General features: G+C 31.8%; 55 protein-coding genes and 1 tRNA gene (1 of these 56 running past the window's edge). 25 read left to right on the top strand and 31 right to left on the bottom strand.

The window, feature by feature from the left end; translation table 11 throughout:
- The 15 genes from Q0050_RS15170 to Q0050_RS15100 form a co-directional block, all read right to left on the bottom strand.
- On the bottom strand, window positions 1-471 hold the 5' portion of the coding sequence (locus Q0050_RS15170) for a T9SS-dependent M36 family metallopeptidase (RefSeq protein WP_298397836.1). Its footprint begins 2,202 nt before the window's first position; only the first 471 of its 2,673 coding nucleotides appear in the window; the start codon lies at window positions 469-471; the stop codon falls past the left edge of the window.
- Window positions 472-556: 85 nt separating this feature from the next.
- Window positions 557-1,900 (bottom strand): deoxyguanosinetriphosphate triphosphohydrolase, encoded by a 1,344-nt coding sequence (locus Q0050_RS15165; RefSeq protein WP_298397898.1) that lies wholly within the window; start codon window positions 1,898-1,900, stop codon window positions 557-559.
- Between the two features lie 24 nt (window positions 1,901-1,924).
- Window positions 1,925-2,374, bottom strand: coding sequence for a GNAT family N-acetyltransferase (locus Q0050_RS15160; RefSeq protein ID WP_298397833.1), 450 nt, complete (start codon window positions 2,372-2,374; stop codon window positions 1,925-1,927).
- A gap of 3 nt (window positions 2,375-2,377) precedes the next feature.
- Window positions 2,378-2,599, bottom strand: coding sequence for a hypothetical protein (locus Q0050_RS15155; protein ID WP_298397830.1), 222 nt, complete (start codon window positions 2,597-2,599; stop codon window positions 2,378-2,380).
- A gap of 95 nt (window positions 2,600-2,694) precedes the next feature.
- Window positions 2,695-3,582: a hypothetical protein gene (locus Q0050_RS15150; protein WP_298397828.1), complete on the bottom strand. Its 888-nt coding sequence runs from the start codon at window positions 3,580-3,582 to the stop codon at window positions 2,695-2,697.
- A 458-nt stretch (window positions 3,583-4,040) separates the two neighbouring features.
- Window positions 4,041-6,491, bottom strand: coding sequence for a ribonucleoside-diphosphate reductase subunit alpha (locus Q0050_RS15145; RefSeq protein ID WP_298397825.1), 2,451 nt, complete (start codon window positions 6,489-6,491; stop codon window positions 4,041-4,043).
- 303 nt (window positions 6,492-6,794) lie between these two features.
- Window positions 6,795-7,772, bottom strand: a complete 978-nt coding sequence (locus Q0050_RS15140; protein WP_298397781.1) for a ribonucleotide-diphosphate reductase subunit beta — start codon at window positions 7,770-7,772, stop codon at window positions 6,795-6,797.
- 321 nt (window positions 7,773-8,093) lie between these two features.
- Window positions 8,094-9,686 (bottom strand): T9SS type A sorting domain-containing protein, encoded by a 1,593-nt coding sequence (locus Q0050_RS15135; RefSeq protein ID WP_298397777.1) that lies wholly within the window; start codon window positions 9,684-9,686, stop codon window positions 8,094-8,096.
- A gap of 11 nt (window positions 9,687-9,697) precedes the next feature.
- A complete protein-coding gene (locus Q0050_RS15130) occupies window positions 9,698-10,966 on the bottom strand; it encodes a hypothetical protein (protein WP_298397774.1) in 1,269 nt (422 codons plus the stop codon).
- Between the two features lie 276 nt (window positions 10,967-11,242).
- The gene (locus Q0050_RS15125; RefSeq protein ID WP_298397772.1) at window positions 11,243-11,902 is read right to left on the bottom strand and encodes a hypothetical protein; all 660 of its coding nucleotides are present in this window, start codon (window positions 11,900-11,902) and stop codon (window positions 11,243-11,245) included.
- 306 nt (window positions 11,903-12,208) lie between these two features.
- Window positions 12,209-15,610 carry a hypothetical protein gene (locus Q0050_RS15120; protein ID WP_298397771.1) on the bottom strand — a complete coding sequence of 1,134 codons (3,402 nt, stop codon included), beginning with the start codon at window positions 15,608-15,610 and terminating at the stop codon, window positions 12,209-12,211.
- Between the two features lie 127 nt (window positions 15,611-15,737).
- Entirely contained in the window at window positions 15,738-15,878 is a 141-nt protein-coding gene (locus tag Q0050_RS15115; protein ID WP_298397768.1) for a hypothetical protein, read from the bottom strand.
- Window positions 15,879-15,881: 3 nt separating this feature from the next.
- On the bottom strand, window positions 15,882-17,135 hold the full coding sequence (locus Q0050_RS15110) for an aspartate kinase (RefSeq protein WP_298397765.1): 1,254 nt from the start codon (window positions 17,133-17,135) through the stop codon (window positions 15,882-15,884).
- Window positions 17,136-17,179: 44 nt separating this feature from the next.
- Window positions 17,180-17,653 (bottom strand): GNAT family N-acetyltransferase, encoded by a 474-nt coding sequence (locus Q0050_RS15105; protein ID WP_298397763.1) that lies wholly within the window; start codon window positions 17,651-17,653, stop codon window positions 17,180-17,182.
- 91 nt (window positions 17,654-17,744) lie between these two features.
- Entirely contained in the window at window positions 17,745-18,608 is an 864-nt protein-coding gene (locus tag Q0050_RS15100) for a M48 family metalloprotease (RefSeq protein WP_298397760.1), read from the bottom strand.
- Window positions 18,609-18,744: 136 nt separating this feature from the next.
- Between Q0050_RS15100 and fbp the strand changes: the two genes are divergently transcribed.
- From fbp to Q0050_RS15075, 5 genes are all read left to right on the top strand, one after another.
- Window positions 18,745-19,755, top strand: coding sequence for a class 1 fructose-bisphosphatase (gene fbp / locus Q0050_RS15095; RefSeq protein ID WP_298397895.1), 1,011 nt, complete (start codon window positions 18,745-18,747; stop codon window positions 19,753-19,755).
- A 98-nt stretch (window positions 19,756-19,853) separates the two neighbouring features.
- On the top strand, window positions 19,854-20,216 hold the full coding sequence (locus Q0050_RS15090; protein ID WP_290835970.1) for a fructose 1,6-bisphosphatase: 363 nt from the start codon (window positions 19,854-19,856) through the stop codon (window positions 20,214-20,216).
- Between the two features lie 9 nt (window positions 20,217-20,225).
- On the top strand, window positions 20,226-21,029 hold the full coding sequence (locus Q0050_RS15085; RefSeq protein WP_298397755.1) for a cell envelope biogenesis protein OmpA: 804 nt from the start codon (window positions 20,226-20,228) through the stop codon (window positions 21,027-21,029).
- Complete coding sequence (locus tag Q0050_RS15080; protein ID WP_298397752.1) at window positions 21,022-21,516, top strand: Rab family GTPase; 495 nt, start codon at window positions 21,022-21,024, stop codon at window positions 21,514-21,516. Before Q0050_RS15085 ends, Q0050_RS15080 begins: the two co-directional genes overlap by 8 nt.
- Window positions 21,509-22,600, top strand: coding sequence for an ATP-binding protein (locus Q0050_RS15075; RefSeq protein ID WP_298397749.1), 1,092 nt, complete (start codon window positions 21,509-21,511; stop codon window positions 22,598-22,600). Before Q0050_RS15080 ends, Q0050_RS15075 begins: the two co-directional genes overlap by 8 nt.
- Window positions 22,601-22,648: 48 nt before the next feature.
- On the opposite strand, the gene Q0050_RS15070 is transcribed toward Q0050_RS15075, so the two are convergent.
- The gene (locus Q0050_RS15070; protein WP_298397746.1) at window positions 22,649-23,080 is read right to left on the bottom strand and encodes a TerB family tellurite resistance protein; all 432 of its coding nucleotides are present in this window, start codon (window positions 23,078-23,080) and stop codon (window positions 22,649-22,651) included.
- Window positions 23,081-23,222: 142 nt separating this feature from the next.
- Here Q0050_RS15070 and Q0050_RS15065 point away from each other — a divergent pair, with 142 nt between their 5' ends.
- From Q0050_RS15065 to Q0050_RS15050, 4 genes are all read left to right on the top strand, one after another.
- On the top strand, window positions 23,223-23,816 hold the full coding sequence (locus Q0050_RS15065; protein ID WP_298397743.1) for a HupE/UreJ family protein: 594 nt from the start codon (window positions 23,223-23,225) through the stop codon (window positions 23,814-23,816).
- Window positions 23,817-24,031: 215 nt separating this feature from the next.
- Window positions 24,032-24,460 carry a dCMP deaminase family protein gene (locus Q0050_RS15060; RefSeq protein ID WP_298397741.1) on the top strand — a complete coding sequence of 143 codons (429 nt, stop codon included), beginning with the start codon at window positions 24,032-24,034 and terminating at the stop codon, window positions 24,458-24,460.
- Between the two features lie 109 nt (window positions 24,461-24,569).
- On the top strand, window positions 24,570-26,147 hold the full coding sequence (locus tag Q0050_RS15055; protein ID WP_298397739.1) for a S41 family peptidase: 1,578 nt from the start codon (window positions 24,570-24,572) through the stop codon (window positions 26,145-26,147).
- Window positions 26,148-26,153: 6 nt separating this feature from the next.
- The gene (locus tag Q0050_RS15050) at window positions 26,154-26,288 is read left to right on the top strand and encodes a hypothetical protein (RefSeq protein WP_298397736.1); all 135 of its coding nucleotides are present in this window, start codon (window positions 26,154-26,156) and stop codon (window positions 26,286-26,288) included.
- A 2-nt stretch (window positions 26,289-26,290) separates the two neighbouring features.
- On the opposite strand, the gene Q0050_RS15045 is transcribed toward Q0050_RS15050, so the two are convergent.
- From Q0050_RS15045 to Q0050_RS15035, 3 genes are all read right to left on the bottom strand, one after another.
- Entirely contained in the window at window positions 26,291-26,899 is a 609-nt protein-coding gene (locus Q0050_RS15045) for an FAD-dependent oxidoreductase (protein ID WP_298397733.1), read from the bottom strand.
- Between the two features lie 90 nt (window positions 26,900-26,989).
- Window positions 26,990-27,190, bottom strand: a complete 201-nt coding sequence (locus Q0050_RS15040; protein ID WP_298397730.1) for a hypothetical protein — start codon at window positions 27,188-27,190, stop codon at window positions 26,990-26,992.
- Window positions 27,191-27,226: 36 nt separating this feature from the next.
- Complete coding sequence (locus Q0050_RS15035) at window positions 27,227-27,805, bottom strand: MarC family protein (protein WP_298397729.1); 579 nt, start codon at window positions 27,803-27,805, stop codon at window positions 27,227-27,229.
- A 191-nt stretch (window positions 27,806-27,996) separates the two neighbouring features.
- Between Q0050_RS15035 and Q0050_RS15030 the strand changes: the two genes are divergently transcribed.
- Entirely contained in the window at window positions 27,997-28,569 is a 573-nt protein-coding gene (locus Q0050_RS15030; protein WP_298397726.1) for a DUF3109 family protein, read from the top strand.
- A gap of 42 nt (window positions 28,570-28,611) precedes the next feature.
- Here Q0050_RS15030 and Q0050_RS15025 read toward each other — a convergent pair.
- Window positions 28,612-28,685, bottom strand: a tRNA-Ala gene (locus Q0050_RS15025).
- 101 nt (window positions 28,686-28,786) lie between these two features.
- Between Q0050_RS15025 and Q0050_RS15020 the strand changes: the two genes are divergently transcribed.
- The gene (locus Q0050_RS15020; protein WP_298397724.1) at window positions 28,787-29,239 is read left to right on the top strand and encodes a 6-carboxytetrahydropterin synthase; all 453 of its coding nucleotides are present in this window, start codon (window positions 28,787-28,789) and stop codon (window positions 29,237-29,239) included.
- Window positions 29,240-29,256: 17 nt separating this feature from the next.
- Window positions 29,257-30,003: a UDP-2,3-diacylglucosamine diphosphatase gene (locus Q0050_RS15015; RefSeq protein WP_298397722.1), complete on the top strand. Its 747-nt coding sequence runs from the start codon at window positions 29,257-29,259 to the stop codon at window positions 30,001-30,003.
- Here the strand turns inward: Q0050_RS15015 and Q0050_RS15010 are convergent, their stop codons facing one another.
- From Q0050_RS15010 to Q0050_RS14980, 7 genes are all read right to left on the bottom strand, one after another.
- On the bottom strand, window positions 30,004-30,663 hold the full coding sequence (locus Q0050_RS15010; RefSeq protein ID WP_298397720.1) for a peptidoglycan-binding domain-containing protein: 660 nt from the start codon (window positions 30,661-30,663) through the stop codon (window positions 30,004-30,006).
- 60 nt (window positions 30,664-30,723) lie between these two features.
- Window positions 30,724-32,415, bottom strand: coding sequence for a single-stranded-DNA-specific exonuclease RecJ (recJ, locus tag Q0050_RS15005; protein WP_298397718.1), 1,692 nt, complete (start codon window positions 32,413-32,415; stop codon window positions 30,724-30,726).
- Between the two features lie 544 nt (window positions 32,416-32,959).
- A complete protein-coding gene (locus Q0050_RS15000; protein WP_298397716.1) occupies window positions 32,960-33,295 on the bottom strand; it encodes a HopJ type III effector protein in 336 nt (111 codons plus the stop codon).
- 1 nt (window position 33,296) lies between these two features.
- Window positions 33,297-33,743 (bottom strand): hypothetical protein, encoded by a 447-nt coding sequence (locus Q0050_RS14995; protein ID WP_298397714.1) that lies wholly within the window; start codon window positions 33,741-33,743, stop codon window positions 33,297-33,299.
- Between the two features lie 32 nt (window positions 33,744-33,775).
- A complete protein-coding gene (locus tag Q0050_RS14990; protein WP_298397712.1) occupies window positions 33,776-34,213 on the bottom strand; it encodes a hypothetical protein in 438 nt (145 codons plus the stop codon).
- A 35-nt stretch (window positions 34,214-34,248) separates the two neighbouring features.
- Complete coding sequence (rsmI, locus tag Q0050_RS14985) at window positions 34,249-34,920, bottom strand: 16S rRNA (cytidine(1402)-2'-O)-methyltransferase (RefSeq protein WP_298397710.1); 672 nt, start codon at window positions 34,918-34,920, stop codon at window positions 34,249-34,251.
- Window positions 34,921-35,877 (bottom strand): hypothetical protein, encoded by a 957-nt coding sequence (locus tag Q0050_RS14980; protein WP_298397709.1) that lies wholly within the window; start codon window positions 35,875-35,877, stop codon window positions 34,921-34,923.
- A gap of 101 nt (window positions 35,878-35,978) precedes the next feature.
- On the opposite strand from Q0050_RS14980, the gene Q0050_RS14975 reads away from it, so the two are divergent.
- The 9 genes from Q0050_RS14975 to Q0050_RS14935 all read left to right on the top strand — a co-directional run bounded on the left by Q0050_RS14975 (window position 35,979) and on the right by Q0050_RS14935 (window position 47,332).
- The gene (locus tag Q0050_RS14975) at window positions 35,979-36,605 is read left to right on the top strand and encodes a thymidine kinase (protein ID WP_298397707.1); all 627 of its coding nucleotides are present in this window, start codon (window positions 35,979-35,981) and stop codon (window positions 36,603-36,605) included.
- A 65-nt stretch (window positions 36,606-36,670) separates the two neighbouring features.
- The gene (locus Q0050_RS14970; RefSeq protein WP_298397705.1) at window positions 36,671-36,925 is read left to right on the top strand and encodes a DUF6364 family protein; all 255 of its coding nucleotides are present in this window, start codon (window positions 36,671-36,673) and stop codon (window positions 36,923-36,925) included.
- 2 nt (window positions 36,926-36,927) lie between these two features.
- On the top strand, window positions 36,928-37,350 hold the full coding sequence (locus Q0050_RS14965; protein ID WP_298397691.1) for a PIN domain-containing protein: 423 nt from the start codon (window positions 36,928-36,930) through the stop codon (window positions 37,348-37,350).
- Complete coding sequence (locus tag Q0050_RS14960; protein WP_298397687.1) at window positions 37,347-39,791, top strand: bifunctional UDP-N-acetylmuramoyl-tripeptide:D-alanyl-D-alanine ligase/alanine racemase; 2,445 nt, start codon at window positions 37,347-37,349, stop codon at window positions 39,789-39,791. The genes Q0050_RS14965 and Q0050_RS14960 overlap by 4 nt, the downstream gene beginning before the upstream one ends.
- Before the next feature lie 49 nt (window positions 39,792-39,840).
- Window positions 39,841-42,195 (top strand): T9SS type A sorting domain-containing protein, encoded by a 2,355-nt coding sequence (locus Q0050_RS14955; protein WP_298397684.1) that lies wholly within the window; start codon window positions 39,841-39,843, stop codon window positions 42,193-42,195.
- A 100-nt stretch (window positions 42,196-42,295) separates the two neighbouring features.
- Window positions 42,296-42,712 carry a large conductance mechanosensitive channel protein MscL gene (gene mscL / locus Q0050_RS14950; RefSeq protein WP_298397681.1) on the top strand — a complete coding sequence of 139 codons (417 nt, stop codon included), beginning with the start codon at window positions 42,296-42,298 and terminating at the stop codon, window positions 42,710-42,712.
- 186 nt (window positions 42,713-42,898) lie between these two features.
- Window positions 42,899-43,888 carry an aspartate-semialdehyde dehydrogenase gene (locus Q0050_RS14945; protein WP_298397676.1) on the top strand — a complete coding sequence of 330 codons (990 nt, stop codon included), beginning with the start codon at window positions 42,899-42,901 and terminating at the stop codon, window positions 43,886-43,888.
- A gap of 489 nt (window positions 43,889-44,377) precedes the next feature.
- Window positions 44,378-46,756: a TonB-dependent receptor gene (locus Q0050_RS14940; RefSeq protein ID WP_298397673.1), complete on the top strand. Its 2,379-nt coding sequence runs from the start codon at window positions 44,378-44,380 to the stop codon at window positions 46,754-46,756.
- Window positions 46,757-46,768: 12 nt separating this feature from the next.
- Window positions 46,769-47,332, top strand: a complete 564-nt coding sequence (locus Q0050_RS14935; protein ID WP_298397670.1) for a type 1 periplasmic binding fold superfamily protein — start codon at window positions 46,769-46,771, stop codon at window positions 47,330-47,332.
- A gap of 59 nt (window positions 47,333-47,391) precedes the next feature.
- On the opposite strand, the gene Q0050_RS14930 is transcribed toward Q0050_RS14935, so the two are convergent.
- On the bottom strand, window positions 47,392-48,195 hold the full coding sequence (locus tag Q0050_RS14930; RefSeq protein ID WP_298397667.1) for a TIGR00266 family protein: 804 nt from the start codon (window positions 48,193-48,195) through the stop codon (window positions 47,392-47,394).
- Window positions 48,196-48,370: 175 nt separating this feature from the next.
- Between Q0050_RS14930 and Q0050_RS14925 the strand changes: the two genes are divergently transcribed.
- Entirely contained in the window at window positions 48,371-48,745 is a 375-nt protein-coding gene (locus tag Q0050_RS14925) for a DoxX protein (protein WP_298397664.1), read from the top strand.
- 34 nt (window positions 48,746-48,779) lie between these two features.
- Here Q0050_RS14925 and mtgA read toward each other — a convergent pair whose 3' ends face one another.
- Entirely contained in the window at window positions 48,780-49,502 is a 723-nt protein-coding gene (gene mtgA, locus Q0050_RS14920; protein WP_298397661.1) for a monofunctional biosynthetic peptidoglycan transglycosylase, read from the bottom strand.
- Window positions 49,503-50,615 (bottom strand): FAD-binding oxidoreductase, encoded by a 1,113-nt coding sequence (locus tag Q0050_RS14915; RefSeq protein WP_298397658.1) that lies wholly within the window; start codon window positions 50,613-50,615, stop codon window positions 49,503-49,505.
- A gap of 219 nt (window positions 50,616-50,834) precedes the next feature.
- On the opposite strand from Q0050_RS14915, the gene Q0050_RS14910 reads away from it, so the two are divergent.
- From Q0050_RS14910 to Q0050_RS14900, 3 genes are all read left to right on the top strand, one after another.
- On the top strand, window positions 50,835-54,044 hold the full coding sequence (locus Q0050_RS14910) for a reprolysin-like metallopeptidase (RefSeq protein WP_298397653.1): 3,210 nt from the start codon (window positions 50,835-50,837) through the stop codon (window positions 54,042-54,044).
- Window positions 54,045-54,128: 84 nt separating this feature from the next.
- A complete protein-coding gene (locus Q0050_RS14905) occupies window positions 54,129-56,030 on the top strand; it encodes a S9 family peptidase (RefSeq protein WP_298397650.1) in 1,902 nt (633 codons plus the stop codon).
- Between the two features lie 3 nt (window positions 56,031-56,033).
- Entirely contained in the window at window positions 56,034-56,483 is a 450-nt protein-coding gene (locus tag Q0050_RS14900) for a hypothetical protein (RefSeq protein ID WP_298397647.1), read from the top strand.
- 90 nt (window positions 56,484-56,573) lie between these two features.
- Here Q0050_RS14900 and ahcY read toward each other — a convergent pair.
- Window positions 56,574-57,671, bottom strand: a 1,098-nt coding sequence (gene ahcY, locus Q0050_RS14895; protein WP_298397644.1) for an adenosylhomocysteinase, incomplete at its 5' end; no start/stop codon positions are given.

Raw genomic sequence — 57,671 nt, 5'->3', positions numbered from 1 at the left:
ATTTAGTTTAGCTTTAACTGGATCTTCTGAAAGCGCTCCGTTTGTTAATTTGTAAGTGTTAGCTTGAGCTTCAATAATTTGAGTAGGGAAAATAGTCTCATTTAATTTGCTCAATACTTGTGTAAAAGCATTAGTAACTGAAATATAAGGAGTAGTCGTATTAACTTTTTGACTAATGTTATTTATAAACTCTTCTCCACCATTAATTACTTTATCATTTTTGATCCAAAAGTTAGAATCAGAATTGAAAATTTCAATTCCTTGGTATCTTTGTTTTACGTGATAGTTATTGATTCCTGTGCTTTCAGAACTAAAATCATTAACGATTACTAAGTCATTAATGTCATTAGTTTGAACTTGTATTTTTGAACGATTTTCATTCAAATATGTTTTAATTTTTTCTAACGGATTTTGTGAATATCCAATTATTGAAAATAAAAACAGTAGTAATAACAGATAATTTTTTTTCATAATTAATAGGTGTAGTTTTTAATTGGGTAACAAATCTATATTATTTTTTAGGTAATTGCAACAATTTTAGTTGAAAATCATATTTTTAACAATTGTTATTTGAAATTATTTGATTATATAAAACTGCATTTCCATCGGTTAACATCGAAACGAAATGGCAAATATGTAATAATCTGTCATACAAACTATTTTTTTCTAGATGGTATTTTTCTGGTAATATCTTCAATAATAATTGGTCGTAATTAGTTGCCTTTCCATCATAGTTATTATTATAGGCGGTAATAAATTTGTCCAATAAATTATTAATCATCTGATATCCTGACAGTTCTTTTTCAATTACCTCGCGGCTTTGATAGATATTTTTGACACTTAATTTGATAATATCATCAATTTGTGCTTTATATTTACTTTTATCAGTCAATGCGTAAGGGAATTCACCTTTTAGTATAGTTTCTTCGTTTTCAATAAAGATACGAACAGCATCATTAATTAGATTTCCAATAGCTAGTGCACGTAAGTAACTAATTCTGTCTTCTTTTGTAGTAAGAGTCTGATATTTATTGGTATCAATTGTGTCTTTAACTAATTTAATCAAATATTCTAAAGCAAAATCCTCAGATACTAAACCTAAATTAATACCATCTTCAAAGTCGATGATAGTGTAACAAATATCATCGGCCGCTTCAACCAAATAGGCAAGTGGATGGCGTTCAAAACCAATGTCATTGCCGGATTTATTTGGAATCAAACCTAATTCATTAGCAACTTCTGTAAAGAATTCTTTATCAGACTGAAAGAAACCATACTTTTTGTCGGCAATACTCGAAGTTGGTTTTTTGGGTAAACTTTCTTTCGGATATTTCATAAATGCACCAAGAACAGCATATGTCAGTCTAATGCTACCTTCGATTCCTGGTCTAGAGCTTGAAAGTACTGAAAATCCGTTGGCATTTCCTTCAAAATCTATTAAATCTTGCCATTCTTTTTCTGTTAGTTGGTCTTTGAATTTTTGCCCTTTTCCGATGGAGAAGTATTCGCCTATTGCTTTTTCTCCTGAATGCCCGAAAGGCGGATTTCCAATGTCGTGCGCTAACGATGCTGCTGCAACAATGGCGCCAAAATCATTAGATTGGTATCCGTGAATAGCCTGTAAATGGGGATATTTTTCGATTATTTTTTTTCCAACTAATCTTCCGATGGAACGTCCAACAACTGATACTTCTAAACTATGTGTTAGACGTGTGTGCACAAAATCGGTTTTTGAAAGTGGGATTACTTGTGTTTTATCTTGTAAACTTCTAAAAGCCGATGAAAAGATAATACGATCATAATCAACTTCAAATCCTAACCTTGTTTCGTCTTGTTCTATGCGTAGTCTTTTGCCTTTATCGCCTTGACGTTTTAGTGATAAAAGTTGTTCCCAGTTCATCATGTAATAGTAGATATTTTGATTTTAGATATTTTTTTTCATACAAATGCTTGTTGTCACATCTTGATATTGCCCGAAGTTTTCAATGATTTTGTAACCTAATTTTTGGTACAAATAAATAGCGTCTTTTTGCAAATAACCGGTTTCTAATAAAAGCGTTTTGTAGCTTTCTTCTTTTGCCCAAAATTCTAATTCAGTTAAAATTTTGGTTGCAATTCCTTTTCCACGATATTGTGGTAAAGTAAACATCCTTTTTATTTCTGCTGTTGTTGAATCATATTCTTTAAAGGCACCAATAGCAATTGGATTTCCATTTTCGTAGAAAACCAATGTATTTTTTAACAAGTTTGATTTGTTAAATTGTGAGTAAAACGCATGATCTTCTCCATCAATGATTGCTAAATAAGCATCGAGTTCAAGGACTAGTTTTTCAAAGTCAGGATGGTTAGATGTTGTTCTCTTAAGTGCTAACATTCATTATTCTTTATCGTTGGCAAGAAAGAAATTTCTGGATTTTTGTGGATATTGATTGTAGCTTTTATCACTAGGATTAGCGATTACTGTTTTAATATTTATTTCGTCACCCAATTTAAAATCTTTAGCAACCATTTGATAATCTAGTAAATATTCACCGCAGAAATAGTTGCCATTTTCGTCTTTTTCGATAATTCCAGTATAAACTCCTTTTTGTTTTGACATTTTGTTTTAATTTGTTTCAAATATACGAATTGCAAAAATATTTTCTAAAAATAAAAACAGCCATCGAGTTGATGACTGTTTGTAAAGTAAAGAAATTATGAAGCAAGTTTTATAATGTCTAATGAGATCTTTATTAATGATTCGATTGTTGGTTCACCATTATCATATTCAACAAGATTACTTACATCAATGTTAGATCTAATCTTTTCTTGATTTTTTACATAAAAAGTCTTTGAAGAACCATTTATCCCTAAAACAAAGGCAATTTCATCATATTCGCCTTTATTTAAAAAAGATATTTTTTCTGTACTTCTTGACATTGTGCTAAACAAATCGATTAAAGTTCTCTTTAAATTTTGAGCTTCGGATAGATTTTTGTCAAGTTTAAAAATTCTTTCTTCTCTTCCAAGTTCCAAGTCATTTTCGATTAAACGAAATTCTTTAAGTTTTCCAAAATCAAGATAATTTTGAATGAAGTATCTTGGTGGAGCTTGTCTTAATTCTAGGACATAATTTGAAACACCTTTCTTTCTCATAAAATTATTAAATGCACTTTCAAAAATTGATTTAACACCGTGATTTTCTTTCTTTTGAACTATCAAAAAGCCAAATTTTGAATTTTTAGGAACATGTATTAAGTAAAAGAAATCTTTTGAAAACAAATCCTTTTCATTGATGTTATACTTAAGTCTATTTGTTTTTCGTTCTTTAACTTTGCCCTTTTCACCTGTGTATGCAGAATCAAAATGACCAGAAACTGTTCTTTTGTTTGAATCATACTTCTGTAAATTACTCAAAGTAAAGGTTCGATATTTCCCTTGATTATCAATATAATCTCTAATGTTTTTATGGATATAACCACAAAAATCGTTCATTGTTTCTAATAAGTCTTCTTCCTCGTTATAGAAACTTAGCACTTGTTGCTCTTTCGCTTTGTTTAGAAGCGTAAATCTGTAAACCGATAAATTAATTTTTCTTTTCATTTTGTTTTCTTTTAAGAATTTTCTTGTTTAATAATTTTAATTTCATCTCTAATAGCTTGATTTAGAGTTAGTAATTAATTAAATTTAAATTCTGTGAAAATTAAACTTGGAAAGAAGATTTCGATTTTATACTTTTGAAGTATGAAAAAAGTAGGTGAGGTAACCTCATCATCTTTATAACATAAAATAAATGGCTGGCAGGCTTTATTTTTTATGTTTCCAAGTTAGGGATATCACAGATGTCCCTTTTTTTTTTTTTTTTTTTTCACTCTTTTTATTTTTTAAGTTAATACTTTTTGTTATAGCAAACATACGAATAACTTTCTTATTTAGAATGATTATAAATAAGAAAGTTATTAACAATATTTAATTTATTAAAAACATCTTTTCTTTTACAATTGCTCGATGCAAATATAATAGAAAAAATCTATACAAAATAGATTTTTAATAATATTTTTCTATGAACCACACATTTCGCAATCTTCTGGTCCAGCATTTTTAGCCATTTCAATCATTGCTCTGTATTCTTCAGCAGTCATTTCAACCGGTTCGTTTAAAACTGCAATTGGTTGTAGTGGTTCAGAAATACTCTTCACTTCTGCAATTGGTTGTTCTTTAACTTCAATTGGTTCAGCTTTTTTGTCATTGTTCAAGGTAAACTTGATAGCGTCAACTGCAGCTTTGGTTCTTAGGTAATACATTCCTGTTTTTAAACCTGATTTCCAAGCATAGAAATGCATTGATGTTAATTTAGCATAATTGGCATCTTGCATAAACAGATTCAAAGATTGTGATTGGTCAATAAAATATCCTCTATGACGTGACATATCAATAATATCTTTCATTGACATTTCCCAAACTGTTTTGTACAGTTCTTTTAAATCTTGTGGCACTGATTCAATATTTTGAACCGAACCATTGTTACGCATTATTTCTTGTTTCAAAGTTTCATTCCATAAACCTCTTTCTACTAAATCGTTTAGTAAATGTTTGTTTACAACAATAAATTCGCCTGAAAGTACACGACGCGTATAAATATTAGAAGTGTAAGGTTCAAAAGCTTCGTTATTTCCAAGAATTTGAGAGGTTGAAGCAGTTGGCATTGGTGCAACTAATAGTGAGTTTCTAACTCCATTGGCTAAAACTTCTTTTCTTAAAGCAGCCCAGTCCCATCGTCCAGATAGTTCTTCGTCTTTAATATTCCATAGGTTGTGTTGGAATTCGCCTTTAGAAATTGGTGAACCTTCATAGGTTGAATATGGTCCTTCTTCTTTAGCCATTTCCATCGAAGCGGTTACAGCTGCATAATATAATGTTTCAAAAATATCTTGATTCATTTGTTTAGCTTCATCACTTGTAAATGGCATGCGCATCATTATGAACGCATCTGCTAATCCTTGAACGCCAAGACCAACTGGACGATGACGCAAGTTAGAATTTTCAGCTTCTTTTACAGGATAGTAATTTCTGTCGATTACTTTATTTAAATTTCTTGTAACTCGTTTGGTTACATTAAATAACAATTCGTGATTGAATGTGCCATTTTCAACAAACATTGGTAACGAAATAGAAGCAAGATTACAAACTGCAATTTCATCTGCAGAGGTGTACTCCATAATTTCGGTACACAAGTTTGATGAACGAATTGTTCCTAAATTCTTTTGGTTAGATTTTCTATTTGCTGCATCTTTATACAGCATATAAGGTGTTCCAGTTTCAATTTGAGATTCTAGAATTTTCTCCCAAAGTTCACGTGCTTTGATTGTTTTTCTTCCTTTTCCTTGTTGTTCGTAGGAAGTATAAAGTGCTTCAAATTCATCGCCATAAACATCATCTAATCCAGGGCATTCATTCGGACACATTAAGGTCCAAGTGGTATCGGCTTCAACACGTTTCATGAACAAATCTGAAGTCCACATAGCAAAGAATAAATCTCTTGCTCGCATTTCTTCTTTTCCGGTATTCTTTTTCAGATCTAGGAAATCAAAAATATCAGCATGCCAAGTTTCTAAATATATAGCAAAGCTACCTTTACGTTTTCCGCCACCTTGGTCGACATATCTTGCTGTATCATTGAAAACACGAAGCATTGGCACAATACCGTTTGATGTTCCGTTTGTTCCTCTTATATAAGAACCTGTTGCACGAACATTGTGAATAGCTAATCCGATTCCACCAGCTGATTGTGAAATTTTTGCAGTTTGTTTTAACGTATCATAAATTCCGTCAATACTGTCGTCTTTCATTGTTAATAAGAAACAAGATGACATTTGAGGTTTTGGAGTTCCTGCATTAAATAAAGTTGGCGTTGCGTGCGTAAAGAATTTTTTAGACATCAAATCGTAAGTTTCAATTACAGATTCTAAGTCGTTTAAATGAATTCCAACAGAAACACGCATTAGCATATGTTGTGGGCGTTCTACAATTTTACCATTTATTTTTAAAAGGTAAGAACGTTCTAAAGTTTTAAATCCGAAATAATCGTAGTTAAAATCTCTAGTATATATAATGTGAGAATCTAAAAAAGCAGCATTTTCCTGAATGATTGCATGTACTTCTTCTGAAAGCAATGGTGCTTCTTGATTGGTTCTTGGATTTACGTAGTGATACATTTCATTCATCGTTTCAGAGAATGATTTGTTGGTATTTTTGTGTAAATTAGAGATTGCAATTCTTGCTGCCAATTGAGCATAATCAGGGTGCGAAATTGTCATTGAAGCTGCAGTTTCTGCTGCAAGATTATCTAATTCAGATGTGGTTACACCATCATATAATCCTTCAATAACTCGCATTGCTACTTTCACCGCATCAACTCTGTCATTTAATCCATAACATAATTTTTTGATTCTGTCGGTGATTTTGTCAAACATTACAGGCTCTTTATGGCCATCTCTTTTTACTACGTACATAGGGTTTGTTTTTTGTGAAATAGAAAATCCCTTCGCTATTTCGGGTTATTTGTAATCGGTTTTGCCACAAAGGCGCTAAGTCGCAAAGTTTTCACTTTACTTTTTTTGTTTTTAGAAGCTAATCCAGCTTTCCGTTGCAATCTTTTTAAGCATTTTCCTTTCGCTAATGCTACAGGATAATCCCAAAAAAGGATTTCCACTGCAATCTGGGCTAGACCACTTCAATGATTTGGGTATTCTTGTAATCTTCTTATTAAATTTTTTCTTCGTGCCTTGGTGTCTTCCTGGCAAAAAGGCGAGAAATTAAAAATCAGCGTCAAAACTAATTTTGCTTGATTCTGCGTCAGCATTCATTACACCTGCTTTTTGGTATTCTGCCACTCTTTTTTCAAAGAAGTTGGTTTTACCTTGAAGTGAAATCATGTCCATAAAATCAAAAGGATTTGAAGAGTTGTATTCTCTCTCACAACCTAATTCAACAAGAAGTCTATCAGCAACAAATTCCAAGTATTGTGTCATTAAATTTGCATTCATACCAATTAAACTTACTGGTAAAGATTCGGTTATAAATTCTCTTTCAATTTTTAAAGCATCAACTATAATTTCTCTGATTCGTGTTTTAGGCACTTTATTTATTAAGTGATGATTGTGTAAGTGTACTGCAAAATCACAGTGTACTCCTTCATCTCGAGATATTAATTCGTTAGAAAAAGTAAGTCCTGGCATTAAACCACGTTTTTTAAGCCAAAAGATTGCGCAAAATGCACCCGAAAAAAAGATTCCTTCAACTGCTGCAAAGGCAATCAAACGTTCTGCGAACGAATCAGAACCAATCCATTTTAAAGCCCAATCTGCTTTTTTCTTGATGGCTGGAAAAACTTCTAATGCATTAAACAAAGCTGCTTTTTCAGCGTCATCTTTTACATAAGTATCAATAAGTAAGGAATAAGTTTCGCTATGTATGTTTTCCATCATGATTTGAAAACCATAGAAAAACTTTGCTTCTGGATATTGTACTTCGTTGACAAAATTTTCAGCCAAATTTTCGTTTACAATTCCATCAGATGCAGCAAAGAACGCAAGAATGTGCTTGATGAAATATTTCTCATCATTACTAAGTTTATTGTTCCAGTCTGTTAAATCTTGATGAAGATCAATTTCTTCTGCTGTCCAAAAACTTGCCTCCATTTTTTTATACCATTCCCAAATGTCATGATGTTTAATAGGGAAAATAACAAAACGGTTTTTGTTTTCTTGAAGGATTGGTTCTAAAAAAGACATAATTATGGATTTTTTTAAGGTTTTTTTAACTTATTTCGTCAGATACAAAGATTGTCAATTTTAAATGAAAAAGAAAGCCAAACTTATTCACAATCGGACATAGTTTTTAACAATGCGTAGGAATAAAGCCACTTTCAATGTTTTTTGTAAACAATTGTTTAACAGTGAATTACAAGTAATAAAAAACCAAAAAATCCCTAAAAATAAGGGATTTATGAATTTTTACGATAAGTTTTCGTAATGATTTTGGAAGGGAATTTTGCAACAAAAATTAAACAAGAAATGCAACTTTCGATTGGTTGAAAGTTGCATTTTAAAATATTATTGTTTTAGTATTTTAAAAACCTTCTTTTCATTTTTTTCATTTCTGATTTCAAGAAAATAGATGCCATTTGGTTCGCTCAATTGAATTTGTTTTTCTGAAATTTGATTAAAATTATATTTTGAAATTAATTGACCTAACACATTTGTTATTGAAATCGATATTGTTTCTTGAAAACCTCCAAAATCAATATTTAAAATTCCATTATTTGGATTGGGATAGATTTGAATGTTTGAAAAGGAGTTGTTTTCTTGGTTTGATAAATTTTCAGGTTCAAGTTTTAAAACCCAATAGTCAGAACCACCAATTGGATTCTCTGTTATTTCACCAGATACAAAAGAGTTTGAACTTCCTGATAATAAAAATGAATTATCATTTGGTTGGTCTATTATTTCAAGACCATCTAAATCACTTCCGCCAATAGTTTTTTGCCATAAAATATTCCCAAATGAATCTATTTTCAGTATCCAAGCATCAAATCCACCTTTAGAATCTTCTGTTTTTTCAGCAGAGATATTTGAAGATGAAGAGCCTGAAATAATATAATTGCTATCATTTGTGGAAATTATGTTGCCAAAATAATCATCACCATTACCTCCTATTGTTTTTTGCCATAGAATAGTTCCTAATGAATCAATTTCCATAATCCAACAGTCATATCCTCCACGAGAATTCTCCAATTTTTCACCAGATATATTTGATTTTGATGAGCCAATTAAAACAAAATTATTATTCTTTGAGATAATATTTAATAAATAGTCTACATTATTACCACCTATTGTTTTTTGCCATTGTAAATCACCTAATGAATTAATTTTGACTATCCAAAAATCTCTCAAACCTCTTGAATCTTCAGTCTTATCACCTGAAATATTTGAAGTAGAGTCTCCACCTATTAAAAATCCTCCATCATTAGTTTGGACTACGCAATTTGCAGAATCAAAACCTGTACCACCAATTGTTTTTTGCCAAACAATATTTCCAAGACTATCTAATTTTAAGATCCAAATGTCAATTAAACCTTTTGAATTTTCAGTTTTATTTCCAGATATGTTTGAATCAGAATATCCTACAATGACAAAACCATTGTCGAAAGTGTTTTTTATAGCTGTTGGTACATCAACCAAACTTCCTCCAAATACTTTCTGCCATTGAATTATCCCAAATTCATTTAACTTTAAAATCCAGAAATCGTCACTATTATCGAATGAGTCAATTGTTTTATCTCCTGAAATTGGAGAGTCAGAGTGGCCTCCAATTATATATCCTCCATCCAAAGTTGACTTTAAGCAAGTAAAAACATCATCTTCATAAAAATTAGGATTACCACCACCAATCGTTTTGTCCCAGACTACATTTCCTAAATGGTTTATTTTAACTATCCAGTAATCTGAACCTCCTTTCGAATTTTCAGTTTTATCTCCTGATATATTTGATGTTGACCTACCTCCAATAATTAAACCATCATCAATTGTTACATCTGAGTTATTGTAGAAATCGTCATTAATTCCACCAATTTTATTTTGCCATAAAATACTAGGAGCTTGAGAAAAAGAAAGACAATGTATTAATATAAAAAATAGTATTTTCATTTAATTCAAAATTAATTTTTGTACAAAACTACTTGAATCATAACACCCTTTTCAGTCTCTTTTTTAATTATGTGGTATTTATTTGATTCAAGAAGTTCATAAAAATTAGGATTAGAGGCTTTTAGTGAATCCCATTCTTCTACAGTGAAAATATATCCGCCTAAATCATCTGTAATTGTGTCAGAACCACCTATTATCTGTTGTATTTCACAAATATAACCTTTATCAATAGTCAATGCATTACCAATAGGATATTGACCATTTTGCATTCCTAATTGCTGAATTATTAACGGACAATTAAAGGCAGGTAATTGAATGTCTGGTAAATCGTATGGATTATAGTTTACTAAATCAGGCAATTCATTTTCTGGAAAAACATAATTAAATCCCTTTTGAAATCTGAATCTTTCTGAATAATATGTACAAACAGTAGCTGTACCATTATTGTTGTCTACAACACTTTTTATAGCACCTAATACTTTTATGCGTTCAAAAGGCTCATACAAACTTTGTATTGAATTTCTTTTAGAGTCATACCTTTCTGGAACAATATTAAAAGCATTTCTCATTCTTATACCTTGTTCAGGAGTAAACGAAGGATTACATAAAATATCTTCTGACTCTGTTGTCATAAAATTATTTGAAGGAGAGCCTGTTATAAAAAAACCATTTACTGTCTGAGAATTTATGATACTCCCTCTACAATCGGTTGCTCCACCTGTATAATTGCAGTTGTTATCTGAAAATGTAGAACTTAGAAAAGGGAAGGTATCTTTTATTTGATCACCAGCAACATCAGCGTTATATTGAAGATTGAATGGTGTTCCTAAAGGAGTTGGTGTCCTAACAGCATGTTCGCATTCGCCACTACTAAAAAATGTATGAAGTAAACCAAAAGAATGCCCCATTTCGTGGCAAAGTGTCCAGGGTCTTATAAACCAGTTGTCATCAAAAATCGAAAATGGCCAGTAATATCCTGCTACTGCTGCTGCACCACCAACTTGATTTAGAATATAAATGTTAAATGCTTCGGGAATATTGTGTGTTGATATCATATTTCCATATGAAGTTGTATTGCCATAATTTAAAAAGGTCGTATTATTTATTGTGTCAAATCCATAATATTTAAAGAAAATATTAAATTGATTAAAATTTACGTTTAAATCACGTATAGCATTCATTACTTCTTCAAAACCTATTGTTAGTCCTGGAACACCATTACTATTTGTTCTGGTAACACCATCATCATTGTAAACAACATGAAATCTTACATTGAACACATGTTTATAAGAAGCATCATATAATATGTTACTTGGTTGAGAATTACCTTGATTATTGGGAAGGTAGAATTGTTCAGTTCCGCAAACTTGTGCATTTAAATTTATCGAAACAAAAAACAAAATAAGTAGAGTATATTTTTTTTTCATAATTGGTTGGATTAATAATTTCAATAAATTTAGTAAAAAAAACGAAAATACTTACAGGAAATTGTAAAAAAGAAAATCGTCTCATTTTATAACGAGACGATTATGAGTATATCTTAAGAAAAGAAAGATTTACTCTTCTTGATCAGCATCAATATAGGTTTTATTTCCGTTTTTATTGATGTAATATTTTCCACCTCTTGGTCCAGTGAATACTTTTTTACCTTTATATTTTCCAGTTACTTTATCAGCAACTTTTTTCTCTGCAGCTTTAGAAACCGCAGTTTCTTTCATATCTTCTTTTTCTTCAGCTGCTGTTTTTTTAACTTTAGCGGCAGTTTTGTTTGCAGTAGCTTTTGCTTTTCCTTCAGTTGCTTTTGCTTTTCCAGTTGCAGCAGCTTTTGCATCTTTAGTTTTTGCATCAGCATCTTTGAAACGTTTGTCTACAGTTCCATCTTTTTTTAGTCTTGTAGCTTTTTCTTCTGTTTCTTTTTTAGCTTTTGAAGTTTTAGCTTTTACTTCTTTTTCAACTTTAGTTGCTTTTTCTTCTACTTCTTTTTTTGCTTTTGTAGTTTTAGCTTTAACTTCTTTTTCAGTTTTCTTAGCTTCTTTTGCCGCTTCTTTTTTGGCTTTAGCTTTCTCTTCTTTTAATTGGTCTGCTTTTTCTTTTTTTGCAGCAGCCGCTTTTTCAGTTTTTGATTTTGCTTTAGTTGCTTTTTCTTTTACGTCTTGTGCAAAAGTCATATTTGAAAGTACAAATACGAAGCATAATAAAATTAGTTTTTTGCTCATAGTTTTAATTGTTTTTAATTGAATCTCGTGAATCTTTGATTTCATTGTGATTAAATTGATTAGGTTATAAAAATTTAAAATTAATAAATAAAAGTAAACAAAAATTATTCCAAATCAAATAGTTGTAAAATTCATTCTACAAAAATTACTATTGTTTGCTAGCTAGCCCTGATCGTAATGTAAATCCTTTTTATCTCGTTGTGAAACGTGATGAAAAGATTGCAATGAAGAGCAGGAATAGGGCTGACCGATAATGCACCTAGCCATTCGCTTCAAATAAAGAGGAGAATCTAAATCAAGTTCTGATTAAAAAAACGCTCGAAGTTGCACGTTTCCTGTGTGAATTGCGTTACTTGTATCTGATTTTCGGCCTTGATAATTGATATTAATGTCTAAATATTGGGTAAGGTTTTTTTGCAGAAGCAATCGCCAAGTACTATTTTTTCCGGGTTGTAAACCTTCAAGCATTTGGAAAGCAACAGGTGAAAGTGCGTTGCCAATAAACTCATTATTATAAAGTGAGAATTCTCCATTGGCTGTAAATTTATTGTCGCTTGAGTAATTAAATGAAATGCCGAAGCGTTGCTGTTTTAAAGATTCGAGTAAGTTAATAATGTTTTCTTTGTTTTTGTATTCATAAAAAAGTGACAAACTTTTATTGTTTGAAAACAAATAAGAAATCTTGGGTTCGATGGCATAATTATTCAATTCAAAATTTCGTGCAGCATAATTATCAGAAATGCTTTCGGAATTTGAAATCGTAGTATCAAAATTGAATAACCAACTTTTTTTCAGTAAATGTGCATATTGCATTTGGTTAGAAGTTGTGCTGTTTTCTTGTGAACCAATTGATAATAAGTTTTTTACACGACCGTTTAAATAGGTATAAGTAACAGAATGTTTTTGTTTGCCTCGATTGTAAAACAAACTGTTGCGGAAATTGGTGTTCAAACCAAGAAGATTATCTTCACTTTTGGAAAACGGATTAAGATTGAAATTATCGGAATCACGCTGGATTTTTCTGTCTAATGAAAATGAGGTTTGGTTATAGAAATAGGATAGAAATTTCTTGAATCCTTTATTGTTAATCCATTTGGAAGGACTTAAAGTTACCGATTGTGAAAATTTATTTTGATGTGTTTTTACAAAAATTTGATTCGGAAGAAAAACTCTGACGTACTTAGCTTGATCAGGGAAAGCAGCGATTTCAAACTCTTGCAATTCCTGAACGCCGTTGTTGTTGTAGTCGTTCCACATATAAACGCCTTGTCCAGGGTTTACTTCTAAATAGGTAAACTCTTGCTGTGCAATGGTTCCGGAAACATTTTCATAAGCTACTGTGGTTTGAATTAACTGATTGAAAAAGTTATCGTTATAAAGTAATCTTGAGTTTAACGAAGGTTCAACCGGAATAGTAGCATCGGTATATTTTAGTCGTCTATAATTAATAAACAGTGATAGATTGGTTTTCTTATTTTGAATCAACTTTGACTTTATATAATAGGAATCAGAAGCATTAACTCGTTGTAAAATGCCTGCTTGTAAACTGTCGTTTTTTCGGTTCAAATAACCAATTTCGGTGTAGACTTTTGTGCTGTCACCACGGCCAATAAACGCTCCGTACTCTGAAAAACGTTGGCTTAAAGTAGTGAATTGATTTGTGTCAACTAATTTTTCTTGATTGTCTTCAAGGTTGAAACTACCACCAATCCAATTCTTTTTAAAATGTAGTTTTGCTCTTGTTTGATTGCGTAGAAAGTTGGTGTTAGAAACTGTTCCAGAACTTTTTAAGTAACTTGAATTTTGCTGAATAACCAATTTTTTATGTTTGATACTTCCTTGAAAAATGTGTCGTGTTCCTGAAAAATTATCTGTAAAATCTAGTTTTTCAAGTTGATATTTGGCAAATCCTTTGGTTTTAAAATCAAAATTTAAACCTGAAACCAACAAACTTTGATTGCCAGAAATAGTGGTTAAATTCCAATCGCGATTGAATTCTATGTTGAATAATCGTTCGATGGTTTTAAAATTTTGTTGCACCATTTGATAATTTGCGAAAGCATCAATATTGAATTTTCCTGTAAAAAGTCGTTGTTTTCCGTTGATTTTTGCGGCAACTCCTTTATTGTTTTTATCATCAATAGCAGAAAATAAATTCAAATCGTTGTTGCTTAAACCAACTTCAAAGTCAATTGCTGTTTTTTCAGATGGATTGTAACTTCCTAATATTGTTGCAATTTGGATTTTTGTTGGTGCAATTAATCGAGTTATCGGCTCGTAATTTCCTTGTGGAATTCCGGCAATTGGAGCAACATATTCGTAGATTTTCCCAACGGCATTATTGTTTACTAAAATGTAGTTTCCCAAATTATTTCCAACCAACGAAAATCGTACATTATATAAGGTATCGGTTTCATCATTAGAAAATTGAAAAACTTCAACACCACCAATAATTACTTTTTCATATAAAATTTTATTTTCAGAAAAAGTGTCAACGAAAGCTGATGGCGCAGTCATTAACGTTGAATCATCACCAGCATATTGAAGTATGGCCACTTGTTCGTTAGATAAATTTTGTTGAAGCGGCTGATTTTTTACATCATTTTCTGAATACAAAAATCCGCCAAGAGACCATTTTTTGGTTTGATGATTTGCGCCACCATAGGTTACAAATCGAGTAAAATTTCTATCAGAATATTGGTATTCAATCACAATTCTCATTTCAGAAGTAATCGGAAATAAAGACGTAAAGATTATTTCACCTGCATTATAATCGATTATGTAGTCATTACTTTCTCCACGCTTGAGTAAAATTCCATTAACAAAAACGCGTTCTGAACCCGAAATCACTAAAACAAATAATTCGCCATTGGCTCCACGTAATTTATATGGACCTTGATTTCCTTCTTGACCAGTGAAATTGCTTTTTGCATATTGACCACGAACAACTGCGCCTGATGCAAAGACTTCGGTTTTGTTTTCGGGTGTTCCAAAAGTAAATTTTGTGGATAATCCTTGTACTTTTTTATTGAAATTTAAATATTTAGATTGTCTGTTTTCAAGAAATAAATCTCCAGCACGAATGTTCCATTTATCTGAAAATAATTCGATAAAAATTTGATCAAATTCGTCTAAGGTTTGCGAATATCCACCATCTTGCAAAGGAATATTGCTGTCTTGAATAGAAGCACGAAGCGAAACTTTATTGGAAATTTTACCTGTAATTTGCAAATCAAGATTAGAATTTACAGTCGAGTTTTGATTGTTTCCAACGGTAATTCCACGAGTGATACTTCCTGAAGTATTCAATCCGTCGAAAGGTTTGAAGGTTTTTAGATTATCTCTTTTTACGATATATAAACTTCCGGCTTCGTTTGAAATAACTCGTTTGTCATCATAAATTGTGTAGGTTTTGGTAAGAAATTCAGGAAACTTTAAATAACGAATGGTCAATGAATCTTGAGAAACATAATTGTTTTTGAAAATCAATTTCGATTTTTGAAAATCTACTTTATAATAGGAAGAATCGATTTCGTTACCTTGTTTGTCAAGAATTTTGAAGAAAGCTCTATTTATGCTGACTTTATCAATGGCAATTGTATCTTTTGAAAAAGCAATTTTTTTGTTTTTGTAAGGCGTTTCTATTTCCTGAGCAAACGCGCCCGAAAAGCAGAATAGCAAAACCATTAAAAAACTCTTTTTCAACATAAATAGAATAACTCATAAATGTCAAAAGTAGTATTTATTATTGGAAAAAGTTGGTTGGATTTTTTTGTATTGAGAGAAGAAATATATTTTTTATATTCTTCATCGTTTAAAAAAAAATAAAACTAATTTAGAATTTTTTCCTGATTTCTTTCAAATGTTTTTTTATCTCTTCCCAAGAATATAATTTAGAATTATGATTTTTCAGATTTTCAATTCTGTTGTCTAATTCTTTCTGAATTTCAATTGAGATTTGTGATTCTTCTTTCATAAATTACTCCTTAGTAACAATCTGCATCGTTTCTCTAGAAATTTGTTTTAATAAAACTACTTTGTCTTTTTCTACCATTTCTGCTGCTTCTTTTGTGAAGTGACGAATGGTGTAAAGCGATACATTTTCGTTATAAGACACTTTGAATTTTTTAGAAAGTATAGTTTTCAAATCATTGAAATTTCCAAATTTATCTTCAATACAAACTGAGAAACTGATGGCTGTATTTTGAATCAAACTTACTTTGATTTTGTATTTGTGCAACAATCCGAAAATTTCGCTGATGTTTTCTTCCATAATAAAAGAAAAATCTATAGACGAAAGCGAAATCAATAATTGGTTTTTCTTGATGATAAAACAAGACGTTTTTGGATCTAAATCTTCACCTTTAGAAACCGAAGTTCCAGGCAATAACGGATTTATAAATGATTTTACAAAAAGCGGAATTTCTTTTTTCTGTAAAGGTTGTAATGTTTTTGGGTGAATTACGGTTGCGCCATAAAACGCCAACTCGATGGCTTCACGATAAGAAATCTGATTTAGAAGAATTGCATTTTCAAAATATCTTGGATCGGCATTCATCACACCAGGAACGTCTTTCCAGATAGTTACGCTTTCAGCACTCAAGCAATAAGCAAAAATTGCAGCGGTATAATCTGAACCTTCACGGCCAAGAGTTGTTGTAAAATTATTTTCGTCTGAACCTAAAAATCCTTGTGTGATGTTTAGTGCTTTTTTCTTAACTCCTTTAGAAATTAATTTCTGAGTTTGCTCCCAATCTACATTAGCATCACGGTAAGTGGCATCGGTTTTGATGTAATTTCTAACATCAATCCAGTTGTTTTTTAAACCTTGGTGATTGAAATAATGACTAACAATTGTAGTAGAAACTATTTCACCAAAACTGATTACTTGGTCGTATACAAAATTGTAATTTGGCGACTTATTGCTTCTCAAGAAATATTCTAAATCGGCAAAATGACTGTTTACCGCAAAGAAAACATCGTGTTCTTCATCGTCAAATAAGTCTAATAAAATTTGGTTATGGTATTTTCTAACTTCTTGCAGTGAAGCGTGAAATTCGTTAGATTTTTCAAAGTAATTTTTGATTACAGTTTCTAATGCATTGGTTGTTTTTCCCATTGCAGAAATTACAATTAGCACGTCTTCGTGACCTACTTTTTGTAACACATCAAAAACATTTTTTACACCTTCAGCATCTTTAACTGATGCGCCACCAAATTTGAAAATTCTCATATTAGTATTAAGACTTTAGTATTAAGTATTAAGATTTTATTCTTTTAGATTTTATTTAAAAAATTATCGATTCCGTTTTCATCCATTTGAACAACAGCCCAATCATCTAAGATTTTGGCACCACTTTTTTTATAAAATTCAACGGCAGGCGTGTTCCAATCAAGTACATTCCATTCAATTCTTCTCACATTATCACGTTTTCCTTGGGCTATGATTTCGCTGTAAAGTGCAAATCCTGCTCCAGTTCCGCGTTTTTCTTCTTTTACAATTAAATCTTCGAGGTGAATTGTTTTGCCTTTCCAAGTAGAATATCTGTAATAATAAAGTGCAATTCCTATGATTTCGTTATCGACTTCAGCTACAAAGGTATGAAACAAAGGGTTTTCTGCAAAACCATCGCGAATTAAATCGTCTACTGTAACCACAACAGCATCGGGTTCTTTTTCAAAAATTGCCAATTCTTTTATTAATGCTAATACCGATGGCATATCTTGAGAAATTCCTTTTCTTATAATCATTTTTTGAGTATTAAAGCCCAAAAATACAAATTCCAAATTCCAACTGCAATAGTGGAATTTGGAATTTTAAAAATTAGGGTTTTATTAGAATTTATTTTTTCTTTTTCTTGGTAGTAGCTTTTTTAGTTGTTGTTTTTGTTACAACCACTTTATTGCTGATTGGTTTTTGAACATAAGGTTTGTACAAACCATCTTTTTCAGCTCTAGCTTTAGCTTTTTCAGCGCGTTCTTTTGGATCAGGATGTGAACTCATCATTTGGGTTAAAAAATCGGCAGAAGTTCCACCACTTTGACTTGCTAAAAGTGCAAATGCCGACTCCACTGCATTCACATCATAACCGTGTTTTTTCATAAAATCATACGAAAATAAATCGGCATCAGATTCTTGTTTTCTGCTGTGTTTGCTATCCAACATAGCGCTTCCTATTTGACCTAATTGACTGTCTGTAAGTTTTGCAACCTTATCTGATTGTGATGAAACTGCGCCAATAACGGCTGCTTTTCTGTAAGCTGCTTTCATTGCATCTTTTGTATCTTCATTTGCAACGTGACCAATTTCGTGACCAATAACGGCAAGCAATTGATTGTCGTCCATAATATCCATAAGTCCAGAATATACACGAACACTTCCATCGGCAGTTGCAAAAGCATTTACCTCTTTAGTCAAATATACTTTATAGTTTAAAGCCAATCCGTTTTCGCTTGCGTGTTTTCCAAAAATTCTGTTTAGCCTCAAGGTGTAGCCATCTTTTGGTCCGGCAACAACATTAGTAGAATCCATTTTTCGCACAGCTTCTTTAGATAATTTTGCTGCATCTTCATTAGAAAATGTAAAACTTGCAACACCATTTTGTAGCGCGCCAAGTGCTTTTTCGCCAAGGTTTATTTGAGCATTTGCCTTAGAACAATTCAAAGAAATTAGTAATACAATTGCCAAAAATGATTTGATTTTCATTGTTTTAATATTTAGAATAAATGAATGACAAAGATAAAATAAGTTTGATAATAAAATTGTAGTATTAATTCAATTAATTGATTTGAAATTTCACAAAATAAACGATATTTGCACAAATAACTACAACGATTTCGTAATGGAAGAACGCAACAAAACTTTAGGTGAATTTATCATTGAGAATCAAAATGCTTTTCAATATTCTTCGGGAGAATTATCAAGAATTATTAACTCGATCAGGTTGGCTGCCAAAGTGGTTAATTACAAAGTTAATAAAGCAGGATTGGTTGATATTGTTGGTGCTGCAGGCGAACAAAATGTGCAAGGTGAAGACCAACAAAAGCTCGATGTTTATGCCAATGAAGTTTTTATTCAAACGTTAATCAATCGTGAAATTGTGTGCGGAATAGCTTCTGAAGAAAATGATGATTTTATCACGGTTGCAGGTTCAGATAATTCTCACAGTAACAAATATGTAGTTTTAATGGATCCATTGGATGGTTCGTCTAATATTGATGTAAACGTTTCTGTTGGAACAATTTTTTCTGTTTTTAGAAGAAAAACACCAGTTGGAACTCCGGTGACAAGCGAAGATTTTCTTCAACCAGGAACACAACAAGTTGCTGCAGGATATGTTATTTATGGTACTTCAACAATGTTGGTTTATACTACAGGTCACGGTGTGAATGGTTTTACATTGAATCCTGCTATCGGAACTTTTTATCTTTCTCATCCCAATATGAAATATCCAAAAGATGGAACTATTTATTCTATCAACGAAGGAAATTATGTTCATTTTCCGCAAGGAGTTAAAGATTATATCAAATATTGTCAGTTAGAAGAAGGCGATCGTCCTTATACTTCAAGATACATCGGAAGTTTGGTTTCTGATATGCATCGAAATATGATTAAAGGCGGAATTTATATTTATCCAACAAGTTCTAAAGCACCAAATGGTAAACTTAGATTGTTGTATGAATGCAATCCGATGGCTTTTATTGCTGAACAAGCAGGCGGAAAAGCTATTGATGGCTACAGAAGAATTATGGAAATTCAGCCTACAGAATTGCACCAACGCGTTCCTTTTTTCTGCGGAAGCAGCAATATGGTTGACAAAGCTGAAGAGTTTATGAAAGCTACTTTAGTATAGATTATAAGGTATAAATTCACAATCAGCTGAAAAGTAGTAAATTTGAAAGAAAAATTATTAAATTTGTAAATATTTTTCAAAATAACTACCCATTTTATATGTCAAAAAATCAATCAAAAGAAACTGAAGTTGCAGCGGTAAATCCGTTAGAATCTGCTCAAAGATTGGAAGCTATCAAAAACCTGATTTTTGGTGAAAATATTCAACAAATTGATCAGGAATTTCAGGCGATTAAAAATCACATTGAAAAAAGAAAAGAAGAATTAGAAGACTTTATTGCAGAAACACGCAAGGAGTTGAACAGCACTATTGATAATTTAGCTACCGATTTAAACATCAGAATTACTGATTTAGAAAACAGTATGAACGACAAAACGGACGAATTGAACCACAAAAAAGTCGATAGAAATTTACTTGGAACACTTCTAGTTTCTATGGGTGAAAAGATAATGAAGGACTAATTCATTATTATGACTGATTCAGAGAAATTAATTAAGCTCAAAGAACTTCTTCTTAATGAGGACAGAGATTTTGCGCAAAATATTCTACAAAAATTAGATTCTCTTGAAGATACTATCAATACACCTGAAAAACTTTCGGAAAAAGTAGATGGTATTATCGATAAAAAATTAGACACCTATACCGAAGAAATTCCCGAAAAATTAGGGCCAACAATTACCAAAGCATTATCATCTGAAATAAAAAATTCACAAGATAAAGTAGTCGAAATATTGTTTCCAATTATTGGTAAAATGATAAAAAAATACATTCAACAAGAGATGAAAGTCTTGTCGGATAACATTAATTATCAAATTCAAAACACACTTTCTTATAAAGGAATCAAACGAAAAGTGCTGTCGAAATTTACAGGAGTTTCTGAACAAGATATGATTATTGCCGAACTTAATGAACCTAAAGTTGAGCAAGTTTTTGTTATTGAAAAAGGTTCTGGAATCATCATTTCAAGTAGTTCAAAACAAGAAAGTATCGATGAAGATATGATTGCGGGAATGTTAACTGCGATTAAAAGTTTCGTTGAAGATGCTTTCAAAAAAGACGAACAAAGTTTAGAATCAATACAATATGAATTGTTCGAAATTCACATTCAAAATTTTAATTCCTATTATTTTGCGGTGGTAATTTCAGGCGGATTTAATACTTCTTTCAAAAATAAATTAGAAAATAAATTGTTCGATATAGCTTCTTATATTAAAATAGATGATATTGATAAAGAACAAATTACGCTCAAATTACAAGAATTTATAAATGAATAGTTCGAAGAAAGTTGTTTTAGTTGGACATTTTGGCGTTGGAAAATCTTCCTTGATGCGAAGGTATGTTCAAAACACGTTTTCTGATAATTATATTGTGACTATTGGTGTTCATATTCTCAAAAAAGAAATTAAAATTGAAGACCACGATTTGACTTTGGTTCTTTGGGATATTGAGGGTAAAGATGATATCCAAAAAGTGCGTTCGTCTTATCTTTTAGGAACTTCAGGATTTATTTATGTTATTGATCCTACGCGTTTGCAAACCTATGAACGCTATAATGAAGAAATAGATTTTTTAAAAACAACTTATCCTACAACAAAAATAGTTTCGGTTTCAAACAAATCCGATTTAATTGATATTGAAGAGTTTAAAAAGATATTGAAAGAAAAGAATATTTCAATTGATTACTTCGCTAGTGCAAAAGAAGGAGCAGAAGTGGAAGCAGTTTTTCAAACAATTGGACTTAAAATGGTGAAAAATGTTTGAGAAAATAAGAAATAAATACCTTTACAATAAAACACAAATTGTAGTTTTAAACAAGCAAGGAATGGTTTTAAAATCAGATGATTTGTTGTTTGAAATCCCGAAAAAAACGTCCATTACTAGTTTTCATCCTTTTTTTGAAACCATTATTTCTCTTATTGATTTAGAATACAGCGAGTTTACCTTTAATTGTATTCATATTGATTTTAATACTGTCAAAAAATCAATTGATGTTATTTTTAATTCGGGTTCTACTACCGAAAATCCTTTCTTGATTTTTATTGATTTTACTGATCACTACAACAATTTTCAGAGTATTGCTCAAGAAAAAAACGAATCTGTTCTAAGTTTTCATCTTTCAGAATTGAAAAACCAGCAATTAGAATCAGAGAAAAATTTTAAAAATAAATTCTTGGCCAACGTCAGTCACGATTTGAAAACGCCAATATGGGGTTTGAAGTTTTTTTTAAATTTTTTGGAGAAAACAGAGCTTACCGAACAGCAGTTAGATTATGTAAAAACTTTAAAAGAGACCAATAATCACATCCATCATTTAGTGGAGGATTTATTAGATTTATCTAAAATTGAATCGGGACAAATGAATATTGTCAACGAACCATTTTCTTTAAAAGAAGGAATAAACAATTTATTAAATATTGTAAAACCAAAAGCAGAAGAAAAAAAGTTAGAGTTTAAAACATTTATTCAAGATGACATAATTGATAACCTGATAGGCGATAAAATTCGTTTAAATCAAATTCTTATTAATCTAATTGACAATTCTATAAAGTTTACCAAAAAGGGTTTTATAACATTTGAAATCAATTATAAAGAAGCTAATCAAGATTTTATAGTACTTCAATTTATTGTTAAAGATTCAGGATCAGGATTTTCTACATCACAAAAATCAGATGTTTTTAAGAGTTTTAAAAAACTTCATACTTCCAAAAAAATAGAGGGTTTAGGTCTTGGTTTATCAATTGTTTCCAACTTAGTTGAATTAATGAATGGTTCCATTGATTATCAGTCTGAATTAGGAAAAGGAACCACATTTGAAGTAAATCTTCCTTTTGAAATTGCTAAATAAAAAAAGCCTTGATTACTCAAGACTTCTTTTAAAAATTATTTCTGAAAATTACTTATTCATATGAGTCATTTCATATACAAATGTATCCGAATCTACGTGAAGCATTAGTAACGAAAGTGCTTTGTCAACAATAAAAGGAACGTTACCTGGAGTAAAACCTAATGCTAAAGCAAATTTTGTTAAAACATCTTTTTGTTTTGGCCCAAGAATATGGTCAACATATACCATTCTAGATAAATCATACAAACGCTCTAAACGTTGTGAATGTAAATAAGGCGGATTAATAGGATATTTCATAGGGTTTTCAAGAATTTCTTCATATTCTTCAGCAGAAATCTCAAGTTTTACAGCTAATTTATCTAAAAATTCTCTCTCTTCTGTGCTCAATTCTCCGTCAGAAATGGCAACACGAACAATAGCCGAAAAATGACCTTTATTTCTCGTTTTAAATTCGCTATCAAATAAATCTGAAAATGACATAATTATAGTGTTTTATACTGCAAATATAATTCAAATTCCTCTAAAACCGAAAATGTTTTTAATCGAATTTAATGATTCTTTTCTGTCGATTTCAAAATAAATTGTAAGTTTACATTCCTAAAAATTGCTAAAAACCCAACCTATGTCAGATTTTTGGATCTATTTTAAAATTGGTCTCAACCACGTTTTAGATATCAATGGCTACGACCACGTTTTATTTCTAATTGCACTAACCGTTCCGTATGCATTCAAAGATTGGAAAAGAGTACTCTTGTTAGTTACCATTTTCACCATCGGACACACACTTTCCTTGATGCTTTCCGTTTTTAATATTGTAACCGTTCAAGCTAATATTGTCGAGTTTCTTATTCCAATTACGATTCTAATAACCGCTTTTTTCAATCTTTTTACGGCAGGAAAATCTTCTAAACAAGAAAGCATCACCTTTGTTGGAGCTATAACTTTATTCTTCGGAATCATTCACGGATTGGGCTTTTCAAACTATTTTAAAGAAATCCTTCCCGGAAAACCAAGTGACAAATTAATTCCGTTATTAGAATTCGCACTCGGAATCGAAGCAGCTCAAATCATTATAGTTTTAATAGTGTTAATTTTGTCATTCGTCGTTCAAACGCTTTTCCGTTTTAGCAAACGTGATTTTACCTTAACAATGTCAGCATTTGTCATTGGAGTGGTAATTCCGTTAATCATAGAAAGTCCAATTTGGAAACGATAATAGTAGAATAGGAGCGAAGCAGTAGTTATATTTGTAATGGTAATTCCTGCTTTCCGCACTACACGGTAGTTGCTGCAATCAGGGCTAAATAAGATACCATTTGAATAGAGTTCAGAAATAAATAAAATAAACTTTGTGCCTTCGTGCCTTAAATAAATAATGAAGAGATACTGAAATACTGAAATGAATTCAGTACAAACAAGTTCAGCATTAATATGAAAGAGAAAAAACAAAATAAATACGACAAAGCTTACCTAAGAATTGCTGCCGAATGGAGCAAACTTTCTTATTGCAAACGCAAGCAAGTAGGCGCAATAATTGTCCGCGATCGAATGATAATTTCTGATGGCTACAACGGAACACCATCAGGATTTGAAAATTGCTGCGAAGATGACGAAGGATTAACACAATGGTATGTGCTTCACGCCGAAGCTAATGCTATTCTAAAAGTGGCACGTTCTACACAATCTTGCGATAACGCTACTTTATATATTACGCTTTCACCTTGCAAAGAATGTAGTAAACTAATTCACCAATCGGGAATAAAACGTGTAGTTTATCAAAACGGTTATCGCGACACTTCAGGAATTGATTTCCTTGAAAAAGCTGGAATTGAAGTTTCTCAAATTGAAGAGTTAGATTAGGTTCAAACAAGTTTTAGGAAATAATAGGATATGTTTAACGTTCCTATAGAATAAACCTTTGTATTTTTGATTGTTTAATCAAATATAGAGTTCACAATTTCAGCATAAAATGAAAATTAATAAAATCTACATACCTTTACTTTTTTTCTCGTGCGTGGCACTTGGCATTGTCATTGGTGGTTTGATTAATTTTCCTGTGGCGAAACCTTCTCTATCTAAAAACGATTATAAAACAAAACTCAATAAGCTCATTAATTTTATTGATAATGAATATGTTGACGATGTAAAAACCGACTCCATTGTAGATTTAACCGTTACTAATATTCTTGCTAATCTTGACCCACATTCGGTTTATGTTCCGCCAAGTGAACAAACAGCGGTTGCCGAAAGTATGAAAGGAGATTTTGTTGGAATTGGTGTTAATTTCTATAATTATAACGATACCATTGCCGTAATAAAACCAATAGAAAATGGTCCAGCAGAAAAAGCTGGAATCAAATCGGGTGATAGAATTTTGTATGCTGATAATTTCAAACTTTTTGGTAAAAAACTAAAAAACGAAGTGCTTTACAGCAAATTAAAAGGCGAAAAAGAATCTTCAGTAACATTAACCGTTTTTAGAAAATCTGAAAATAAAAACCTAAAAATCAAAGTTATTCGTGATGTCATTCCTATAAAAAGTGTTGACATTGCTATCCTTTTAAATAAAACTACAGGTTATATAAAAATCAATCGTTTTGCTGAAACAACAGCTGATGAATTTCATTCAGCGTTATTAAAATTAAAGAAAAGCGGCATCAATTCACTTGTAATTGATTTACGTGAAAACGGTGGAGGATTTATGGAAATGGCTGTAGAAATAGCTGATGAGTTGTTGAAAGATAAAGAATTAATCGTTTTTACTAAAAATAAAAAAGGAAACATCGACAAAACGTTTGCTACAGACGAAGGTAATTTTGAAACCGGAAAAGTAGCTGTTTTAATTGATGAAAACTCAGCGTCGGCAAGCGAAATTCTTGCAGGTGCGATTCAAGATAACGACAGAGGTTTGGTTTACGGAAGACGTTCCTTCGGAAAAGGATTGGTGCAACGCGAAATGGATTTTGATGATGGTTCTGCAGTGCGATTGACCATTGCAAGATATTTTACACCAAGCGGAAGAAGTATCCAAAAACCTTATGTAAAAGGACAAAGTGAAAATTACTACAAAGAAGCTGAAACGCGTTTTGAAAGTGGCGAATTGTATGATAAAGGAAAAATAAAAATTGCCGATTCCTTAAAATTCAAAACCAAAAAAGGAAGAACCGTTTATGGCGGCGGCGGAATTGTGCCAGATATTTTCGTGCCTTTAGAAGTAGAACACGGTCAAGAAAGTTTAGAATATATACTTCAAACAGGTATCGTTGGACATTTTGTTTTTGAACAATTGGATCAAAATAGGAATGCATTCAAAGGAGACGATTTTCAAAAGTTTCAAGCTAAAATGATGCAAAATGAATCGTACATCAATTTATTCGAAAAATACCTTTCTAAAGCAGGTTTGGATATTAGTTTGAATAAAAGTAGAGCATTAGTAAATCGGTACATCACTGCAGAATTTGCTCGCCAATTGTTTGGAGAAAATCAATATTATCAAATTATTTTGAAAGAAGATAAAATGGTAAAAACGGTTTTGAATGGTAAATAAATTCTTATGGAAAAAGTAATAAATGATTTCAGTGTAGGTTTGTTTCTTTGGCAAATAGTTGTACTGTTAATTTCAGTGGTTGCAATTGTGTTTTTATACAAACTTGCTAAAAGAATTTGGAAGTTTTACGAAAAAGGATAAACCTACTTCCTAATCGAATCGTGTGCTTGACTCGAGATTCCTTCATTCCATAACGTTAGAATATCGGTTGCAACGGCAGCGCCACTTCCGGCAGCGATTGCTAATTGACTTCTGTGTCCAGCAAGCGTGCCAGCTACATAAATTCCTTCGGCAACTTTGTGGTCATCATTTTTTAATTGTATGCGTTGTTTTTCAACAATTGCTTTTTTGTGTGGTTCTACAAAATCCATTAAACCTTCAATAGCAAAAGTATTTGCAGATCCAATGCCAATAACAATTGTTTTCGTTTGATAAGAACTTTTATTAGTAATCACATTGAAATTTGGATATTCACCTTCAATTTTAAGTACTTTTTCGTTCTCAATTTGAGCTACGTGAGGATATAAATTGTGAAGTTGTGCTACACTTTCAGTTAAAAGTTCTGAACCTAATTTACCTGCAGGAATTCCGTAAGCATTATTAAACAATGCTTCTTGTAATGAAGATGTTTTTTGATGTATAATAATTCCGATTTTTTTGTCTTGGGCAAAGGCTTTTTTATAAGCCGAACCTAAAACCAGCGCGCAAGAAACTCCAGAAACGCCACCACCAATTATTAGAACATCAAACATAAATCTAAGAATAAAAAAAATTAAACTCCAAATTCCAGATACAAGTATATAAATTGGAATTTAGGATTTATAAATTGGGATTTACAGTAGTTATTGATTTTTCAATTTCTCTTCAATTTTTTTAGACATTTTGAAGATTAGAAGAATAAAAACAGCGCAAAAGGCAGCAGCAATTCCAACCAAAGCAATCATACTGTCACCTTCAAATGGCTTTTCAAAATCTAGTAAAGTAATGTTGAAACCGATTAAACCAGTTGCAACTAAAATCAATATAGTAGTAAAAATTTTCATTGATAAATATTTGATACAAAAATAATAAAAATCAGATTAAATGAATAATCCTTTAACATTAGCTGCAAATAATTTAACAGCAATTGCAAGAAGTACCACTCCAAAAGTTTTTCTGATAACGCCAAGACCGTTTTTGCCTAACATTTTTTCAATTTTAGCTGAAGATTTTAAAACTGCATACACCAAAATGATGTTTAAAACGATAGCGATTATAATGTTTATAGTTGCAAATTGCGAACGTAATGAAAGTAAAGTTGTCATTGTTCCTGCACCAGCAATTAAAGGAAATGCCAATGGAACAATCGAAGCTGATGAATTGGCTTCTTCTTTATAAATTCGAATTCCGAGAATCATTTCTAATGCTAAAAAGAATAATACAAACGAACCAGCAACAGCAAAAGAATGCACATCAATTCCAATTAATTTTAATAATTCTTCTCCAACAAATAGGAAGACAATCATAATAACTCCAGCAACAATCGAAGCTTTTTCTGATTCAATGTGACCAAATTTTTGCCTCAAATCAACAATAATCGGAATCGTTCCAACAATATCAATTACAGCAAAAAGCACCATTGCAATTGTGATAATTTCTTTAAAGTCTAAACCTAACATAAGCACACATTTTAGAAGCGGCAAAATTACTGCTTTATCAAATGTTAAAATCAAAACGATACGTTAATTTTAGGATATTTATTTATTCCATAAAATCATTCGTACCTTTGTCTTAAGTTTTTGATAAAAGAAATATCTAATATCTTAAACCTGCCTGTCGGTAGATAGGTTTAATATCTAATATTTTAAATATGTTTCAGTTAGGAAAAACCATAGTTTCAGAAGATATTCTTGAAAAAGATTTTGTTTGTAATCTTTCTGCTTGTCACGGTGCGTGTTGCGTTGATGGTGATGCTGGTGCGCCATTGAGTGAAGAAGAAACTAAAATCTTAGAAGAAATTTATCCGAAAGTAAAACCATTTTTACGAAAAGAAGGCATCGCAGCTATCGAAAAATTAGGAACTTGGGTAAAAGGAACGGAACAAGATTTAGAAACACCCTTAATTGATGAAAAAGATTGTGCTTACGTAATTTTTGACGGGAAAACGGCTTTGTGTGGTATAGAGCAAGCCTACAATCAAGGAATTATTTCGTGGAAAAAACCAGTTTCTTGTCATTTGTATCCAATTCGTGTAAAAGATTTCACTGAGTTTGCTGCAGTAAATTACGATCGTTGGGATATTTGCGACGATGCTTGTTCACTAGGAAAAGAACTTCAAGTTCCAGTTTATAAGTTTGTAAAAGAAGCTCTGATAAGAAGATTCGGTGACGATTGGTACCAAGAATTAGAAAAAGTAGCCGATGATTTAAAAAACGGAAAATAAAAAAAAACGCCTTGAAATAAAGGCGTTTTTTTGTTATAAAAGTGGAGAAGATGGGGCTCGAACCCACGACCTCTTGACTGCCAGTCAAGCACTCTAGCCAACTGAGCTACATCCCCAAAATAATTATGTTCAAATATAGTATTTATAAATTAAAAATTAAGAAATAATTATCGTCAATTTGATAGCTTATTTTATTTAATTTTGTAAAAAAATTATAATGAGTAAAATCAGAATTACCAAACAGTTTTCTTTTGAAACTGGACACGCACTTTATGGATATGATGGTAAATGTAAAAATGTTCACGGTCATAGTTATAAGCTTTCGGTTACTGTAATTGGAACACCAATAACCGATTCTAGCAATGTAAAATTTGGAATGGTGATTGATTTTTCTGATTTGAAAAAAATTGTGCGAGAGGAAATTGTTGATGTTTTTGATCACGCTACCGTTTTTAATAAAAATACACCTCACGTTGAGTTGGCTCAAGAATTAAAAAATCGTGGTCATCACGTTATTTTAGTTGATTATCAACCAACAAGCGAAAATATGGTAATTGATTTTGCAAGTAAAATTCAAAACAGATTGCCAAGTGAAATTCAGTTACACTCTTTAAGATTGCAAGAAACTGAAAGTTCATTTGCTGAATGGTACGCTTCTGATAATTTGTAATTTATTTATTTCACAAAATGTCACAAAAAAAAATCTATTTCGCATCCGATCAACATTTTGGAGCTCCAACACCTGAATTAAGTTTTCCGCGTGAGCAAAAATTTGTGGCTTGGCTTGATGAAGTTAAGAAAGATGCCGAAGCCATTTTTTTGCTTGGTGACTTGTTTGATTTTTGGTTTGAATATAAAACGGTCGTTCCCAAAGGATTTGTGAGAGTTCTAGGAAAACTAGCCGAAATTAGAGATAGCGGAATTCCGATTTACTTCTTCGTTGGAAACCACGATTTGTGGATGAATGATTATTTTCAAAAAGAACTCAACATTCCAGTTTTTCACGATAATCAAGAGTTTACTTTCAATAATAAAACATTTCTTATTGGACATGGTGACGGAAAAGGTCCAGGTGATAAAGGATATAAGCGAATGAAAAAAGTATTTGTTCATCCGTTTTCAAAATGGTTGTACCGTTGGCTTCATCCAGATATTGGAATGAAATTAGCACAATATCTTTCCGTAAAAAATAAATTAATTTCTGGTGCAGAAGACGTAAAATACTTAGGCGAAGACAACGAATGGTTAATCATTTACGCAAAGAAAAAAATAGAAACCAAACAGTATAACTACCTGATTTTTGGACACCGACATTTACCAATGATTGTAAAAGTGGGTGAAAATTCAGAATATGTAAATCTTGGCGACTGGATTGGCTACTTTACCTATGGAGTTTTTGACGGAGAAAATTTTGAATTGAAAAAATTCGAATAGTTATCTAAGTAAATAATCTAAAGTTACTGCATCAACTTTTCCGTCAGGAAACAAACCGTTTTTTTGTTCAAATGCACCAATTGCTTTTATAGTTGTGTCTTTAAAAAGTCCATCAACTGGAATGTTATAACCTTTTTTGACCAAAATCTTTTGCAGTTCAAATACGAACGAACTGAAATCGCCAACTTTCAAACTATACTTTTCCGGATTACTTTTAAACGTTTCCATCAAGAATTTTCTTTTTATGAATTCGTTATAATCTTTTGCTTTGTAGCCACTTTCTTCGAATGCGATTACGTCTTTATCGTTCAATCCTTCGCTTTTCATTTTGGCAGATTGTACTAATTTTTCTTCATATAATTTAACGATTCCCAACTTTTTAGTGTAACCAGAAACAACTGCTTTAGTATCGTCATCATCATCTTCGGGATTTCTCACATCTACATCATCATTAACCCAAGCCATTCTTACATAACTATTAGCATCTTCTATAGCTTGATAATAATTTTGTAAAGTTGCAGCGTCATAATAGTTTAAATCAATTTTTTGGTTACTAACATAATCGCTTCCTGGCGAATGAAAACGCTGATAATCACTATATAAATTATAGCCTAAAATCAAGACTATTACAGCCAAAAGTACAATTATAATCTGTTTCATAAGTAGAAGAAGTTATTTTGTAGACAAAAATAGTTAAATTTTATGATACAATTTAGGGTATTAATTTTTCAAATCTTTTAGACGCAATTGCACGGTTACCTTTCCATTAAATTCGTTTTCGTCTATGCAATATACAGCGTCAAATGGATTTCGATTTTTTGTAGATTCTAGTTTGCTTCCCAATCCAAAACCAATCGCGCCAAATCCTTCTGAATGGTTTTGTTTTACAAATAACTTTAAATGTTCGTTGTCTTTTCCTAATGGCTTTGCATAACCTGTGTCTATTACATTTTTAGTCATAAAAACAGGTGTCATATTTTGTGGTCCAAAAGGTTCAAATTGACTCAATAATCGAATCAACTTTGGATTTATATCTGAAAAATTGATTTCTAAATCCACTGAAATTTCTGGAATTAATAAATCTGGAGCAATGGTTTTTTGAACTTCTTTTTCAAATGCATCTTTGAATTTTTGGTAATTCTCTTCTTTCAAAGTCATTCCTGCCGCGTACATATGTCCGCCAAATTGTTCGAGATGTTCTGCGCAAGCTTCTAACGCATTATAAACATCAAAATCTTTTACCGAACGAGCCGAAGCTGCCAATTTATCGCCACTTTTTGTGAAAACAATAGTTGGGCGATAATAGGTTTCAGTTAATCTTGAAGCCACAATTCCGATAACGCCTTTGTGCCAATTTTCTTGATAAAGTACCGTTGTAAAGTTCTCTTTTTCGTTATTGTTTTCAATTTGAGCCAATGCTTCAACCGTGATTTGTTTGTCTAAATCTTTTCGGTCGGCATTGTGTTGTTCAATTTCGGAAGCAAAAATTTCGGCTTGTTCTAAATCAAATTCGGTCAATAAGGCAACCGCTTCGTTTCCGTGTTTTATTCTTCCTGCTGCGTTAATTCTTGGTGCGACAATGAAAACGACATCCGTTATGGTAAGCACTTTTTTCTTTACATTTTGAATTAAAGCCTTAATTCCTGGACGTGGATTTGAATTAATTACTTGCAAACCAAATTTAGCTAAAACTCGATTTTCACCAGTAATCGGAACAATATCTGCGGCAATTGCGGTGGCAACCAAATCTAAATAAGGAATTAAATCTAAAACAGACTGATTGCGGTTTTCAGCCATAGCTTGAATCAATTTAAATCCAACGCCACAACCGCAAAGTTCGTCGTAAGGATAAGTACAATCATCACGTTTTGGATCTAAAACCGCAACTGCATTGGGCAATTCGTTTCCTGGTCGATGGTGATCACAAATGATAAAATCGATGTTTTTTGCATTCGCATAAGCAACGTGATCGATGGATTTTATTCCGCAATCAAGCGCAATTATTAAAGAAATTCCGTTATCGTCGGCGTAGTCAATTCCTTTATAGGAAATTCCGTAACCTTCGTCGTAACGGTCTGGAATGTAAGTAGCGATATTCGGATAATAACTTTTTAAATAGGAGGAAACCAACGAAACAGCAGTGGTTCCATCGACGTCATAATCTCCAAAAATTAGAATATTTTCTGCGTTTGCAATAGCTTTTTCAATACGTGAAACCGCTTTGTCCATATCTTTCATGAGATACGGATTGTGCAAATCGTCTAAAGTTGGTCTGAAAAATGTTTTGGCTTGATCGTAGGTTGTAATGCCTCTTTGAACTAATAAAGTCGCAATAATTTCATCGACTTGAAGTTCGTTTTGTAGTTTTTGAACTTGTTCTTTTTCTGGCTTAGATTGTAATGTCCAACGCATAGGATATTAGATGTTAGATTTTTGATATTAGATTTTGGCTTGTAAATGTTTTGCAAATATATGAAAAAATATTTTTTATTTTAAAATTTTATATATTGAAAATCAACAAATTATCATTTATTTTAAAAAAAACAAAAAAATAAAAAGCAAAAAATTTAATGCTATTTCGTTATAAAAGTATAAATTAAATACTATGGAATATTATATTACATATACAGCGTTAGCTGTAATGGGTTTTGCCTTAAGAACTTTCATAATTGAACGAGGGAAAAATAATAGGTTCAGATTGTTTTCCAAAATTTACCCAAATGAGAGTTTTGATAAATTAATTGAGTATGAAGAAAAGTCAAAAGTTAAAATTTACTCTAGAAAAGATGAAAAATAATTCTAATTTCTTTCAAAGTTTTGATGGTAAGTATTAATACTAATCGATTAAGGTAATTTGTATGACTTTAGTTGTTGTTTTTGTAATTTTTGCATTATTCTTCTTTTGCTATTATAAAGAAATAATTAACATGATAAAAATTATTGATAAATAACTACTTTAAAACTTTAATTCCAAAGCTTCTCCATCAAATGAAATTCCATCCCAACCAAAGGTTATGAAATTTCTAATGTTTTGATGGTCATTTCCATCAGGATTTTTTAAAACATCATCAAAATAATAACTCCCAAAAAGTGATAAGGTTGCGTCTTTTTCTAAATTATTTACTTTGGCGAAAGCGAAAATTTTGCAAGAACCATTATTTTCGTTTGCGTTGTTAATTTGATTTCCGTTTTTGAAAGAAGTAGGAGTGAAATTATATTTTTCATCGATGTACGTGATAGTTGCTTGAAACGATTTTTGGTTTATTAAGTCTTGCATAATTGTGTTATTCATTTTATAATGGTGCTTTTCTATCGTAAATTCTCATATAATGAAAAGATTCTCTTAAATTTAAAATTTCTAATTCCATCTTAATTTTAAATACACTATCATTTAGGTTTTTAAAATCGTTCTCATCAAATAATATTGGTGGCAGCTTCTGACTTTTAATTGTTGAATCTCTAAAATTAAACACTTTTTCACGATTTGAAAAATCTAAGCTTTTAAATTTTTTTTCAATATCTAAAGATATATTATGCAAACTATCAAATCTTTTTTGTTTAGAAATATCATTTTTAATTTCATGAAAATTTTGAAGATATGTAAATTCCGCAACACTATGATCTCTTTTTGACAACTCATTAAGTTTATTATATAAATAATTATAACTATCATCTTTCTCCTCTTTTTTACAAGAAAAAAGGATAACAGATAGTACTAAAAGGATGAAATATTTTTTCATAAAGAGATTACATTTATAAAAATATAAAAAGGTTATTTAATTGTATAAAGATATGTAACACCTTCTTTTAGCTCAAAACTGGTACTTATTTCAGAGCCTTTTATTTCTGTTATTTGATTGTTAGAATTAATAAGTTCTATTTTTTCAATCTCATCAAAATTTTCCAACTGAAATATGCCACCCCAAATTGTAAAAGAATCTTTAGGGCTTAATTTAATTAATGTTGATTTTTCAATTGAATCATTGATTATATCTTTTTTGAAATTATAATTGTTGTATTTTACAATAAATTTTGAAAAATTTTCGAAATTTTTGTGATGGTCTATGTAGTCTTTTATTTTTTCAGAATTGGCATTATAATAAATCTTTAAATTGTAAGGCTCATTTTTTTGATTTGTTACAGATGCAAATATTGCTCTATCACAAGATGAAAATGATATCATTAAAAGTAATAAAACAATTTTTTTCATTTACTTATAATTAACTGAACACTGAACACTGCCAACTATTTTTTCCCTCCAACAACAGCCACAATTTCACCTTTTGGAGGTTTTTCTTCAAAGTGTTTTAAAACTTCTTCGGCTGTTCCGCGAATGGTTTCTTCGTGTAGTTTTGATAATTCTCGTGAGATTGAAACTTGGCGATCGGCTCCAAAATACTGTACAAATTCGGCTAAGGTTTTTACCAATTTGTGTGGCGAAATATAGAAAATCATCGTTCGCGTTTCTTCTGCTAAGGCTAAATATCTTGTTTGTCTTCCTTTTTTTTCTGGTAGAAATCCTTCAAATATAAATCTATCGTTGGGTAAACCGCTGTTCACTAACGCTGGTACAAAAGCGGTTGCGCCTGGCAAACAATCGACTTCAATATTATTTTCAACACAAGCGCGTGTCAATAAAAAACCAGGATCAGAAATGGCTGGTGTTCCTGCATCAGAAATTAAAGCAATAGTTTCGCCTCCTTTCAATCGAGCAATCAAATTGTCAACGGTTTTGTGTTCGTTGTGCATGTGATGACTATGCATGTGTGTAGAAATTTCGAAATGCTTCAATAGTTTTCCACTAGTGCGCGTGTCTTCTGCTAGAATTAAATCGGCTTCTTTTAAAACTTTTATGGCTCTAAAAGTCATGTCTTCGAGATTGCCAATTGGCGTTGGAACGATATAAAGTTTAGACATTTATAAAAACTTTTTCTCAACCAATTCAATAAATCTATCAGCATAATCCTCTGCACCAACCCAATTGTTATAGTCTGGTTTGATGATTTGGTCAATAAAATCTTTTGCTTCTCTATAAGTGCTAAAGGTATTTAATTGCGATAAAACACGATTGTAATCTTCATTGCTGTCTGCAAACAGGAATTTTACAAATCCCATTCTGTCGTTCAATCCGATGGTGATGGTTTTAGAAAGTTTATCATTTAGTGAAGGTGTTTTTCCTTCAAAACGATCTACAATAATATCATCTGATTTTTCAAAAACTTCTTTTTTAGAAGTCGGAAGTGACACATCATTTGGCTTAACAAAAACAGGTTCGGTATAATTTTGACCTAATAAATCTTCAAAAGAAATTTGTTTAGTTTCTTTTTTAGGTTCTTCGATTTCTAGAGTTTCAACCGGAGTTTCTGCAGCTAATTCAAAAATAGGTTCAAAATCCAAGTCGCTTTTAGCTTCTCCGACAGGAACTTGTTCCTCTTCAATTTCATCTTCTTCATCAAGTGTGATTTCGCCAACAATAACAGGTTCTTCATTAATCTGAACTTGTTTCAGATTCTCAGCTTCTTCTTGAACTTCGGTTTCTTCAGTTACAGGAACAATTTCTTGTTCAACAACTTCTTCAACTTTTGCTACAATTTCTTCCTTTTGTTCTTCAACTTCAACAGTTTCTTCAACAACTATATTTGGAGTTGCAACAGCTGTTTTGTTTTCAAGGAAACTTTCAATTTTTCCTTCGATATCTTCGTTAGAAATAGCTGATTTTACTTGCTCGTAGTTGTCACCATAAAACTTTAAAACCGTTAATGCTTCATATAATTTTTGAGTTTCATAATACAATTGATCGATTTCCGATTTGTTTTTAAGCTTTAAAACTCGGTGTGCAATGCTGATTAATTCGGCTTCCAATCTTTTTTTCATATTTTTGAAATTATAGTGACTAGCTTATCTTATTTTATAATAAATTTGTTTCGATACAAAGTAATAAAAACAATTCCTTTTTTAAGGTCTAAAAATACAAAATGTTTCTCGAAAATACAGTAAATCATAAAGAACAATTTGGTTGGATTGAAGTAATCTGCGGTTCGATGTTCTCAGGAAAGACCGAAGAACTCATAAGAAGACTCAAAAGAGCACAATTTGCTAAGCAAAAGGTGGAGATTTTCAAACCTGCCATCGATACTCGATATGATGAAGAAATGGTAGTTTCTCACAACAAAAATGAAATTCGCTCAACACCAGTTCCTGCGGCAGCTAATATTGCTATTTTGGCGCAAGGTTGCGATGTAGTTGGTATTGACGAGGCACAGTTTTTTGACGATGAAATTGTAAAAATTTGTAACGATTTAGCCAATTCAGGAATTCGAGTTATTGTTGCTGGTTTGGATATGGATTTTAAAGGAAATCCTTTCGGGCCAATGCCGGCGTTAATGGCAACTGCCGAATATGTTACCAAAGTACACGCAGTGTGCACACGTACAGGAAATTTAGCGCATTATAGTTTTAGAAAAGCAGATAGTGATAATCTAGTTTTGCTTGGCGAAACCGAAGAATACGAACCATTAAGTAGAGCTGCTTACTACAAAGCAATGCGCGAAAATATGGAAGTAAAAGATGCCGAACATTTGAGTGAAGAAAAAGAAAGCTAGAAAAAAAGATGTTGTACGGAAACTTTTTATAAATTTGTACGTATAACAATTAAAATGCTGTTATTATGGATACTAAACTCACTTTAAAATTAGATAAAGAAGTCATTGAAAAAGCTAAGCTATATGCTGCAAAGCAGAAGGTTAGTCTTTCTTGGCTTTTTGAAAATTATTTAAAAGCGATTACAAATAAAAATGCAAACAGCGATGAAGATGAAATTTCCGATTTTGTGAAAAGTATTTCAATTGGAAAAGGTAAAATTTCCAGCGATGTAGATTATAAAAAAGAGTATTATGACTACATTGACCAAAAATACAAATAATAATGAAAGTATTTTTAGATACAAATGTTATGCTCGACTTCGTTGGAGAAAGAAATCCCTTTTTTGAAAATGCTCAAATTATTGTAAATCTTGCAGATAAAGGAAAAATAATTTTATATGTTTCTGCTTTGTCTTTTGCCACATGTAGTTATTTTTTAACAAAAGAATACGGTACTTTAATAGCCAAGGACAAATTATCAAAGTTTAAAATCTTGACAAATATTGTTGCTGTCGATGAAGTTATTGTCGATAAAAGTTTACTCTCCAAATTTTCTGATTTTGAAGATGGATTACAATACTTTTCGGCATTAAAAGAAAGTTGTACCTACATACTGACCAGAAACGAAAAAGATTTTAAAAGCTCTGAAATAACTATAATGAATCCTAAAGAATTTCTTGTTTATTATAAAAAAAATAAACAATGACACTTTCCATAAGAAATATAATCCCAATTATTAAAGCACAGTTTAGTGGCGTTAATGAAATTGCTGTGATCGATTCTATTTCGATTGACAGTCGTTCGCTTCAAAATTCGGAAAGTACTTTATTTTTTGCCATTGTCGGACCAAATAATGACGGACATAATTATATTTCAAATTTGATTTCGATTGGTGTTTCTAATTTTGTGGTGAACCACGTTCCAAAAGAGTTAGAAAACAAAGCTAATTTTTTGGTGGTTGAAAATACAATCGAAGCTTTACAAAATTTTGCAGCTGCTTATCGCAGCAATTTCGATTTTCCAATTATCGGAATCACAGGAAGTAACGGAAAAACCATCATCAAAGAATGGTTGAACTTTTTGTTAAGTCCTGATCACAATATTATTCGTTCTCCTAAAAGTTATAATTCTCAAGTTGGTGTACCACTTTCAGTTTTAGGAATTAATGAAAAACACAATCTTGGAATTTTTGAAGCCGGAATTTCTACCATCAATGAGATGGAAAACCTTCAAAAAATTATCAAACCAACTATCGGAATTTTATCCAATATCGGTTCGGCTCACGATGAAGGTTTTGAAGATTTAGGAGAAAAAATCAAAGAGAAATTAAAACTTTTTACCTCAGTTGAAGTTTTGATAATGAATAAAAACAAAACGATTGAGGCTTTTTTAAATCCAAAAATCAATAAGTTTACGTGGAGTTCTGATGATGGCAAAGCCGATGTTTTTGTGATTGCAAAAGAGTCTCAAGACCAAACAGAACTCAAAATCACTTACCATAAACTATGTTTTAAAATTGTAATTCCGTTTAACGATCAGGCATCGATTGAAAATGCAATTCAATGTTTGATGGTATTGTTGTATTTCAAATATGATCAAGAAACGATTCAAAATCGGATGCAATTGCTTTATCCGGTAGAAATGCGTTTGAAAGTTAAAAACGGAGTCAACAATACTACACTTATTGACGATAGTTATAGTTCGGATTATCAATCGTTAAAAATCGCTCTAGATTTTCTTGAAAGTCAAAAGCAATACAAAAAGAAAACCCTAATTCTGTCGGATATTTTTCAATCAGGATTGGTTTTGGAAGAGTTGTATTCTAATGTTTCACATTTAATTGTTTCCAATAAAATCAATCGCGTAATTGCTATTGGAGCAACGATTTCAACTTTTAAAAATAAGTTTCCGAATTGCACTGCGTTTGAAACAACCGAAAAATTTCTTCAAAACATCGATGTTATTTCGTTCGAAAATGAAACCATTTTGATAAAAGGCGCGCGTCATTTTCACTTCGAAGAAATCGTTTCAGCATTGGAAGAAAAAACACATGAAACGGTTTTAGAAATCAATTTGAATGCGATTAGTAATAACTTGAATTATTTTAAATCCAAATTAAAACCCGAAACCAAATTGATGGTTATGGTAAAAGCTTTTGGATATGGAAATGGTGGCTATGAAATTGCCAAATTGCTATCACACCACAAAGTCGATTATCTCGGAGTAGCTTTTGCCGACGAAGGAATTTCGTTAAAAAATGCCGGAATTGATTTGCCGATTATGGTTTTGAATCCCGAGAACACCAGTTTTTCTGCGATTATTCAGCATCAATTAGAACCCGAAATTTATTCGATAAAAGGATTGAATGCTTTTTTGAAAATTGCCGAACAAAAAAAGTTAAGGCATTTTCCAATTCATATAAAATTAGATACCGGAATGCATCGATTGGGTTTTGAAGAAGAAACGATTGAGGAATTAATCGCCAAACTCAAAGACAACAAAACGGTTGAGGTTAAAAGTATTTTGTCGCATTTGTCAGCAAGTGATGATAGGATGTTTGTTGATTTTACGCTTTCGCAAATTAAATTATTTGAAAAATTATCTTCCAAATTAATTTCAGAATTACAGATTAACCCAATTCGTCATATTTTGAATACGTCAGGAATTTCTAATTATCCTCAAGCACAATATGATATGGTTCGACTAGGAATTGGACTTTATGGCGTTTCTAACGATGAAGACGAGCAGAAATTATTAGAAAATGTTGGTACTTTAAAGTCTATAATTTCTCAAATCAGAACTATTGAAGAAGGAGAAAGCGTTGGTTACAGCCGAAGATTTATGGCAACCAAAACTACAAAAGTAGCGACCATTCCAATAGGTTATGCCGACGGAATTTCAAGACATTGGGGAAATGGAGTAGGTTACGTAACCATAAAAAATAAAAAAGCACCAATTTTAGGCAGTGTTTGTATGGACATGCTAATGGTTGACATCACCGAAATTGATTGCAAAGAAGGAACCGAGGTCACGATTTTTGGAGACAATCCAACAGTAAGTTTTATGGCAAAACAACTAGGAACAATTCCTTATGAAATTATGACAAGTATCTCACAACGAGTGAAAAGGGTTTTTTATAGAGAATAGTTTTTCTTACAAAAGATTGTTTATATTTGAATTATTATTACTTACCGCTATGAAAAAACTGTACTTTTCCTTATGCACTTTGTTTTTCTTTTTTGGTGCAAATGCACAAATTGTCAATATTCCTGATGCTAATTTTAAAGCTAAGTTATTAAGTGCGAGTGCGGATAATCAAGTAGCGTCAATAGAAACACCAAATGTTGATGGGAATGTAAATACCTTCACAAGTATCGATACAAATAACGATGGTGAAATTCAAGTTAGTGAAGCGAGCGTTATAAAATATTTAAATTTAATTGATTCAAGTATTACAAATCTTGACGGAATAAGTAGTTTTACAAATTTGATTTATTTGAATTGCTCACAAAATCAATTACTAAGTTTAAATTTAGATGGTTTAACCAATCTTCGATTTTTATTATGTAATAATACTCAAATATCAAGTTTAAATGTTAGCGGTTTACTCAATCTTGAGTTTTTGTCTTGCAGCGCTATTTATGATTTATCAAGCTTAAATGTAAATGGTTTAACTAATTTAAAATTTTTAGGCTGTGATTCTTGTCAACTTACTTCTTTAGATGTACAAGGGTTAATTAATCTTGAGGGTTTGTATTGTGCTGATAATCAAATTACTTCTTTAAATTTACAAGGATTAGTAAATCTTAATAGGTTAAGTTGTATGTTAAATAACCTTTCATCATTAAATGTTCAAGGATTAACTAGTCTTGTAGACTTAGAATGTCCTAATAATCAACTCACTTCATTGAATCTTCAAGGATTAACAAGTCTTAATAGATTAGTTTGTAATGATAATCAACTTACTTCTTTAGATTTACAGGGATTATTTAATCTTCAAAATATTTTTTGTGATTACAATCAACTTGCTTCTTTGAGTATTAAAAATGGTATAGGTTTTAATTATCTTTTTTTCAACAACAATCCCAATCTACTATATATTTGTGCTGATGAAGATGAAATTGATTTAGTTCAAAGTATGATTTTAAGTTTGGGTTATACGAATTGCCACGTAAACAGTTATTGTTCTTTCACACCTGGAGGAACTAATTACACCATTCAAGGAAGCAATAAATTCGATGGAAATTCAAATGGATGTGATGCTACAGATGGTTTTTATCCCAATTTAAAATACTCAATTTCTGACGGAACTAATTCTGGTAGTTTAATTTCCAATACTTCTGGTAATTATTCAATTTCTGTCGCAGCAGGAACACATACTATTGCACCACAATTAGAAAATCTAAACTACTTCTCGGTTTCTCCAACAAGCGCAACTGTGAGTTTTCCTGTAACTGCGAGTCCATTTGTCCAAGATTTTTGTATTATACCAAATGGAGTTCATCACGATTTAGAAGTAGTTATTATTCCACTAGAACCTGCACGTCCTGGATTTGATGCTACTTATAAAATAAAATACAAAAACAAAGGAACAGTTTCTGAAAATCCAACAATAGTTTTTAATTTCGACGATGATATTTTAGATTATGTTTCTTCAACATTAGCGCCAACGACAACAAGTACCGGTTTGCTTTCTTGGAGTATTGGATCGATTGTTCCATTTCAAAGTGGTGAATTTGTGGTAACATTAAATGTAAATTCTCCAATGGAAACACCAGCTGTAAATGGAGGAGATATTTTGAGTTCCACTGCAACAATAAACGGAACTAGCGCAGATGAATATATAAGAGATAATACTTTTCCATTGCGTCAAATTGTGGTAAATTCTTATGATCCAAATGATAAAACTTGTTTAGAAGGCACAACAATAAATCCTACAATGATTGGTGAATATGTTCATTACCAAATTCGATTTGAAAACACCGGAACTTTTGCCGCACAAAATATAGTGGTTAAAGACATGATTGACGCCACAACATTTGATATAGCAACGTTGCAGATCATAGAAAGTTCACACAATTGTGTTACAAAAATTACAAATCCCAACAAAGTAGAGTTCATTTTTGAAAACATCAATCTTCCTTTTGAAGATGCCACAAATGATGGTTATTTGGTCTTTAAAATAAAAACAAAACCTACTTTAACTGTTGGAAGTACCATTAGTAATTTGGCAAACATCTATTTTGATTATAATTTTCCGATAGTAACTAATACTGCAACTAGTACGTTTCAATCTTTAGCAAACAATACATTCAATTTTGAAAATTATGTTAGTCTTGCTCCAAGTCCAGCAAAAGATATTTTAAATATTACTATCCAAAAAGAAGTAAGTATAAAATCAATTTCAATCTATAATATGCTTGGGCAGTTGGTTCAAATTATTACAAATCCAAGTAATTCTATAAATGTTTCCGATTTAGAAACAGGAAATTACATCATTAAACTTCAAACTGAAAATGGCGAAATCATTAGGAAATTTATAAAAGAATAAGTTTTGCTTAGATACAAGTAGTATTAATTCTACAAAATTTCTGACAATATGTTAAAATTTTAACTAATTTTGTACTGTTAACCAATAAACAAAAACAATTATGGGATTTTTTAGTGATTTTAAAGCGTCTTTAATGAAAGGCGATGTATTAAGTTTAGCAACTGCTGTTGTTATCGGTGGTGCTTTTGGTAAAATTGTTGGCTCAGCTGTTGACGATGTTATTATGCCAATCGTTGGTTTGATTACTGGCGGAATCGATTTTACACAAAAATTTGTTTCCTTGAACGGAACAAGTTATGAAAATTTAGCTGCTGCAAAAGCTGCTGGTGCAAGTGTAATTACTTATGGTAATTTAGTGCAAGCAATAATCAATTTTGTGATTATTTCATTATTCATTTTCATTGTTTTAAGAGCTGCTGAAAAAGCTAAAAAGAAAGAAGAAGCTGCTCCTGCTGCACCTGCTGGTCCAACTCAGGAAGAATTGCTTACTCAAATTAGAGATTTATTGAAAAAATAATAAACCGCTACAGTACATATTCTAACTAATGCTGAATTGATTTCAGTACTAAACCGCTTCTTAATTGAGGCGGTTTTTCTTTTATACTATTTCAACATTCAAAATTCCTTGTTGAATATTCAAAATTTTCTTTTTTCAAAGTATTTTCTACCTATTTTTGTACTTCCAAATTTTAAATATATTAATATGAGAGTTGCTGTAGTTGGTGCAACCGGAATGGTTGGCGAAGTGATGCTTCAAGTTTTAGCAGAGAGAAATTTCCCTGTTACGGAATTAATTCCTGTAGCTTCAGAGAAATCTGTTGGTAAAGAAATTGAATTTAAAGGAGCAAAATATAAAGTTGTTGGTTTACAAACGGCAGTCGATATGAAAGCTGATATTGCTTTGTTTTCTGCTGGAGGAGAAACTTCTTTAGAATGGGCACCAAAATTTGCAGCAGTAGGAACAACAGTTATTGATAATTCTTCGGCTTGGAGAATGGATCCAACTAAGAAACTAATTGTTCCAGAAATAAACGCATCTGAATTAACTAAAGAAGATAAAATTATTGCCAATCCAAACTGTTCTACGATTCAAATGGTTCTAGTTTTGGCACCGTTACATAAAAAGTATAAAATAAAACGAGTTATAGTTTCAACTTATCAATCTATTACTGGTACAGGTGTTAAAGCTGTTCAACAACTAGAAAATGAGTACGAAGGTATTAAAGGTGAAATGGCTTATAAATACCAAATTCACAGAAATGCCATTCCACAATGTGATAGTTTTGAAGAAAATGGTTACACTAAAGAAGAAATGAAATTGGTGCGTGAAACTCAAAAAATTATCGGCGATAATACTATAGCAGTTACAGCAACGGCCATTAGAATACCAGTAGTTGGCGGACATAGCGAAGCGGTTAATGTGGAGTTTGCAAACGATTTCAATGTAAGTGAAATTAGAGATATTCTTCATCACACTGATGGTGTTGTAGTTCAAGACAATACAGATACTTACACTTATCCAATGCCATTATTTGCACAAGGGAAAGATGATGTTTTTGTAGGTAGAATTCGTCGTGATGAAAGCCAGCCTAATTCACTAAATATGTGGATTGTTGCTGATAATTTAAGAAAAGGTGCAGCTACAAACACTATTCAAATTGCTGAATATTTAGTTGCAAATGATTTAGTCTAATCAGTTACTATATCAAATAAGCCACTTGAGTTTTTACAAATCATAAAATTTGTTAATTCAAGTGGTTTTTTATTAGCACTAAGTTATATTTGCGACGATGAAAAGAAAGTACGCCTTAACGAGTCTGTTGTTTGGTTTAACAATATTAGTTGCAATATTGTTACAATCATTTCATTCTTATCATCATATTCAGCAGTCACTTTCTGAAAAACATTGCGACCATCACTACGCTAAAAATAAGACAGAAATCGGTCATAGTCATCACGATGCTGATCATTGTTTTGTTTGTGAGTTTACTTTAAATACCTTTTCTAATCTAAAATTTGAAGACTATCTCTTAGTCACTCCTTCTTTTTTTAAGAAGGCCACTTCTTTTTATACATTTAAGAGTTTTTCTTTCTTCTCCGGATATGTTTATTCCCTTCGAGGTCCACCACTTTAGTTGTTCATTTCGTTTCAATTTAACGTAAACAATTTAAAGAAAAATAAATGCAAAAAATCATAATGTTTTTTTGCTTATTGTGTTTTGCATCTAATTATAGTCAAAATACAATAAGTGGAAAAATAGTAGATGAAAATGAAAAACCGCTTGAGAAAAGTCATATTCATATTTCTTCTAAATCAGCTGTTAGTAATAGAAATGGGGTTTATTCAATAAACGACATTCCATTTGGTCCTACAAAATTTTTAATAAGTTATGTGGGTTACCAATCTATTGATACTCTCATAACTGTAACTCAAAATCAAGTTATTAATTTTAAATTAAAGCAAAAAGCTGAGCGTTTGAATGAAATTGTAATAAAGCACAAGGATAATTATTACAATAATACTGTGTCTGAGCAAAAAATTAAAGAAACTGCAATAGAAAAGTACAGTAGTCAGTCGTTAGCTAACGTTTTGAAAGAAGTTTCAGGGGTTTCAATTTTGAAAAGCGGAAGTACTATTGCAAAACCAGTTATTAACGGATTGCATAGTAGTCGTGTGCCGATTTACAACAATAATGTAAAAATAGAAGATCAACAATGGGGTGTTGAACACGCTCCAAATTTTGATATAAATTCGGCAGGAAAAATCACCGTTTTAAAAGGCGCATCTGGACTACAATATGGCGGTGATGCTATAGGTGGAATTGTTGTTATTGAGCCGATTAGCATTAAGAAGGACACGCTATTTGGAAAAGTTTTAACTACTTTAGAGAGTAATGGTAGAGGTGGAACAATTTCAACTAGTTTGCATAAAGGAAATTTTTGTGATTGGAGTTGGAACGTTCAAGGTAGCTTTAAATATTATGGAGATAGACAATCGCCCAGTTATAATTTATCAAATACTGGAAATAGAGAAGCCAATTTTTCTGGTGATATAAAATACATCGGAAAGAAATATGATTTTTCTGCTTTTTATAGTTTGTACAATGCTACCATAGGAATTTTGAGTGCATCACATATTGGTAATGTAAATGATTTATATAATTCCATCAATAATAACATACCTTATATTGTGAATGATTTTGATTATTCAATTAAAAATCCAAAACAAAAAGTGATGCATCATTTAGCTAAATTGAATTATAACTTCAATTTTAATGATAATGAAGTTCTGGGTTTGCAATACTCTTTTCAATTTAATAATCGGAAAGAGTTTGATTTGAGAACTGGAATTCAAGATTCAAAACCAGCTCTTGATTTGAATTTAATTACACACACCTTTAATGCTGATTACAAACTTGTAAATGGAGATTGGGATTATAAACTTGGAGTTTCAAGTTCATTTCAAAATAATACGGCTAGTCCAAATACAGGTGTTAGGCCTTTAATTCCAACTTATGACAAGGTTGATGCTGCAGTTTATGGAATTGTTGATTATCATTTTTCTAGTGATTTTTCTGTTGAGGTTGGTGCTCGTTATGATTTTTCATCTATTCAAGCAACAAAATTTTATTTAAAATCAAGATGGGATGAAAGAAATTATAGTCCAGATTATAATGATTTTATTATAGGTGATTTTGGAAATCAATGGTTGACTAAGCCACAATTTGTATTCCACAATTTTTCTGCTAGTTTGGGAGCTCAATATTCATTTGGATCCGATTATGATTTGTATTTCAATCTTAGTCGTGCAGTTAGAAATCCTAATCCATCTGAGTTTTTTAGTGATGGTTTGCATCATTCTAGCGGTATGATTGAATTGGGTGATTTAAGAATCGTCAGTGAAAAGTCAAATAAAATCAGTACTTCACTGCAGAAAAAGTGGAATAATTTTGCTGTAAATATTGGGCCATTCCTAAATTATATTGAAGACTATATTTTTTTAAAACCAGTTGGTTTTGAGACAACTATTCGCGGTGCTTTCCCGGTTTGGGAATTCAACCAAACCAATGCTGTTTTAACTGGTATAGATTTTAATTCACAATGGAAAATAACTAAATACTTTCAGCATAAATTGATGATATCCTTTGTAAATGGAAAAGATAGTACAAACGATGAATCACTAATTGATATGCCGCCATTGAATATTAATAACCGTGTTCAATTTAATAAGAAAGAATGGAGTAATCTAAAGTTAGAAGTACAAAGTGAAGTAGTTTTCAGGCAGAATCAATTTCCAAATAATAACTTTACCTCAAATATTGTGGTTGATGGAAATTTAGTGCCAGTTGAAATAGATATTAGTTCACCTCCTCAAGCCTATAATCTTTTGCATTTTTCTTCAGATGTTGATTTTAAAACATCAAAAAATTCGTTTACAACTATCGGTCTTTCAGTATTTAATATAATGAATACAAAATACAGAGACTATTTAAACAGACAACGTTTCTATGCCGATGATTTGGGTAGAAACATTCAAATTCAAGTAAAAATTAATTTCTAAAATATTAAAAAAATGAAAACATTTAAAATAACAAACAAACTTTTTTTATCTCTTTTTGCTGTGGCATTAATTTCTTGTAGCGATGATGATACACCAGCGCCGGTAAATGAAGAGGAAGTGATAACAACAGTAAGAACAACATTAGTTGGTGGTGGTCAAACGATAACACTTTTATCAAGAGATTTAGATGGCGACGGACCAAATGCTCCTGTAGTTACTGTTTCAGGAAATTTAATGGCTGGAACAACCTATACTGGTTCAGTTGCTTTTTTGAACGAAACAGTAAATCCAGCTGGTGATATTACAACTGAAGTAGAGGAAGAAGGTGTTGATCACCAAATTTTTTATCAAGCACCTACATCAATAGGAACTTTTACTTATACTGATACTGATGCAAATGGTAAACCTATTGGAATTGATTTTACTTTGGTTACTGCTGCCGCTAGTTCAGGAAATCTTATTGTTACTCTGAGACATTTACCAAATAAAGCTGCTGTAGGCGTTGCAACCGGCGATATTACAAACGCTGGTGGAGCAACAGATGCACAAGTTACATATCCTATTGTGGTTAATTAAATAGTAGTGAAAATTTAAGAAAAAAGGTTATTCTACATCAGAATAACCTTTTTGTTTTTTTAGAATCTATTGTCGCCGTCTAATAATCTGCCAATTCCGCCCAGCAAACTTCCTTCTTCACGAGAACTTCCGCCTGTTTGTGGTGCTGATGCTATTATTCTATCGGCCAAACGACTAAAAGGTAATGATTGAACATAAACTGTTCCTGGACCGCGAAGTGTTGCATAAAACATGCCTTCACCTCCGAAAATCGTATTTTTAATTCCGCCAATAAATTCAATATCGTAATCAACATCTTTTGTAAATCCTACAATGCAACCTGTATCAACTTTTAAAACTTCTCCAGCTGATAATTCTCTTTTTGCTAAAGTTCCGCCTGAATGAACGAAGGCCATTCCATCTCCTTCTAATTTTTGCATAATAAAACCTTCACCTCCAAAAAGACCACGTCCTATTTTTTTTGAAAATTCTATACCTACTGAAACACCTTTGGCAGCACATAAAAAGGCATCTTTTTGACAGATGAATTTACCTTCAAATTGGCGTAAGTCAACTGGGATAATTTTTCCAGGATAGGGTGATGCAAAACAAACCTTGCTCTTTGAATAATTTTGATTTAAGTAAGCCGTCATAAAAAGACTTTCTCCAGTTAAAACTCTTTTTCCTGCGGATAGTAATTTTCCGAAAATACCGCTTTGCTGTTGATCGGAACCATCGCCAAAAATAGTTTGCATCTGAATTCCGTTGTCCATCATCATAAAACTTCCCGCTTCAGCAACGACAATTTCTTGTGGATCAAGTTCAATTTCAACGTATTGCATTTCTTCACCAAAAATTTGGTAATCTATTTCATGTGCTATCATAATTGCTAATTTTAATGTTTTAATATTAGATAACTATTTAAATAAAAAGTTACAGAAAAGTTTTGTAAAAACCTTATAAATAATTGTATTTCTAAAAATTTATACTTTTAAATGATTATACTTTAAAAAATTAATTATATTTTTACAATATTACTAACCAATAAAATAAATGTTTATGAATTCAATGTTTACCAAAATTGTTAGAATCTTATTAGGAGTTATATTAATTCTTTTTGGAGCCAATAAATTTTTAGGGTTTATTCCTTTGCCAGAATTGCCAGAACAAGCCAATAATTTTATGACTTCGTTAGGTCAAACAGGTTATATTTTAAAAATAGTTGGAGTGCTAGAAATCATTATTGGAAGCTTACTTTTAATGAAGAAATGGGTTGCTTTTGCTCTTAATTTGTTAGCGCCAATATCTATTAATATTTTATTATTTCACGTTTTTTTAGATTTAAAAGGCATTGGTGGAGCACTTTTAGTAGCAGTTTTAAATGGTATTCTTATTTATAAATATTGGACACATTACAAAACATTGTTTCAATAAAAAAAAGCTTCCTTGATTAAAAGGAAGCTTTTTTTTAATATTTTAATTTGCCAATATATTTCATATCTCTTAAAATTTTTCTTTTTCTTTTCTCAATATAAGCCGAAGAGTTGGTTGCTTTATATTTTCTTGGATTCGGTAATATAGCAGCAATTCCAGCAGCTTCATTTTTGGACAAATCTTTGGCATCCTTTCTGTACCAATGTTCTGCGGTAGCTTCTGCTCCATAAACGCCATTTCCCATTTCAATGGAGTTGAGATACACTTCCATAATGCGTTCTTTTCCCCAAAATAATTCTATCAGAAATGTGAAATAAGCTTCTAATCCTTTTCTAACATAACTTCTGCCTTGCCAGAGGAATACATTTTTTGCTGTTTGTTGTGAAATTGTACTACCGCCTTTAAGTTTTTTACCGCGATTATTGTTTTTATATGCTTTTTGCATGGCTTTAAAGTCAAAACCGTTGTGCTTTAAAAAGTTGCCGTCTTCACTTGCAATTACGGCTTTTTGTAGATTTACTGAAATCTCTTCTAACGGAACCCAATCGTGACTGCAAGTCATTTCTTTTCCGTCTAATTTTTGTTCAATCGCTCGTGTAATCATTAATGGAGTAAAAGGAACTGGAATCCATTTATAGATGACTACTAAAATAATAGAAATCCCAAAAAACCAAAGAGCGGCTTTCCAGATGAAAGTTTTTAGTTTTTGAAAAAAAGTTTTATTTGTTGGTTTTGTGCTTTTCTTTTTTGTTGCCATTTATAGTAATTCTGCTAATTCTTGTCCAATTAAACTTCCAATTGCTACGCCCATTCCGCCAAGCCGAACACCACAATAAACATTTTCAGATAGTTGCGAAACAATCGGATTTTTTTGTATTCCCATTCCCATTATTCCGCTCCAGCGATGCGCAATTTTAAATTCTTGATTGGGTAAAATTACATTTTTTAACAACTCTTCCAATTTATTTTGAATTTTTTCTGTTTGTGATAAATCGGTTGTGGTTTCGCCTTCAAAATCTAAATTTCTTCCGCCACCAAGTAAAATTCGATTTTCGAAATTTCTAAAATAATAGTATCCTTTGTCTAAATGGAACGTGCCACGAATATCCAAATTAGCTATTGGTTCTGTAATTAAAACCTGAGCTCTTGCAGGTTGTACAGCATTGTTTGTAAGTTGTGAGGCAAATCCGTTGGTAGCGAAAAGCAATTTTTTGGTTTCAAATGAAAAATCGTTTGCAATTAATTCGACACTACCATTTTTTTCAATAAATGAGGTAACTTCTATTTGATTCAAAATCAAAATATCTTTCGAAATGGCTTCTTTTAAAAGTGCTTGCATCATTCCGCCAGTATCAATTTGACCTTCAAACGGATTGAAAATTGAATACTCTTTGATGTTACCAAAATCAAATCGATCCACATCTTTTGAAAAAACATCGCTTTTAAAAAGTGGCCTTAAAAGTTCATTGATAAACGGAAGTTTTTGTAAGCATTCATTATAAGTGCTTTCATCTTCTTTTAAAAACAGTTCATAACCGCCATAAGGTTTAAAATCAATGGCTTGATCACCTAGTCTTTTTCTTAAAAGTTGTAATCCAGTCCATCGTTTCTGTATTAATTGAATTACTTCTTCTTCAGAGTGCGATTTTAAATCATCTATAATTTCTGACAAACTACCAAAACAAGCAAATCCAGCATTTTTGGTGCTAGCACCTTGCGGTAAAGTGCCTTTTTCTAGAATTAAAATTTTACTTTCAGGAAATCGTTCTCTTAAATTTAAAGCACAATGTAGTCCAACAATTCCGCTGCCAACAATAGTGAAATCAACATTTGAAAACCAATTTTTAATCTCCCAATAACTTAATTGCATCTTGATATAAATTTTTATAAAAATAGTATTTTTTCAATTTAAAAAAGGATTTAAATTTTTATGAATATTGTTTTAGTATTTAATTTTGAAAAAAAATTATAATACTATAATATATTTTAAAGTATTTCATCGAATTGTTAATATCTTTTTCCATTCTTCTTAAAAATTGAAAAAAAAGTTAATAATTTTAAAATCTATTTTAACCAAAAAACTACGATTATGAAGTACAAATTACTTTCCGTTGCGTTATTAACAATAACGAGTTTTGCTTTTGCGCAACAAAAAGATTCATTTTGGAAAACAGTCGGCAACAAGAACGCAACACCTCTTGAAAGCAGATTACAACTTCCTGAAAAAAATCTTTTAGATTTAGATGTAAATGCTTTAAAGGCAACGCTTTTAAGCTCTCCTAAAAGAAGTTTAAATACAAAATCTGGAACAATCATTTCGCTGCCAAACGATAGCGGGAATTTAGAACATTTTAGAATTTATGAAAATTCTAATATGGAACCTGCGTTGGCTGTACGTTATCCAGAAATTAAGTCTTACATTGGTATCGGAATTGAGAATCCTACTTTAACTGCTTATTTTAGTATGTCGCCTTTAGGTTTTAAATCGATGGTGGTTGGTCCAGATCAATCGGCTACTTTTATTGAGCCTTTTTCTCAAGATTTAAAAACGTATTCAGTATATAAAAAGGCGGATAAAGCAAAATCATTTTCGCCATTTGAATGCAGCGTAGTGGAAGAAGCTACTTCTAGTCTTGATGATTTAGCTTTACGTCCAAATGCAGATGATGCTACATTAAGAACTTTTCGTTTGGCATTATCAGTAACTGGTGAGTATACAGCTTATTTTGGTGGTACTAAAGCTCTTGCTCTTGCTGCAATGAATAACTCAATGACTCGTGTGAATGGAGTTTTCGAGAAAGATTTTGCAATAAGAATGGTTTTAGTAGCTACTAATGATAATGTGATTTATACTGACGCCGCTACAGACCCATATTCTCCAGCAGCGAGTTTATCTAATTGGAATTCTCAGTTACAATCTACTTTAACATCAGTTATTGGTGAAGCTAATTATGATGTAGGACACTTATTTGGTGCTTCTGGCGGTGGTGGAAATGCTGGTTGCATTGGTTGTGTTTGTGTGAATGGTTCTAAAGGAAGTGCTTATACTTCTCCAAACAATGGTATACCATCAGGTGATACTTTTGATATTGATTATGTGGCTCACGAATTTGGACATCAATTTGGTGCAAATCATACATTTTCTATGAATAATGAAGGAACAGGTGCAAATATGGAACCAGGTTCAGGATCAACTATTATGGGTTATGCTGGTATTACTAGTCAAGATGTTCAGCCTAATTCTGATGCTTATTTTCACGCTATTAGTATTCAACAAGTAACTAATAATGTAAAAACTAAAACGTGTCAAACTAATACTGCTACAGGAAATTCAGTTCCTACGGCTAATGCAGGTTTAGATTATACTATTCCTAAAAGCACTCCGTTTATGTTAACTGGTTCAGGAACTGATGCTAACGGAGATGTTCTAACTTATAACTGGGAACAATTTGACAATGCTGCATCAACTGCAACTGGGGCAAATTCAGCCGCAAGTGCAACAAGAACTACAGGACCAACTTTTAGATCTTATAATTCTTCAACTTCACCAGTACGATATTTTCCTAATTTAACAAGAGTTTTAGCTGGTGCAACTACAACAGCAGGAACTGAAATTACTGTTGAAGCTTTACCATCAGTTGCAAGAACTATGAATTTCAGATTAACGGTTCGTGATAATAGAGCTGGTGGTTCTGCAAATAATTCTGATGATATGATTGTGACTGTGAATGGAACAGCTGGACCATTTTCTGTTAGCGCACCAAACACTGCAGTATCTTATGCTGGCGGAAGTACTCAAACAGTTACTTGGGTTGTTGGAGGAACAACTGCAAATGGCGTAAACTGTGCCAATGTTGATATTTTAATTTCAACAGATGGTGGTTCGTCTTGGTCAACTTTATTAGCTGCAACACCAAATGATGGAACACAAGCAGTAACAATTCCGAACACACCTGGAACGACTAATAGAATAATGGTAAAAGGAACAAATCACATATTCTTTGATGTTTCAAATACCAATTTCACAATCACTGCAGGTTCATCAGATACTGTAGCTCCAACTGCACCAACATTGGCTGCATCTGGAACTACTCAAACAACAACAAATTTATCTTGGTCTGGTGCTACAGATAACGTTGCAGTAACAGGATACGATGTATTGAGAAATGGTGTTGTAATTGGTTCAACGGCTTCTACAACTTTTTCGGTTACTGGTTTAACGGCTTCAACGACTTACACTTTTACAGTAAGAGCTAAAGATGCTGCAGGAAATAGTTCTGCTGACAGCAATGTAGTAAGTGTAACTACTTTAGCGCCAGCGGCTGACACAACAGCTCCAACAGCTCCAACTTTGTCAGCTTCTGGAACAACGCAAACAACGACAAACCTTTCTTGGACTGCTGCTACTGATAATGTAGGTGTAACAGGATATGATGTATTAAGAAATGGTGTTGTAATTGGTTCAACAACTACAACGACTACTTTCGCAGTTACAGGTTTAACAGCTTCAACAACTTATACTTTTAATGTAAGAGCAAAAGACGCTGCAGGAAACCTTTCTGGAAATAGTAATACGGTTTCTGTAACAACTTTAGCTGTAGCTACAGTTACTTATTGTACTGCTTCAGCAAACAGCACAGTAGATGAAAGAATTGGTAGAGTTCAATTAGGAACCATAAACAATGCGTCAACAGGAACTGCGGGTTATGAGAATTTCACTGCTTTATCAACTAACTTAGTAAGAGGAACATCGAACACGATTACAATAACTCCAACTTGGACAAGTACTGTATACAGCGAAGCTTACAGAGTTTATATCGATTATAATAGAGATGGAGATTTTGTTGATGCTGGTGAAAGCGTTTATTCTAGAGCTGCCTCAACAACTACTCCAGTTTCAGGTTCGTTTACTGTTCCAACAACTGCTACACTTGGAGCAACAAGAATGAGGGTAATTATGAGATATAATACGACTCCAACAACTCCTTGCGGTACATTTGATTTTGGTCAAGTAGAAGATTATACTGTAAATATTACTGCTACCGCTAGAGTAGAAGAAGCTTCTAACAACCAAATTTCATTCAACCTATATCCAAATCCTGTTAAAGGAGACGTTCTAAATATTTCTAATCTTGAAGCAGATTCTACTTATAGAATTTACAACATGATGGGACAAGAATTAGGAAAAGGTAAGATTGAAAATGAAAGTATCAATGTGGGTTCACTTGCAGTAGGAACTTATTTAATCGAAGTTTCAAATGGTAATGGTGCAACAACTAAGCGTTTTATCAAACAATAATTTTTAGTCAGTTAATTTTAAAAGCCGTTGCGTTTATCGTGACGGCTTTTTTTATTACTTTTAACGAATCAAAATTAATTTAAAATGAAAAGAATAGTTGTAATAATCATTTGCATTATGAGTTTATCAGCATCAGCGCAACAAGTTTTATCTCCAGAATTACTCTGGAAATTAGGAAGAGTTTCTGTTTTAGGAATTTCTAAAGATGGAAAATCTGTGGTTTACAAAATCGCCATTCCTTCTGTAGAGGAAAATAAATCGAATTCTAAATTTTATACCATTCCAGTAAATGGAGGAATTGCAACCGAAGTAAAAGAAACCAAAGATTTAGTTGCTGATAAAAATGTTTCTCCAGACGGAAAATACATCCTGTCTTCTCAAGAAGTAAAAATCAATAAAGTTTTAGGTAAAGATATTTATCCAAATCTTGATAAATCAAATGCACAAGTTTACAACTCGTTAGATTACCGCCATTGGGATACTTACAACGATGGTAGTCACAACCACGTGTTTTATGCAGAAAATAAAGATAAGGCTACACCAATTGATATTATGCCAAATGAACCCTTTGATTCGCCTCAAAAACCTCACGGTGGTGATGAGGATTTTATTTGGTCACCTGATTCTAAAAGCATCATCTACGTTTCTAAAAAGAAATTCGGAACCGAATATGCTATTTCAACAAACACTGATTTATACGAATATAATCTAGAAACGAAAACGACTAAGAATCTAACAGAATCTAATAAAGGATACGATACCAATCCAACGTTTTCTCCAACAGGAAATCTAACTTGGTTGCAAATGAAGCGTGACGGATATGAAGCCGATAAAAATGACATCATCGTTCGTTTTAAAGGTATGGATATGAATCTTACAGCCAATTGGGACGGAAGTGTAGATAATTTTGCTTGGAGCGCCGATGGTAAAAAAGTATATTTTGTTGCCGCTGTCGATGGTACCAAACAATTATTTGAAGTTAACTTTCCAGGTTTAACAAGAATTGCTATTACGGTTACTCAAGTTACTAGTGGTGATTTCGATGTATCGGATATTGTTGCGTTCTCTGGCGATAATGTTATCGTTACAAGAACGGATATGAATCATGCTGCTGAGATATTTTTGTATAATTTAAAGAAAAAAACTTGGTTGCAATTGACTAAAATCAATGATGAAACCTATAGCAAATTAGCTTTGCCAAAATACGAAAGAAGATACGTTACCACAACCGACGGAAAGAAAATGTTGGTTTGGGTAATTTTGCCTCCAAATTTTGATAAAAATAAAAAATATCCAACACTTTTGTATTGCCAAGGTGGACCACAATCACCATTGACGCAAAGTTATTCTTTCCGTTGGAATTTCTCTTTGATGGCTTCACAAGGTTATGTGGTGGTGGCGCCAAACCGTCGTGGAATGTATGGTCACGGACAAGAATGGAACGAACAAATCTCTAAAGATTGGGGCGGACAAGTAATGGACGATTACCTTTCTGCAATTGATGATGTGGCTAAAGAAAGTTATGTAGCCAAAGATAGAATTGGTGCTGTTGGAGCAAGTTATGGTGGTTATTCAGTGTTTTACTTAGCAGGAATTCACAATAATAGATTTAAAACATTTATTTCACATTGTGGTGTTTTCAATTTAGAAAGTATGTACGGCACAACCGAAGAAGTATTCTTCAACAATTGGGATCACGGTGGCGCCTATTGGGAAAAAGACAACGCTGTAGCGCAAAAAACGTATGCCAAGTTTAACCCAATTAATATGGTAGATAAATGGAATACTCCAATTTTAATTATCCAAGGAGGAAAAGATTACCGTGTGCCAATAGGACAAGGACAAGAAGCGTTCCAAGCAGCACAGTTACGCGGAATTAAAAGTAGATTTTTATTATTCCCAGACGAAAACCATTGGGTGTTAAAGCCACAAAACGCGCAAGTATGGCAAAGTGAATTTTATAAATGGTTGAAGGAGACTTTGTAGTTGATGATGGTAACTTCAAAATTTAGAACTTTATTTCTTGCTAGAAAAGCATTTGGTTTTTTTGTTATGTTTTTTCTATGTTGTGTAGTTTTATCTTACAATGATGAATACTTACTGATTTTCATATTGTTATTAACAGTTTCTATTGCAATTACGTTAATCAAATTAAGGAATATTTATAAATTAATTATATTTGAGAATGGCATAACTAAAATTTCATTCTTATCTGATAAAAAAGAATTTATTGATTTTTCGGAAATTGAAAGTGTAAGTTTAAACCGAATTGACGGACTGCAAACAAGAGCAGGTTATATCTCTGAAGGATACTATGAAAGTACAGTATTATTAAAAAGTCATAAAGAAGTACTAATTTCACCTGATTGGTTTGAAAATTATAGAGATTTAATTGTAACATTGAGTGAAAATTTAACCAACTATAAAAATAAATATTAGTTAATTTATAAAATCAAAAAACCCCAATTTCTCTCGAAATCGGGGTTTAATTCTTAAATCAAAAATCGTTAATCAACAATCTTCAATCAATTAGTATCTGTAATATTCTGGTTTGAATGGTCCAGCAACTTCAACTCCAATATAAGCAGCTTGATCGTCACGTAACGTTTCTAATTCAACTCCTAATTTAGCTAAGTGTAAAGCAGCAACTTTTTCATCTAAATGTTTTGGTAACATATAAACTTCATTGTTGTATGCTGCGCTATTAGTCCATAATTCGATTTGAGCTAACGTTTGGTTTGTGAATGAATTACTCATTACAAAACTTGGGTGACCAGTTGCACAACCTAAGTTTACTAAACGACCTTCAGCTAAGATAAGAATATCTTTTCCGTTGATTGTATATTTATCTACTTGTGGTTTGATTTCAACTTTAGTAGCACCGTGGTTTTTGTTCAACCAAGCCATATCAATTTCGTTATCGAAGTGACCAATATTACAAACGATAGTTTTGTCTTTCATTTGCTCAAAGTGCTCACCTAGAACGATGTCTTTGTTTCCAGTTGTAGTGATAACGATATCAGCGTTAGCAATAACTGTATTCAATCTTTTTACTTCAAATCCGTCCATTGCAGCTTGTAAAGCACAAATTGGATCAATTTCAGTTACTGTAACAATAGAACCAGCACCACGGAAAGAAGCCGCAGTTCCTTTTCCAACGTCACCATAGCCACAAACAACTACTCTTTTTCCAGCTAACATAATATCTGTTGCTCTTCTTACAGCATCAACAGCCGATTCTTTACAACCATATTTGTTATCAAATTTTGATTTAGTAACCGAATCATTTACGTTTATTGCTGGCATAAATAAAGTTCCGTTTTTCATTCTTTCATACAAACGGTGAACACCAGTTGTAGTTTCTTCTGATAAACCTTTAATTCCAGGAATCAATTCTGGGTAACGGTCAAAAACCATATTAGTTAAATCACCACCATCATCAAGAATCATGTTCAATGGTTTTCTATCTTCACCAAAGAATAACGTTTGCTCAATACACCAGTCAAATGACTCTTCGTCAAGACCTTTCCAAGCATAAACTTGAATTCCAGCAGCAGCAATCGCAGCAGCAGCTTGATCTTGAGTTGAGAAAATGTTACAAGATGACCAAGTAACTTCTGCACCAAG

Origin of the sequence: Flavobacterium sp. (assembly GCF_027483985.1) — a bacterium.
Lineage (GTDB): Bacteria > Bacteroidota > Bacteroidia > Flavobacteriales > Flavobacteriaceae > Flavobacterium.
The sequence above is the reverse complement of the archived record's forward strand: the minus strand, read 5'-3'. Positions and strand labels throughout refer to the sequence as shown.

Excerpts from the sequence above, each read along its gene's own strand:
- Q0050_RS15165 (WP_298397898.1), bottom strand. The coding sequence starts at position 1,900 with ATGAACTGGGAACAACTTTTATCACTAAAACGTCAAGGCGATAAAGGC.
- Q0050_RS15160 (WP_298397833.1), bottom strand. The coding sequence starts at position 2,374 with ATGTTAGCACTTAAGAGAACAACATCTAACCATCCTGACTTTGAAAAA.
- Q0050_RS15155 (WP_298397830.1), bottom strand. The coding sequence starts at position 2,599 with ATGTCAAAACAAAAAGGAGTTTATACTGGAATTATCGAAAAAGACGAA.
- Q0050_RS15150 (WP_298397828.1), bottom strand. The coding sequence starts at position 3,582 with ATGAAAAGAAAAATTAATTTATCGGTTTACAGATTTACGCTTCTAAAC.
- Q0050_RS15145 (WP_298397825.1), bottom strand. The coding sequence starts at position 6,491 with ATGTACGTAGTAAAAAGAGATGGCCATAAAGAGCCTGTAATGTTTGAC.
- Q0050_RS15140 (WP_298397781.1), bottom strand. The coding sequence starts at position 7,772 with ATGTCTTTTTTAGAACCAATCCTTCAAGAAAACAAAAACCGTTTTGTT.
- Q0050_RS15135 (WP_298397777.1), bottom strand. The coding sequence starts at position 9,686 with ATGAAAATACTATTTTTTATATTAATACATTGTCTTTCTTTTTCTCAA.
- Q0050_RS15125 (WP_298397772.1), bottom strand. The coding sequence starts at position 11,902 with ATGAGCAAAAAACTAATTTTATTATGCTTCGTATTTGTACTTTCAAAT.
- Q0050_RS15120 (WP_298397771.1), bottom strand. The coding sequence starts at position 15,610 with ATGTTGAAAAAGAGTTTTTTAATGGTTTTGCTATTCTGCTTTTCGGGC.
- Q0050_RS15115 (WP_298397768.1), bottom strand. The coding sequence starts at position 15,878 with ATGAAAGAAGAATCACAAATCTCAATTGAAATTCAGAAAGAATTAGAC.
- Q0050_RS15110 (WP_298397765.1), bottom strand. The coding sequence starts at position 17,135 with ATGAGAATTTTCAAATTTGGTGGCGCATCAGTTAAAGATGCTGAAGGT.
- Q0050_RS15105 (WP_298397763.1), bottom strand. The coding sequence starts at position 17,653 with ATGATTATAAGAAAAGGAATTTCTCAAGATATGCCATCGGTATTAGCA.
- Q0050_RS15100 (WP_298397760.1), bottom strand. The coding sequence starts at position 18,608 with ATGAAAATCAAATCATTTTTGGCAATTGTATTACTAATTTCTTTGAAT.
- fbp (WP_298397895.1), top strand. The coding sequence starts at position 18,745 with ATGGAAGAACGCAACAAAACTTTAGGTGAATTTATCATTGAGAATCAA.
- Q0050_RS15090 (WP_290835970.1), top strand. The coding sequence starts at position 19,854 with ATGTCAAAAAATCAATCAAAAGAAACTGAAGTTGCAGCGGTAAATCCG.
- Q0050_RS15085 (WP_298397755.1), top strand. The coding sequence starts at position 20,226 with ATGACTGATTCAGAGAAATTAATTAAGCTCAAAGAACTTCTTCTTAAT.
- Q0050_RS15080 (WP_298397752.1), top strand. The coding sequence starts at position 21,022 with ATGAATAGTTCGAAGAAAGTTGTTTTAGTTGGACATTTTGGCGTTGGA.
- Q0050_RS15075 (WP_298397749.1), top strand. The coding sequence starts at position 21,509 with ATGTTTGAGAAAATAAGAAATAAATACCTTTACAATAAAACACAAATT.
- Q0050_RS15070 (WP_298397746.1), bottom strand. The coding sequence starts at position 23,080 with ATGTCATTTTCAGATTTATTTGATAGCGAATTTAAAACGAGAAATAAA.
- Q0050_RS15065 (WP_298397743.1), top strand. The coding sequence starts at position 23,223 with ATGTCAGATTTTTGGATCTATTTTAAAATTGGTCTCAACCACGTTTTA.
- Q0050_RS15060 (WP_298397741.1), top strand. The coding sequence starts at position 24,032 with ATGAAAGAGAAAAAACAAAATAAATACGACAAAGCTTACCTAAGAATT.
- Q0050_RS15055 (WP_298397739.1), top strand. The coding sequence starts at position 24,570 with ATGAAAATTAATAAAATCTACATACCTTTACTTTTTTTCTCGTGCGTG.
- Q0050_RS15050 (WP_298397736.1), top strand. The coding sequence starts at position 26,154 with ATGGAAAAAGTAATAAATGATTTCAGTGTAGGTTTGTTTCTTTGGCAA.
- Q0050_RS15045 (WP_298397733.1), bottom strand. The coding sequence starts at position 26,899 with ATGTTTGATGTTCTAATAATTGGTGGTGGCGTTTCTGGAGTTTCTTGC.
- Q0050_RS15040 (WP_298397730.1), bottom strand. The coding sequence starts at position 27,190 with ATGAAAATTTTTACTACTATATTGATTTTAGTTGCAACTGGTTTAATC.
- Q0050_RS15035 (WP_298397729.1), bottom strand. The coding sequence starts at position 27,805 with ATGTTAGGTTTAGACTTTAAAGAAATTATCACAATTGCAATGGTGCTT.
- Q0050_RS15030 (WP_298397726.1), top strand. The coding sequence starts at position 27,997 with ATGTTTCAGTTAGGAAAAACCATAGTTTCAGAAGATATTCTTGAAAAA.
- Q0050_RS15020 (WP_298397724.1), top strand. The coding sequence starts at position 28,787 with ATGAGTAAAATCAGAATTACCAAACAGTTTTCTTTTGAAACTGGACAC.
- Q0050_RS15015 (WP_298397722.1), top strand. The coding sequence starts at position 29,257 with ATGTCACAAAAAAAAATCTATTTCGCATCCGATCAACATTTTGGAGCT.
- Q0050_RS15010 (WP_298397720.1), bottom strand. The coding sequence starts at position 30,663 with ATGAAACAGATTATAATTGTACTTTTGGCTGTAATAGTCTTGATTTTA.
- recJ (WP_298397718.1), bottom strand. The coding sequence starts at position 32,415 with ATGCGTTGGACATTACAATCTAAGCCAGAAAAAGAACAAGTTCAAAAA.
- Q0050_RS15000 (WP_298397716.1), bottom strand. The coding sequence starts at position 33,295 with ATGAATAACACAATTATGCAAGACTTAATAAACCAAAAATCGTTTCAA.
- Q0050_RS14995 (WP_298397714.1), bottom strand. The coding sequence starts at position 33,743 with ATGAAAAAATATTTCATCCTTTTAGTACTATCTGTTATCCTTTTTTCT.
- Q0050_RS14990 (WP_298397712.1), bottom strand. The coding sequence starts at position 34,213 with ATGAAAAAAATTGTTTTATTACTTTTAATGATATCATTTTCATCTTGT.
- rsmI (WP_298397710.1), bottom strand. The coding sequence starts at position 34,920 with ATGTCTAAACTTTATATCGTTCCAACGCCAATTGGCAATCTCGAAGAC.
- Q0050_RS14980 (WP_298397709.1), bottom strand. The coding sequence starts at position 35,877 with ATGAAAAAAAGATTGGAAGCCGAATTAATCAGCATTGCACACCGAGTT.
- Q0050_RS14975 (WP_298397707.1), top strand. The coding sequence starts at position 35,979 with ATGTTTCTCGAAAATACAGTAAATCATAAAGAACAATTTGGTTGGATT.
- Q0050_RS14970 (WP_298397705.1), top strand. The coding sequence starts at position 36,671 with ATGGATACTAAACTCACTTTAAAATTAGATAAAGAAGTCATTGAAAAA.
- Q0050_RS14965 (WP_298397691.1), top strand. The coding sequence starts at position 36,928 with ATGAAAGTATTTTTAGATACAAATGTTATGCTCGACTTCGTTGGAGAA.
- Q0050_RS14960 (WP_298397687.1), top strand. The coding sequence starts at position 37,347 with ATGACACTTTCCATAAGAAATATAATCCCAATTATTAAAGCACAGTTT.
- Q0050_RS14955 (WP_298397684.1), top strand. The coding sequence starts at position 39,841 with ATGAAAAAACTGTACTTTTCCTTATGCACTTTGTTTTTCTTTTTTGGT.
- mscL (WP_298397681.1), top strand. The coding sequence starts at position 42,296 with ATGGGATTTTTTAGTGATTTTAAAGCGTCTTTAATGAAAGGCGATGTA.
- Q0050_RS14945 (WP_298397676.1), top strand. The coding sequence starts at position 42,899 with ATGAGAGTTGCTGTAGTTGGTGCAACCGGAATGGTTGGCGAAGTGATG.
- Q0050_RS14940 (WP_298397673.1), top strand. The coding sequence starts at position 44,378 with ATGCAAAAAATCATAATGTTTTTTTGCTTATTGTGTTTTGCATCTAAT.
- Q0050_RS14935 (WP_298397670.1), top strand. The coding sequence starts at position 46,769 with ATGAAAACATTTAAAATAACAAACAAACTTTTTTTATCTCTTTTTGCT.
- Q0050_RS14930 (WP_298397667.1), bottom strand. The coding sequence starts at position 48,195 with ATGATAGCACATGAAATAGATTACCAAATTTTTGGTGAAGAAATGCAA.
- Q0050_RS14925 (WP_298397664.1), top strand. The coding sequence starts at position 48,371 with ATGAATTCAATGTTTACCAAAATTGTTAGAATCTTATTAGGAGTTATA.
- mtgA (WP_298397661.1), bottom strand. The coding sequence starts at position 49,502 with ATGGCAACAAAAAAGAAAAGCACAAAACCAACAAATAAAACTTTTTTT.
- Q0050_RS14915 (WP_298397658.1), bottom strand. The coding sequence starts at position 50,615 with ATGCAATTAAGTTATTGGGAGATTAAAAATTGGTTTTCAAATGTTGAT.
- Q0050_RS14910 (WP_298397653.1), top strand. The coding sequence starts at position 50,835 with ATGAAGTACAAATTACTTTCCGTTGCGTTATTAACAATAACGAGTTTT.
- Q0050_RS14905 (WP_298397650.1), top strand. The coding sequence starts at position 54,129 with ATGAAAAGAATAGTTGTAATAATCATTTGCATTATGAGTTTATCAGCA.
- Q0050_RS14900 (WP_298397647.1), top strand. The coding sequence starts at position 56,034 with ATGATGGTAACTTCAAAATTTAGAACTTTATTTCTTGCTAGAAAAGCA.